Origin of the sequence: Serratia sp. 2880STDY5682894 (assembly GCF_001537385.1) — a bacterium.
Classification (GTDB): Bacteria; Pseudomonadota; Gammaproteobacteria; order Enterobacterales; family Enterobacteriaceae; genus Serratia; species Serratia nevei.
The window spans coordinates 1-54,598 of the sequence record NZ_FCJA01000013.1; the positions used below are offsets into that span (position 1 = coordinate 1).

Consider the following 54,598-nt stretch of genomic DNA (forward strand, 5'->3'; position numbering starts at 1 on the left):
ATCCGTAATCTCAGAGAGATTACGGATTCTTACACAGCGACAGGATCGTTCAAGTGATCCTTAACTGATCGGCATTACTGCCGATGCAGCGCTTTTTTTATGTCCGTTAGCGGGAGAAGGGCCGGATGCCGCCGCCGAATTCCGGCTGCGCGCTGACGTACAGCAACAGCCCCGCAGCCAACAGGATCAGGCCGCCGGCCAGCGCCAGCGCCCCCCAGGCCACCGCGCTCCAGGCGGCGGGGGCACGCGAACGGCTGAGGCGCACCGCCAGCCGGCGACTGTAATGCACCAGCAGCGCCAGCATCGAGATGGTCAACGAGGTGCCGAACGCCATCGCCAGCGCGGAGATCACTCCCCAGCCGAACACGCCGATCACCTTGGAGAACAGCAGCACCAAAATCGCCCCCGAACAGGGGCGCATGCCCATCGCCAGTACGATGGCGGCCTGAGTGCGCCAGTCGCTTCCCGCCTGCAGCTCGCTGTCGCTCGGCAGATGCCGGTGGCCGCAGCCGCAGTGGGCGCTGTGCACATGATCCGCCGCCAGCGGCGCCAGGCTGTTGATGCGCAGCGCCGGCGCCGGGCGCATCGCCTTGATCGCCGCAAACAGGCGTTTCAGCGCGCGCCAACTCAGCAGCACGCCAAGCAGCATCACCAGAATAAAACTGCCCTTCTCCAGCCAGAAGCTGCTTTGGTGCAGCTGGCGCGAAGAGAGCTGCAATACCACCAGCATCAGCGTGACCAGTGCGATCGCTACCCCACCCTGCACCAGCGAGGCGGCGAAGGTCAGCTTCAGACTGCTTTTCAGCCGCGCCGGATGGGTAGCCAGGTAGGTGGCGATCACCACTTTGCCGTGGCCGGGGCCGAGCGCATGCAAGACGCCATAGCCGAGGCTGAACAGCATCAGTGCCAGCCCGGCCTGCTGCGGCGCAGCCTTCACCTGCTGCAACAGCCCCGCCATCTGCTGGTGCAGCGCTTTTTGCCATACCACGCTCTGCATCAGCAGCTGCGGCCAATAGTGCCACGCCAGCAGCGCGGCGGCCGCCAACGCCAGCGTGAACGGCAGCAGCGGCCACAGACCGAAGGCCCAGTGGCGTCGGCTCGTCGTCGGTGGTGAGAAATTTAACGACATTGCAGCGTCACCCGTTGGGCGAACTGCTGCCCCAGCGCCAGGTCTTCACCGGGCGAGTCGTTCTTGTCGAGCGACAGCGCATAGGCCTGCAGCGACGCATTCGGCTTCGGCGTCATCAGCTTATAGCTACACAGCTGCGCCATCTCCGGCGGCAGATGCAGCGCATTTTGGTCTTTATAGGTCATATCCACGAAATAAGTCGGATCGTAAGTAGAAAGTTCGAACGGCTTGCCCGCCAGCGGCTGTGGCTCGGCCAACGGCAGCACGAACTCCAGCACCGCCTGATTGCCCTGGCGCGACAGGTGATATTCGCTGGGCAAGTTCAGGTATTTCACCGGCTTGCCGTCGCGGTAAAGATCGGTGAAATAGTGCTGCCCCAGCACGTTGGCCATCACTTCCGCCGCCAGCTTTTTCCACACTTCCGAATCGCTCTTGGCGTTTTTCGCATCGTAGAGCAGATCCGCCGAGGTGATTTCATCCATCACCCACACCATTTTCAGGCCGACCAGCCGCTGGTCTTTGGCGACGAAGGTGGTATTCATGTCGATAAAGCTGTGCGGATGCGCGATCGCACCGGCGCTGAACACGGCGCCGAAGGCAGCCAAAAGACGACGTAACTTCATCATTATCCTGTCTTACCTGCATTTGTTATAACGTAACACAAATAAATACCGAACGGCCCGCCTCTCCCGGCGATATTTGTGACGAAAGTTGTAAGCCGAAGTAAAAGCCGCGCGGTAACCCTGCCATTACAAAGCCTTTTGCTATGCTTAGGCATAATCGCAACCTTTTATGCCGGAAGGTGATAATGAGCCTGGACACCTCTCCCGTGCCCGAGCTCTCCGGACAACAACGGCGCTGCCATCTGCTGCTGATGCTGTACACGCCGGAGCCCGAGTTACAGCTGGAGACCCTGAGCCGAATCAACGGCGTTGCCCCCCCGATAACCCGGCAAGATATAGCCGAGGTGGCCAGTGAAATCCAGCGTTTCCACCACCTGGAGATCGCCGTCGATCACGATCGCGGTTACCTGCTGCGGGGCAGCGCGCTCGACCAGCGCCTGTGCCTGATTCATTGGCTGCGGCGGGCCCTGCGCTGCAGCCCGCAATTCGTTGAAGGCGATTTCGCCCCGCGCCTGCGGCACGCGCTGGCGGCCGATGCCGCCCCGGCGTCTGCGCTGGCAGAGGCGATCGATGCCTGCGAGCCGCTGCTCAACCGCCGCTTCGATGCACGCGACCGCCAATTCCTGCAGCATTATCTGCTCTACTGCGCCTGGCAAAATCGCCTGCGGCAGCATCCGCGTTTCGACGCCGTTCAGCGTGACTGGCTGCGGCAAAAACCGGAGCAGCAGGCCGCCGCCTGGCTGCATCAGGCCTGCAACCGGCTGTTTAATCAGCCGCCGCAGGCAGACGAGCGCGATTTTTTGGCGCTGACGTTTACCATGTTGAAAAATCACAGCTACCACAGCAACGACTCCGCGCAGGAACAGCGGCTGATGGCGGCCATCGACAGCATGGTCGAGCGCTTCCAGCAACTTTCCGGCATGGCCTTCAGCAGCAAGGCGGAGTTGGTTAGCCAGCTGTTCGCCCACCTGGCGCCGGCGCTGGAGCGCTGCCGTTTCGCCATCGGCATCGACAATATGCTGCTGGAAGAAGTGGTGCGCAAATACCCGCGGCTGATGCGCACCACGCAGGAAGCGCTGAAACCGCTGGAGCAGGAATACGGCGTGCATTTTTCCAACGAGGAGGCGGGCCTGGTGGCCATCAGCTTCGGCGCCTGGCTGATGCAGGACAACGCGCTGCAGGAAAAACAGGTGCTGCTGCTGACGCTGGACAACCCGCAGTTGGAAGAAGAAGTGGAATACCAGATCCGCGAGCTCACGCTGCTGCCGCTGAACATCAAGTATCTGCCGCTGAGCGACTATCTGCGCGGCGGCGCGCCACAGGGCGTCATGCTGGTGATCACCCCTTATGCGGCGGTGCACAGCGATCCGCACCCGCCGCTGATCTATACCGAACTGCCGCTGGAAACCCGGCAGCGCCAGGCGATCCGCGCGCTGCTGGAAGCCCCTTAATCAGCGGCTGACGCTGACCGCCGGCGGCCGGATGAACAAGGCCGGCACCGCGACCGCCGCCATCACCCAGAATACCCCACCCTGCCAATGTTCGAACAGGAACCCGGCAATGACCGTCATGACGGCGATGCCACCGCCCATCGCCAGCGCCGAATACACCGCCTGCAGCCGGATCACCTCTTGTCCCTGGCGCGCAGCGATAAAGCGCATCGCCGCCAGATGGCAGACGGTGAAGGTGCCGCAGTGCAGGATCTGGATCAGCAGCAGCCAGCCCAGCTCGGTGCTGTAGGCCATCAGGCTCCAGCGCAGCACGCCACAGCAGGCGGAGAGCAACAGCAGGTTGCGCGCATTCCAGCGGCGGAACAGCACGTTGCTGCTGGCGAAGATAATAACTTCCGCCACCACGCCGAGCGACCACAGATAACCGATGGTCGAGGCCGAATAGCCGGCTTCCTGCCAGTAAATGGAACCGAAGCTGTAGTAGCCGGCATGCGCCCCCTGCAGCAGCGTGACGCACAGCAGGAAGCGCCAGACCGGCCCTTCTTTCAGCAGTGCCCACAGCGAGCGCTCAGCTCCGCTGTGCGTGCGCGCTTCGCCCTGCGGCATGACGCTCGGCTTCAGCAACATGCCCAGCAGCATCGCCAACACGCTGAAGATCAGGCTGTAGAGAATCGCGTTATGGCCCCACACCGCCACCAGCTGCCCGGTCAGCGCCGAGCCGATGACGAACGCCAGCGAGCCCCACAACCTTACCCGGCCGTAGTCCATGCGGATCTGCTTTTGCCAGGTGCCGGCCAGCGCGTCGGTCAGCGGCACCAGCGGCGAGAAGAACAGGTTGAACCCCGCTATCACCAGCATCAGCCAGCCCCAGCCGTTGCCAAAGCAAAAGCCGACCGCGAAGGCCAAGGTCAGCAGCGCCAGCAGGCGCAGGGCGGAGACTAAATGAGAGGGATCTTTAACGCGGGGTGCAATCAGTAAACTGCCGAGGAAGCGGGCCACCAAGCCGGCACCGAGCAACATGCCGATGGTTTCCGGCGCGATGCCCTCGCCTTTCAGCCACACGCCCCAGAACGGTAAGAAGATGCCATAGGAAAAGAAGTAGGTGAAATAACTGAGAGCGAGCCAACGCGTTGATTGCAGAACCATGATCCCTCCGGAGTGAGGGCAATACTTTGACAGAGCTCACACTGCCCCGCAATCGTCATTCCACTTCAATGCGTTAGAGTGCCAGACAGTTCACAGTTTGCTGCTGGCGGGCATAAAAAAAACCCGCCGCAGCGGGTTTTTTTGGGCGAAAGCGGGATTATGCGTAAACCGGCAGGCGGGCGCAGATATCCAGCACTTTCTTCTTGGTGCGTTCGATGGTGGCTTCATCGTTGATGTTGTCCAGCACATCGCAGATCCAACCGGCCAGTTCGCGCACGTCGGCCTCTTTGAAGCCGCGACGGGTCACGGCCGGGGTGCCGATACGCACGCCGGAGGTAACGAACGGGCTCTTCGGATCGTTCGGCACGCTGTTTTTGTTGACGGTGATGTTGGCGCGGCCCAGGGCAGCGTCCGCTTCTTTACCGGTCAGGTTTTTGTCGACCAGATCCAGCAGGAACAGGTGGTTATGGGTGCCGCCGGAGACCACTTTGTAGCCGCGCTGCAGGAACACGTCCACCATCGCCTTGGCGTTGACCGCCACTTGCTGCTGGTAAACCTTGAACTCAGGCTCCATCGCTTCTTTCAGCGCCACCGCCTTGCCGGCGATCACGTGCATCAGCGGGCCGCCCTGGCCGCCAGGGAACACGGCGGAGTTCAGCTTCTTGTACAGCTCTTCGTCGCCGCCCTTCGCCAGGATCAGGCCGCCGCGCGGGCCCGCCAGGGTTTTGTGGGTGGTGGTGGTGACGATGTGCGCGTGCGGTACCGGGTTCGGGTACACGCCGGCGGCGATCAGGCCCGCTACGTGCGCCATGTCGACGAACAGGTAAGCGCCGATGCTGTCGGCGATTTCGCGCATTTTGGCCCAGTCAACCACGCCGGAGTAAGCGGAGAAGCCGCCGATGATCATTTTCGGCTTGTGGGTTTGCGCCTGCTTGGCCAGATCGTCATAGTCGATTTGGCCTTTGTCGTCGATGCCGTAAGGCACCACGTTATACAGTTTGCCGGACAGGTTGACCGGGGAACCGTGGGTCAGGTGGCCGCCGTGCGCCAGGTTCATGCCCAGAATGGTGTCGCCCGGCTGCAGCAGCGCGGTGTACACGGCGAAGTTAGCCTGGGAGCCGGAGTGCGGCTGCACGTTGGCGTAATCGGCGCCGAACAATTCTTTGGCGCGATCGATAGCCAGCTGCTCAACGATATCCACGTATTCGCAGCCGCCGTAGTAACGCTTGCCCGGATAGCCTTCAGCGTATTTGTTGGTCAGCTGGGAACCCTGAGCCTGCATCACGCGCGGGCTGGTGTAGTTCTCAGACGCGATCAGCTCGATGTGCTCTTCCTGACGCACCACTTCCTGCTCCATGGCACGCCACAGTTCCGCATCGTAATCGGCAATGTTCATTTCACGCTTTAACATCCGGCATCTCCTGACTTAAATCAGCTAACTAAAAAATCACCAAATAACTACCCGTTTGGGTTCTGGGCCACAGTGTAAACCGTTTCACCCCACCGAAGATAGGTCTTGACAGAGGTTTTTACGCAAACGATTGGCATAAGGTGGCGCAAGGCTTTGATCCGCGAAACGCCGCCGTTTATCAACGGACATTTCCTCATGCGAACAATGCGCTTTTTTCATGTTCTGTGAGCGCGATCGACGCCCGAAGAACACCGCAACGAAAACAAGGGTATTTACAAGCGACGCGGAACCCAATAAGATGCATTTAAAATACATCATTAGAATTCTCGTCAAGATCCCAACCCAAGGAGCGCTTCCATGCTGGATAGCCAAACCATCGCCACCGTGAAATCTACCCTTCCCCTGCTGGCTGCGACCGGGCCGAAGCTGACCGCCCACTTTTACGATCGCATGTTCGCGCACAACCCGGAATTGAAAGACATTTTCAACATGAGCAACCAGCGCAACGGCGATCAGCGTCAGGCGCTGTTCGACGCCATCTGCGCCTATGCCGCCAACATCGAGAACCTGGCGGCGCTGCTGCCGGCGGTGGAGCGCATTGCGCAGAAGCACACCAGCTTCAATATCCAGCCGGAGCAGTACAACATCGTCGGCGGTCACCTGCTGGCGACGCTGGACGAAATGTTCAGCCCGGGTCAGGAAGTCCTGGACGCCTGGGGCAAAGCCTACGGCGTGCTGGCCAACGTATTTATCCAGCGTGAAGAGCAGATTTATCAGCAGAGCGAAACCGACAACGGCGGCTGGCGCGATCTGCGCGCGTTCCGCATCCTGAAGAAACAGCCGCAGAGCGACGTGATCTGCAGCTTCGTGCTGGCGCCGGTGGACGGCGGCCGGGTGGCGGACTTCAAACCGGGGCAATACCTGGCGGTCTACATCAAGCACGACAGCCTGGAGCATCAGGAAATTCGCCAGTACTCGCTGACCACCTCGCCGAACGGCGAGTTCTACCGCATCGCGGTGAAGCGCGAAGATCAGGGGAAAGTGTCCAACTACCTGCACCAGCAGGCGCAGGAAGGCGACGTGATCTACATCGCCCCGCCGCACGGCGACTTCTTCCTCGACGTGGCGCCGACCACGCCGGTGGCGCTGATCTCCGCCGGCGTCGGCCAAACCCCGATGCTCGGCATGCTCAACACCCTGCACGACAACCAGCATCAGGCGCAGGTCCACTGGCTGCACGCGGCGGAAAACGGCAGCGTGCACGCCTTTGCCGATGAGGTAGCGGATATTGCCGGGCGTATGCCGAATCTGAGCCGCCATGTGTGGTACCGCGAGCCGGCTGCCGATGACGTGGAAGGCCGCGACTACCACAGCCGCGGATTGATGGATTTGAGCGCGCTGCAAGGCAGCCTGGCCGATCCGCAGATGCACTATTACTTCTGCGGCCCGGTGGCCTTCATGCAGTTCGTGGGCAAACAACTGCTGGAGATGGGCGTAGAGGCCGAACGCATCCACTACGAATGTTTCGGCCCGCATAAGGTGCTGTAATGCTTGCGGAGCGCGGCCGTCAGACCGCGCTCCCCCCTCATTTCGCCTGCAGCTGGCGCGCGTCCTGCACCTGCTGCACCGTCACCGGCGCCGCCTGGTTGCCCCAGCTTCCCCGCAGATAGCTCATCAGATCCGCCGCCTGCCGATCGTTCAACGCCCAGCCGTAAGCCGGCATATCGAACGCCATCGCCTGCTGCGTGGCCGGGGTATGCGCCCCTTCCAGCACTACCCGCAGCGCGGTCAGCGGATTGTCCGCCGTTACCGTGGCATTGCCCGCCAGCGCCGGAATGACAAAATCGGTGCCCTCGCCCTTGTTGCCGTGGCAGGTCGAGCAGTACATCGCGTAGGTCGCCTTGCCGCCCGGATTATTCGCCTGCACGGCAGGCGCAGCGGCTTTGGCGGCGGTTTCCGGCGCCAGGCTGCGCAGGTACACCGCGATGGCGTTCAGATCGCCGTCGCTGAGATACTGCGTGCTGTGGGTCACCACCTCGCTCATCGGCCCGGCGACCGCCGCATGGCGGCTGCGGCCGGTTTTCAGCAGCGCCGTCACCTCTTCCGGCGGCAGACCGCGCAGATTGGAGGCGTACCAGCCGTCCAGCTCGGCGCCGCTCAGGAACACCGGTTCCTTACCGTCCAGCCCCTTCTCTTGCATCGCCCAGCCGCGCGGCGTGTGGCAGCTGCCGCAATGGCCCGCGCCCTGTACCAGGTAGGCGCCGCGGTTCCACTCGGCGCTTTGCTGCGGATCTGCCTGATACGGCTGGTCGTCGTGGAACAACTGGTTCCACACCGCCAGCGGCCAACGCATCGACAGCGGCCAGCTGATGCCGCTGTCCCGGTTGGCGACGTTCTGCGCCGGCACCTCATTCATCAGGTAGTCATACAGGGCGCGCATGTCTTCCGCGCTCATTTTAGCGTACGAGGTATACGGCATCGCCGGGTAAAGCCGGTGACCGTCTTTGGCCACCCCCTGGCGCATGGCGCGATCGAACTCTTCGAACGAATAGGCACCGATGCCGTGCAGCTTGTCCGGCGTGATGTTGGTGGCGTAGATAGCCCCGAGCGGCGTCGGGAACTTCATGCCTCCCGCCAGTTCAGCGCCGCCCGGCGCGGTGTGGCAGGCGGTGCAGTCGCCGGCCTTGGCGACATATTCCCCGGCCGACATCGCCTGGGCCGAGCCGCCGGCCGCCAGCAGGCTCAACAGGTACAGCGAACGCAGACTCATGCTCCCTCCTTGGCGGCAACCTTGCCGTAGGCCAGTTCGTTCACCGCGCGCCACGCCTGATCGATCGCCGAGTTGGCGTACGGGCTCCAGTCAGAATCGGAGTTGGCGATAACGATCTTGCCGATCGGCTGCCGCGCCGTTTCGATGATTTTCTTGGCTTCTTCTTCATCGTCAAACAGCCCGTTGAGGAAGTAGGAATAACCGTGCGACCAGCGGTTGACGGTGATCGCCTGAATATCGCGCTGATGGTCGAAACCGGCCTCGCCCAGCATGCCCTGCAGCTGTTCGCGGATCATCTGCTCATGCACCTCGAACGGCGTGCCCAGCAGCAGCGCGCGCCCTTTGCGCGACTGCTCGCGCGGGCTGAGGCCGCTGCCCGGCAGCGTCGGCACGTAGACCATATGCAGGCCGATTGGCCGATCCGGATCGCGCGGGTGCTGATACCCGCCCATGCTCACCGGGTAGTCCAGCTTCACGCGGCTGTACGGCGCGGCCGGCGAATAAATTTCGTGCACGCCCAGCTTGATGAACGGTTGCCAGTTGCGGATCACCACTTTGCTGTACACCAACGGCGCCTTGACGTTCTGCTTGAGCGCCTCCTGCTGCTCGTGTGACATCTCCGGCACCAGGTACGGGATCATCATGTTATAGCCGGCCATCACCACCTGCCCGGCGCGCACCTTGGTCATCTTCTCGCCGGTCATGTAGGTGACTTCCACCTTGTCGCCGACGTTGGCCGCGTGCAGCCCGGTGCTGTTCAAACGCAGCTTCACCGGCGACTCCGGCCGATCGAGCTGGCTGTAGTCAAATTTGGCCAGCACCACGTCGTTCATGTCTTTGCCGGCCGGCGCCACCGCCGGGATCAGCTTGCGCACCATCAGGCGCGTCAGCGTGGCGTTGCCGTCCGGGAAGTGGAACACGTAAGGATCGTCGAGATCCGCCTGCGACTCTTCGTCCAGCGGCGGCAAATTCATGCCGCCGAGGCCCGGCAGATCGCAGATGCGCGCATCGCTGCACGACGTGCCGTCGATGCCCACCGCCTGGAAGTCGTTGGTGGTCTGCTGGAAATAACGGATCGCCAGCTCGCTCAGGCCCACTTTTTCACGCAGGAACTGGGTGTAGCTGTGGGTATCGAGCCACTCGACCTTCTGCTCCAGCGTCATCTCCGGCAGATAATCTTTCTCCACCGTATGCAGTGCGATCAGCGCCTGGCGATCGCTTTCCGGCAGCGGGAAATCACCGATGAACGCTTCATAAGAGCGGCCGTTGAGGCGATCGCGCGGAATGTCGTCCGCCACCGTGCGGCCCGGATCGCCGCTCACCACCTTGTCGACGCCGAAGTTCTTGCGATCGAAGTAAACCCCGCGGCTCAGGTTCAGATCCGGGTAGAAAGTGGTGTCAAACGCCTGCTCCAGTTGGTCGATATCGACGCCGAGCTTGCGCAGCAGCCCCATCGCCACCGGGCTGAAGTTGGAGCGCGGCGACTGCAGCGATTCGCTGCCGCCGTAGCCGAGCAGCATGCCGTCGTCGGTGTTGAATTCGTTGCGCTTGGCGTGGCCGCCGAAGTCGTCATGGTTGTCGATCAGCAAAATGCGCTGCTGCTCGCCTTTCAACTGCTGCCAGAAGCAGGCGGCCGCCAGCCCGCTGATGCCGGCGCCCACCACCACCAGATCGAACTCTTCAACGGCGGGTACGCTGCCGAAATCAAAGGTTTTACCGTCGCGCCCCAGCTGGTGCGCATGCTCGAACGAGCCCGGATGGTTACCCCGCAGCCCGGTCAGCGCCGGCGGGTAGTACAGGGTTTGATTGGCGGTTTGCGGCGACGCGCGCAAGATTTGCAGCGGCGTCAACCCGGCGGCGATGGTGATCGCCACCCCGTTGAGAAAATCGCGTCTGGTGATACCCATATAGGCTTCCTTTCAATTTTTATTATCATCGGCCGGCCGGGGCCGGCCCGAAGGCCGCGCTATTGTGCGGATAATTATTGTAAAATCAATGTTTGAACATCACATGACGAATGGCGGTGTAATCCTCCAACCCGTACATCGACATGTCCTTGCCGTAGCCGGACAGTTTCTGGCCACCGTGCGGCATTTCACTCACCAACATGAAGTGGGTGTTCACCCAGGTGCAGCCGTATTGCAGGCGGGCGCTTAAGCGATGCGCGCGGCCCACGTCGCGGGTCCACACGGACGACGCCAGCCCGTAGTTGGATTCGTTCGCCCAGGCCAGCACCTGCTCTTCGTCGTCGAACGGCGTCACCGTCACCACCGGGCCGAACACCTCGCGCTGCACGATCTCATCCTCCTGGCGCGCGCCGGCCAGCAGCGTCGGCTGGAAGTAGTAACCCGGTCCTTTCACCTTCTCGCCGCCGGTCACCACCTGCACGTGCGGCAACGCTTTGGCGCGCTCGACAAAACCGGCGACCCGCTCCAGATGCTGGGCGGTAATCAATGGCCCCAGCTCGGTGCTCTCGTCGTCCGGCGCACCGATCTTCAGGCTGGCCACCGCCTCGCCCAGCCGCTTCACCAGCTCGGGATAAATGCTTTTCTGCGCGTAGATGCGGCAAGCGGCGGTGCAATCCTGCCCGGCGTTGTAGAAACCGAAGCCGCGAATGCCGTCCACCACCTGCTGCAGATCGGCGTCGTCAAACACCAGCACCGGCGCCTTACCGCCCAGCTCCATATGGGTGCGCTTAATGCCGGCGGCGGTGTGGGCGATGATGTGCTCGCCGGTGGCGATCGAGCCGGTCAGCGACACCATGCGCACCTTGTCATGCCCGGTTAGCCGATCGCCGACGCTTGCGCCGCGGCCGAACAGCACGTTGAGCACGCCCGGCGGGAACAGCCCGGCGGCCAGTTCGGCCAGTTTGAAAGTGGTCAGCGGCGTCTGCTCCGACGGCTTGATCACCACGCAGTTGCCCGCCGCCAACGCCGGCGCCAGTTTCCAGGCCGCCATCATCAGCGGGTAGTTCCACGGCGCGATCGAGGCCACCACGCCGAGCGGATCGCGGCGGATCATCGAGGTATGCCCGGCCAGATACTCGCCGGCCGCCATGCCGGTCAGGCAGCGGCTGGCCCCGGCGAAGAAGCGAAACACGTCGGCCACCGCCGGCAGCTCGTCGTTCAACACGCAGTGATAAGGTTTGCCACAGTTGAGCGACTCCAGCCTGGCGAAAGTCTCGGCATGCTCGTCGATCAGATCCGCCAGCTTGAGCAGATGCTCGGCGCGCGCCTTCGGCGTGGTTTGCCCCCAGGCGGCGAACGCGGCGTCCGCCGCCAGCACCGCGCGATCGACCTGCTCCGGGCTGGCCTCCGCCACCTGCGCAATCACTTCGCCGGTCGCCGGGTTATACACCGGCTGGGTCGCGCCCTGGCCATTCACCAGGTGGCCGTCAATCAACAGTTGGCTTTGCATAGGGTTATCCTTTTATCAGAGGTCGGGTAAGGAAATTATTTGCCGCTGCCGGCGACGCTTTCCCCACCTTTGGTCAGGTAGTAAGCGCCGAGGATCGGCAGCATGGTCAACAGCATTACCGACAGCGCCACCACGTTGGTGATCGGCACGTCGCGCGGGCGACCGAGCTGGTTCAGCAGCCACAGCGGCAGCGTGCGCTCGTGGCCGGCGGTAAAGGTGGTCACGATGATTTCATCGAACGACAGCGCGAACGCCAGCATGCCCCCGGCCAGCAGCGCCGAGCCGAGGTTTGGCAAGATCACGTAACGGAAGGTTTGCCAGCCGTCGGCGCCGAGATCCATCGACGCTTCGATCAGGCTGTACGAGGTGCGGCGGAACCGGGCGATGACGTTGTTGAACACGATCACCACGCAAAACGTCGCATGGCCGACGACGATAGTCAGGATACCCGGCTCGATGTTCAGCGCCTTGAACGCCGCCAGCAGCGCCAGACCGGTGACGATCCCCGGCAGCGCGATCGGCAGCAGCAACAGCAGCGAAATGCTGTCCTTGCCGAAGAAATCGCGCCGATACAGCGCCGCCGCCGCCAGCGTACCGAGCACCAGCGCGATGGCGGTCGCCAGGCAGGCGATCTGCGCCGACAGCAGCACCGCATCGATGATGTCCTGCCGCCCGGCGGCAACGTTGAACCAGTGCAGCGTGAAGCCCTTCGGCGGGAAGCTGAAAGCGGCATCCTCGGTGTTGAAGGCGTAGATGGCGATGATCGCCAACGGGAAATGCAGGAAGATCAGTCCGCCCCAGGCGGCCAGCTTCAGCCCTAAGGGCGCGCGTTCAGAGTGCATCGAAAGCCCCCAGACGTTTGACGATGGAAAGGTAAATGGCGATCAGGACGATCGGCACCAGCGTAAAGGCCGCGGCCATCGGCATATTGCCGATCGCACCCTGCTGGGCGTACACCATGCTGCCGATGAAATAGCCCGGCGGCCCCACCAGCTGCGGCACAATAAAGTCGCCCAGCGTCAGCGAGAAGGTGAAGATCGATCCGGCGGCGATGCCCGGTACCGCCAGCGGCAAAATGACGTGGCGGAAGGTCTGCGCCGGCCGCGCGCCCAGATCCGCCGAGGCGTGCAGCAGCGAGGGCGGCAGGCGCTCCAGCGCTGCCTGGATCGGCAGGATCATGAACGGCAGCCAGATATAGACGAACACCAGAAAACGCCCCAGCCCCGAGGTCGACAGCGTGTTGCCGCCGACGCCGGGCACCGTCAGCAGCGAAGCCAACAGCGGCTCCAGCCCCAGGTGCTGCAGGAACCACTGCGCCACGCCGTCTTTCGCCAGCAGCAGGGTCCAGGCATAGGCTTTAACGATATAGCTGGCCCACATCGGCATCATCACCGCGATGTAAAAGAACGCCTTGACGCGGCCGCTGGTGTAACGCGCCATGTAATAGGCGATTGGGAACGCCAGCGCCGCGCTGGCCAGCGACACCAGCACCGCCATGGTCAGCGTGCGCAGGATGATGTCGTAGTTGGCCGGGTTGAACAGCGCCGCCAGGTTGGCGAAGGTCAGATCCGGCGTCACCGCCATGGTGAAATCGTCGAAGGTGTAAAACCCTTGCCACAGCAGCGTCAGCAGTGAACCGAGGTACACCGCGCCGAACCACAGCAGCGGCGGCACCAGCAGCAAAAGCAGATACAGCGTCGGCCGGCGATAAAGCCAGGTCGACAGCGCGCGCACGGTACCGCCGCGCGCCGAGGGGGAATCGATGCTCATGTCCATCTCACCTCTCCTCCAGCAGCGGTACCATCGCCGCGCGCGGCCAGCAGGCGACGATCGGCTGGCCGATCTGCCGCTGTTGCCCTTCGGCGATCCACTGCGGATTGGCCTGGCTGACCAGCAGCTTTTCGCCGCCGTTCAGCGCGATTTCATACCGCGTGGCCGCACCCTGGTAATGGATTTCCTGCAGCGTGCCCTGCACTTGGATCTCGTCCTGCGCCGCGCCGCCGTGCTCCAGCAGGCGGATATGTTCCGGCCGGATCGAGAAGGTCCGGCTTTCGCCGAGCAGGCGCTGCGCCAGCTCGCTGCGCACCACATTGGAGGTGCCGACGAACTCTGCGACGAACGGCGTCTTCGGCCGCATGTAAAGCTCGCGCGGCGTATCCACCTGTTCGATGCGGCCGTTATTGAACACCGCCACCCGATCGGACATCGACAGCGCTTCGCTTTGATCGTGGGTGACGAAGATAAAGGTGATGCCCAGCTGGCGCTGCAGCTTCTTCAGCTCGCCCTGCATCTGCTCGCGCAGCTTGAGATCCAGCGCGCCGAGCGGTTCGTCCAGCAGCAGCACCCGCGGCCGATTGACCAGCGCGCGCGCCAACGCCACGCGCTGCCGCTGGCCGCCCGACAGGTGCGCAGGCTTGCGTTCGGCAACGAAACCGAGCGCCACGCTCTCCAGCGCCTCTTGCGCCCGCGCCAGCCGCTCGCGTTTGGCGACGCCCTTCACCATCAGGCCGTAGGCGACATTTTCCAGCACCGACATATGCGGGAACAGCGCGTAATCCTGAAACACGGTGTTCACGTCGCGCTGATACGGCGGCAGGTTGGCGGCTTCCTGGCCGTGAATGCGAATCGAGCCGGAAGTGAGCTGTTCAAAGCCGGCGATCAGGCGCAGGCAGGTGGTTTTGCCCGAGCCGGACGGCCCGAGCATGGAGAAGAATTCCCCGTCCTGAATGTCGATGGATACCCGATCCACGGCGCGAACATCGCCGAAAGTCCGCGAAACATCGATGAATTGCACGGCAATGGTCATTTTCTGTGCTCCATACTGATGTAATTCGGGCGCAGCGGGCTGCGCCCCGCGGCTTAGCGGCCGCCCATGATGGCGATGTAATCCTGGGTCCAGCGGCTGTACGGCACGAACTTGCCGCCCTGCGCCTGCGGCGTTTTCCAGAAGGCGATTTTGTCGAACTGGTTGAATCCGTTGGTTTCGCAGCCCTTCTCACCCAGCAGCGCGCTGGCCTTGCAGCCCGCCGGTGAAGCCGGCACCGATCCGAACCAGGCCGCCACGTCGCCCTGCACCTTCGGCTCCAGCGACCAGTTCATCCACTGGTAGGCGCAGCTCGGGTGCTTGGCGTCGGCATGCAGCATGGTGGTGTCCGCCCAGCCGGTCACGCCCTCTTTCGGGAACACGGTGGCGATCGGCTGCCCCTCGCCCTTCAGGGCGTTGGCCTGATACGGCCAGGCGCTGGAGGCCACCACGCCTTCGTTTTTAAAGTCGCTCATCTGCACCGAGGTGTCGTGCCAGTAGCGGTGGATCAGCGCGTGCTGGCTGCGCAGCAGCTTCAGCGCCGCCTGATACTGCTCTTCGTTGAGCTGATAAGGATCGCTGATGCCGAGCTGCGGCTGGGTGGCCTTCAGGAACAGCGCCGCGTCGGCGATGTAGATCGGGCCGTCGTAAGCCTGCACCCGGCCCTGGTTGCTTTTGCCGTCCGGCAGGTTCTGCTGCTGGAAGATCACCGCCCAGCTGTCCGGCGGCGTCGGGAAGGTTTTGGTGTTGTACATCAGCAGGTTCGGCCCCCACTGGTACGGCGTGCCGTAGGTTTTGCCGTCCACGGTGTACCAGGCGCCGTTCAGCAGGCGCGGATCGATGTTCTTCCAGTTCGGGATCAGCGCGGTGTTGATCGGCTGCACCCGCTTGCCGAAGATCAGGCGCAGCGAGGCGTCGCCGGAGGCGGTCACCAGATCGTAGCCGCCCTTGGCCATCAGGCTGACCATTTCATCGGAGGTGGCGGCGGTCTTCACGTTCACCGCGCAGCCGGTTTGCTTTTCAAACTGGGTGACCCAGTCGTAGTTTTTGTCGGACTGGCCGCGTTCGATGTAGCCGGGCCAGGCGATGATATCCAGCCGGCCTTCGCCTTTGCCCAGCGACTGCGGCAGATCGGCCGCCTGAGCCAGGCCGCACAGCACGGTGAGACAGAGCGCGGAGACGGTGGTGGTGACTGCGGTAGTTTTTCTCATCGTAATTACCCCTGTGTTGCGTATCTGTGTGCGGCAGGGAACGGCTGCCGCCTGATTTTGCTTTATAGAACCGCTAGAAGCTGGCTTTGAACTTCGCCATTACGTGCCTGACAACGCTGTAATCCTGCAGTGAATCGCTGGACAGATCCTTGCCGTACCCGGAGCGTTTCAGGCCGCCGTGCGGCATCTCGCTCGCCAAGGTGAAATGGGTGTTGATCCAGGTGCTGCCGTACTGCAGATGGGCGGCGATGTGCAGCGCCCGATCGATATTTTGCGTCCACACCGACGAAGCCAGCCCGTATTCCGAGTCGTTGGCCCACTCGACCGCCTGCTCCAGGTGTTCGAAGCGCGTGATGCTGACCACCGGGCCAAATACCTCGCGCTGCACGATTTCGTCGCTTTGCAGGCAGCCCGCCAGCAGGGTCGGCTGGTAGTAGAACCCCGGCCCGGAGTGGGCCGCGGCGCCGGTGATCAATTCGATATGCGGTTGGCTGAGCGCTCGCTCGACGAAGCTGGCGACGCGATCGCGCTGGCGGCTACTTATCAACGGGCCGATCTCGTTGTCCTGATCGCGCTTGCGGGCAAAGCGCAGGCTGGCAACCGCCTCGCCCAGCGCGTCCACCAGCTTGGGATAGATGCCCGCCTGCGCGTAGATGCGGCAGGCGGCGGTGCAGTCCTGGCCGGCGTTGTAATAGCCGTAGGTGCGGATGCCGTTGACCACCTCGTCGAGATCGGCGTCGTCGCAGACGATCACCGGTGCCTTGCCCCCCAGTTCCAGGTGGGTACGCTTGACGCTTTTGGCTGCCGCCTGAAGAATTTTTTGCCCGGTGACGATATCGCCGGTGACCGACACCAGCCGCACCTGCGGGTGCCCCACCAGCTGGCTGCCGACCCCTTCCCCGCCGCCGTAGACGATATTCAGCACGCCCGGCGGCAGGATCTCCTGCAGCGCCGGCACCAGCGCCAGAATGGTCAGCGGCGTATGCTCGGAGGGTTTAAACACCACGGTATTGCCCGCCGCCAACGCCGGCGCAATCTTCCACGCCGCCATCATCAGCGGATAGTTCCAGGGGGCGATCGAGGCCACCACGCCGATCGGATCGCGGCGGATCATCGAGGTGTGGCCCGGCACATACTCGCCGGCCAGCTGCCCTTGCTGCGTGCGCACCGCGCCGGCGAAAAAGCGGAACACGTCGACCGCCGCCGGCAGATCGTCATTGAGCGCCTGATGCAACGGTTTACCGCAGTTGAGGGCTTCCAGCTGCGCCAGCTGCGGCGCCTGCCGCTCGATGGCGTCGGCGATGCGCAGCAACAGAGCGGCGCGCTGGGCCGGCGTGGTGCGCGACCAGTGGCCGAACGCCTGCTGCGCGGCTTTCACCGCGCCGCCGACCTGCGCCGAAGAGGCTTCGGTCAGGGCGATCAGCGTCTCGCCGTTGGCCGGATTGACGATGCACTCCTGCTGGCCTTCGCCGTCGACCAACTGACCGTTAATGAACTGCTGACAGGACAAACCTGAGAGAACCTGCACATCTGCCATCGCCTGACGCCCCTAAGTGACAAAAACGTTAACCAAATGTGAATAAGTTAGTTTTAATCAGCCTAAGCGAGCCTCTGGCGGGCAACAAATTCTAAATACTGAACGCCGCGTTCGATTAAATCGAATGCTTAAGCCCGGCGGCGTGTTTGCTGCCGTTCTCGCGCGCGATGGTAAGGAACGGCGTCACCAGCTCCGGCCGCGCGCTGCCGCGCCGCCACGCCAGCCCAATATCCAGCGGCTCCAGCAGATCGTCCAGCTTGCGCGCTTCGATCATGTTGCCCTCGAGCGACCAGGCGCGGTACGCCATGTCCGGCTGGATGGAGACCCCCATCCCCGCCGCCACCAGGCTGCGCACCGCCTCGGTAGAGGCGGTCTTCATGGCGATCTCCGGCTTCAGCCCGGCGCGCGACCAGATGCGCCGCGCATGCACGTCCATTTCATCGGCGTTGAGCTGGATCAGCGGCTGTTTGGCCACGTCCGCCAGGCTGATGCTCTCGTGCTCCAACAGCGGGTGCAGCGGCGGCAGCCACAGGCGATACGGCGAGTGCATCAGCACCTCGGTCTGCAGCGCGTCGCGGTCTTCGATGTTCGACAGGATCAGCACGCCGATGTCGATCTCGCCGCTGACCAGCAGATGCTCGATATACGGGCGCTCGTCTTCAACCACCTGCACGGTGACGTTGGGATAGGCCGATTTAAAGCGCGTGAGCAGCTCCACCAGGAAGTAGCCGGCCACCAGGCTGGTGACGCCGACGGTCAGCTTGCCGGTCAGGCTTTCGGTGCCGATCTGCAGGCTGCGCTTGGCGTTGTCCACCGTCGCCAGGATCAGATACGACTGGCGCAGGAACTGATGCCCCTGATGGGTCAGCGTCATGCCCTTGGCATGGCGATCGAACAGCCGCACGCCGATCTCGGTTTCCAACTGCTGGATCGCCAGCGTCAGCGAAGACTGGGAGACAAACACCGCCTGGGCGCCGGCGGAGATCGACCCGGTTTCCGCCACCGCGATAAAGTGGCGGATTTGGCGTAACGTCATCATCCCCATCGCCTTTCAAGCCGCTGCGTTGTTGTCTGCGTGCGCTTACCCCAGTCACTTACTTGAGTAAGCTCCTGGGGATGCACGCCCTTGCCGCCTAGCCGCAACTTGAAATTCATTGGGGATCACCTCAATCAAGATAGTTAGATTGATTGTAGATCCCGCGAGAAAAGCGATCGGAAAAAGTATCAAAAACGCGATAGCGTTCGCTTTTTTAGAATGCCGACGGGCAAAAAGAGGGAAACGGCGAGGCGAAGAAGCATGATGCGCGGGGAGCAGAAATGACAAGGGCGCAGCACGCTGCGCCCTGGATGGCCGATGACCCTGCGGAGGATCAGATCGCTTCTTCGTCCTGCTCGCCGGTACGGATACGCACCACGCGCGCCACGTCGAAGACGAAGATTTTGCCGTCGCCGATCTTGCCGGTCTGCGCGGTCTGCATGATGGTTTCCACGCAGGTGTCGACGATGTCGTCGGCAACCACGATCTCGATCTTCACCTTAGGCAGAAAGTCGACCATGTACTCGGCACCGCGATACAGCTCGGTGTGGCCCTTCTGGCGGCCGAAGCCTTTCACTTCGGTGACCGTCATACCGGTGATGCCCACTTCGGCCAGCGCTTCGCGGACGTCATCCAGTTTGAACGGCTTGATAATCGCGTCGATCTTTTTCATCTTCTTTCCTTTTACCAATTTTTGCGGCCAAAACCGGATGTGATGGGATAGCGGCGGTCTTTGCCGAAGTTACGGGCAGTGATACGCGGCCCGACGGCGGCCTGACGCCGCTTGTATTCGTTGATGTCCACCAGGCGGATCACCTTGCGCACGATCGCTTCGTCGAACCCTTCAGCCACCAGATCGGCAACCGACTTGTCGCGTTCAACGTAGCCTTCCAGGATCGCGTCCAGGATATCGTACGGCGGCAGGCTGTCCTGATCGACCTGATCCGGCGCCAGCTCGGCGGACGGCGGACGATCGATCACCCGCTGCGGGATCACGTAGGATACGGTGTTACGGTATTCGGACAGCTTGAACACCAGCGTTTTCGGCACGTCCTTCAGCACGTCGAAACCGCCGGCCATATCGCCGTACAGCGTGGCGTAACCCACCGCCATTTCGCTCTTGTTGCCGGTGGTCAGCACGATGCTGCGGCGTTTGTTGGACAGCGCCATCAGCACCACCCCGCGGCAACGCGCCTGCAGGTTTTCTTCGGTGGTGTCGCGCTCGGTGCCGGCGAACATCGGCGACAGCTGGCCCATAAAGGCGTCGAACATCGGTTCGATGGAGACGATATCGAACTCCACGCCGAGGATTTCCGCCTCTTCCTTGGCGTCGGCGATGCTGATATCCGCGGTATAGCGGAACGGCATCATCAGCGCCTGCACCTTGTCTTTGCCCAGCGCATCCACGGCGATCGCCAGCGTCAGCGCCGAGTCGATGCCGCCGGACAGGCCCAGCACCGCGCCTTTAAAGCCGTTTTTGGTCACGTAGTCGCGCACCGCCAACACCAGCGCCTGGTATACCTGCGCCAGCTGCGGCAGCTCAGCGGCCGGATCGGCCATCGGCACCACGGCCAGCTCGTTGAATTCCAGACGAGTCACCTGCTCGTCGAAGGCCGCCAGACGGTGAGTCATGGTGCCGGCGGCGTCAAATACCTTGGAGCAGCCGTCGAAGATCAGCTCATCCTGGCCGCCGACCTGATTGAGGTACACCAGCGGCAGCTGGGTGCGCTGGCAGTGGCCGGCCATCAGCGTTTTGCGGATATACGGCTTTTCGCGGTTATACGGCGAGGCGTTGATCGACAGGATAATTTCCGCGCCGGCCGCCTTGGCGGCGTCGATCGGCTCAGGGAACCACAGATCTTCGCAAATCAGCAGACCCAGACGGTAGCCTTTCAGCTCCACCACGCAGGTGTCGTTGCCGGCGTGGAAATAGCGCTTCTCATCGAACACGCCGTAGTTCGGCAGCTGCTGCTTGAAGTAGCGGGTCAGCAGGCGGCCTTCGGCAAACAGCGACAGCGCGTTATACAACTTGTCACCTTCGCGCCACGGGTGGCCGACCAGGATCGCCGTCTCGGCGGAGGCTTGCTGCAGGCGCAGCAGCTGCGCGTCGCAGCGCTGATAGAAGTCATTGCGATACAGCAGATCTTCCGGCGGGTAGCCGGACAGCGCCAGTTCGCTGAACATGACCAGATCGGCTCCCGCCTTCTGCTGCTCCTGCACGATTTGCAACATGCGTTCGGTGTTGCCTTCAATGTCGCCGACCAGCAGGTTCAGCTGGGCCAGGGCGATGGAAAGTGATCTGCTCATTTGTGTACGATCCCGCTTAATACGTTCCATGGTGCTCTACGCCGGGGCGCGCCGCGGCAAAGAGAACGGAGTGTAAATCATTCCGCCGGATTTGTTGAGAACCTGCGTGGCAGGCGCCGGCGGCAAACTGTCATTCTTTAAAATCGTTGGCGTCCAGCTCGTGGCGCGACAGCAATTTGTAAAACTCGGTGCGGTTGCGGCCCGCCATGCGCGCGGCCTGGGTCACGTTGCCCTTGGTGATCTGCAGCAGCTTGCGCAGGTAGTGCAACTCGAACTGGTTGCGCGCTTCGGCGAAGGTCGGCAGCGCGGTGTTTTCCCCTTCCAGCGCCTGCTCCACCAGCGCTTCGCTGATCACCGGCGCCGAGGTCAGCGCCACGCACTGCTCGATGACGTTGACTAGCTGACGCACGTTGCCCGGCCAGCTGGCGGTCATCAGCCGCTTCATGGCGTCGGTCGAGAAGCTGCGCACGAACGGCTTGTGCCGCTGAGCCGCCTCGCGCAACAGGTGGTTGGCCAGCAGCGGGATATCTTCGGCGCGTTCGTTGAGCGCCGGGATCTTCAGGTTCACCACGTTGAGGCGGTAGTAGAGATCCTCGCGGAACTCGTTCTTCGCCATCGCCTTTTGCAGATCGCGGTGGGTGGCGGAGATGATGCGCACGTCAATGTCCAGATCGCGGTTGCTGCCCAGCGGCCGCACCTTGCGCTCTTGCAGCACGCGCAGCAACTTCACCTGCAGCGACAGCGGCATATCGCCGATCTCGTCGAGGAACAGCGTGCCGCCCGCCGCCGCCTGGAACAGCCCTTCGCGGCTGCTGACCGCGCCGGTAAAGGCGCCCTTGGCGTGGCCGAACAGTTCGGACTCCAGCAGCTGCTCCGGCAGCGCACCGCAGTTGATGGCGATAAACGCCTTGCCGGCGCGCGGGCTGGCGGCGTGGATCGCCTGCGCCACCACCTCTTTACCGGTGCCGCTCTGGCCGTTGATCAAGACGCTGACGTCGGACTGCGCCACCATTTTCACCTGCTCCAGCAAGCGCAGCATCAGCGGGCTGCGGGTGACGATGTCTTCGCGCCAGGCCTCGTCGCCGGCCGGGGTGGCCGACAGCGCGAGCGCTTCGTCGATGGCCTTATACAGCGCATCGCGATCCACCGGTTTGGTGAGGAAGCTGAACACCCCCTGCTGGGTGGCGGCCACCGCATCGGGAATCGAACCGTGCGCGGTGAGGATGATCACCGGCATGCCCGGCTGATGCTTTTGGATCTCGGCGAACAGCGCCATGCCGTCCATCTCGTCCATACGCAGATCGCTGATCACCAGATCGATCTGTTCGCGCGCCAGCAGGCGCAGCGCTTCCTGGCCGCTTTCGGCGGTGGTGACGTGAAAACCTTCGCTGGTCAGACGCATGCCCAGCAGCTTCAGCAGGCTGGGATCGTCGTCAACCAAGAGCAAATTGGCCGGTTTGCGTGCGGTCATTGCGCGTGGGACTCCTTATTGGCAGGGTGCGGCGTATAGGTGTCTTCCGGTTCAACCGGCAGCGCGGTGCCTTTTTCCGGTTCGTCCTGCGATTCAGCCCCTTTGGCGGCCGCGCCGTTTTTACCGGCGGCTTCGCCCTTTTGCGAACCTGCGCTGTTGTCCGGGATTTCCCCTTGCAGCTGCTTGCGCGAAGAGAGCTGGCGCTCGATATCGGTCAGGTTCTCCAGCTTGCGCGAGGTGTCCTGCAGCTGCGATTGCAGACGCGCCTGGCTCTGGCGCAGCGAATCGATCTGACTGTCGCTGCTCTCCTGCAGATGCTGATAGCGTGCTTTCTCATCGAACAGCGTGATCTGCAGCAATTGCTGCTGGCGCCACAGCTGCGTCAGCGGACGCAGTGAACCGGGGAATTCCATCCGGTAGCTGTTGATCCTGTCGATGATTTGGCGGCGTTCGCCGGAGGTCGGCTGCGCGCTGCCCAGCAGGATGCTCTGTTTGAAAACGCCGGACCAGCTGTCGCCAGGCACCGTTTTCGCCAGCGCACGCGCCTGGGTCGACCCGATGCGATCGGCGCAGTCCATCGCGCGCAGCCAGTAGAGCGAGTTAGCCAGCGCGTCCTTATCGTCCAACTGCCACAGGGTATCGCAAGCCGCGGTGCGGTAATCGATTACCTTGGTATCCGGGATCGCCTCTTGCTGCTGAGGGTTCAAACCGCCGCTGACGGCGCGATCGACGCAGCCCGCCAGCAACAGCGGCATAAAGAAGACGGCGCCCAACCAGCTGATCGGGCGTTTGCCGAGCGGCGCTCTGTGCGTGGCACGCGGTGAACGTTCGGTCTGTGCAAGACGAAGGCGTTTAGACCATGTGTACATTATTTATTCATTCTCGGCGGTTAACGGCAGTTCAATGCGGAAGCAGACGTCTGCACCGGCGACCGTCGCCAGTTGCAGCTCACCGCGCATGCGACGGATACAGTCCTGAGCGATGCTCAACCCCAGTCCGCTTCCTTTTACCGCCCCTTTTCGCTGGTGACTACCCTGGAAAAAAGGCTCGAAAATCATGGCTCTTTCAGCCTCGGGGATCGGCGTGCCGGTATTGGCGACGTCGATTTGCACCCGTTGTCCAACCTGACGGCTGCGGATCCAAATGTTACCGGATTCCTTGCCGTAGTGCACCGCATTGGAGTAGAGATTATCCAGCACGCGCATTAATAGCGTAGGCTCTGCCCAGCAGATTTCCGCCTCCAGCGTAATTTCGGTGGAAATCATCTTCGCCCGCGCCGGCAAACTGTGCGCGGCGACCACCAAATCGACCATTTCGCGCAGCTCGACGTTCTCGTGTTCCGCCGGGCCATCGGCCAATTTGCGGTTGTAATCCAACAGCTGTTCGATCAGCTGCTGCAGATGGCGGCTGCTGTTGTCGAGGATCGCCACCACCTCTTTCTGATCGGAAGTCAGCGGCCCCGCCACCTCGTCGGCCAGCAGTTCGGTGCCTTCACGCATGCTGGCCAACGGCGTTTTCAGCTCGTGTGAAATATGGCGCAAGAACTCGTGGCGCTGCGACTCCAGCCACGCCAGCCGCTCGCTCAGCCAGATGATGCGCTGCGCCAGCGAACGCAGCTCGCGCGGCCCTTTGAACGACGCGGTGCTGCCCAGCGCACGCCCTTCCCCCAGGCGGTTGATCATCCGCTCCACGGCCTTGACCGGCCCGATGATCATGCGGGTGAACAGCACCACCAGCAGCACGCTGACCAGGAACAGCAGCAGCGCCTGCCAGCCGAAGAACTGGCCGCGCTCGGCAATGGCCTGCTGCAGCTGCTGGCCGCGCGAAAACACCACCGCGCGCGTGGCCTGCACCATTTCGGCGTTGGAACGGGAGAACGACTCGAGCAAGGCGGAAGCCTCTTGGTCCGGCCCGCTGTTATGGCATTTGATCGCCGCCAGTTGGGTCAGCAACTGGCGCAGCGTTTGGTAGTAGCGCTCGTCCGGCAGGATCGGCGCGTGGGCGTCCAGCATCTGCGAATACTGCTTGCGCTGGTTCTGGTACAGCTTCTGCAGCGTAGGATCGACCAGCACGCAGTACTGACGATAGCTGCGCTCCATCTCCAGCGCCACGCTGGTCATCGCCTCGCTGCGCCGCGCGTCCACCAGCGTGGTGCGGTTGATGTCCGCCGCCTGCGCGCTGAGGTGATCCAGACTCTGGTAGGCCTGATAGGCCAGCACCAGCAGCGGCAACAGCACCAACAGGAACGCCAGCAGCACCAATTGCCGCAGCGAACGGGGGAATAAACGCCATTTTTTCAACGAAATCATCTCATTCTCTCAGCTCTGTCACGATGCTAACTGACTCGCCGGAAAGAGAAAAGCCCGGCAAGGGAGAATCCTGAACGCACAAGGAAAAAGCCGCAAGTGCGGTGAAACGCGCCCATAGGCCTGGCCTGCCGACGGCATGCGGCCTCGATAACATCAACCGGTGTGAAAGCAAGAGTGTGAGGATAGCGTCTGCGTTCGAGGGCATAGGCAACGAAATGGGGATAAGCGCAGCGTTGAGAAATGACATCGGGGCAAGAAACTTGCCCCAACGCAAGGAAAGTGTGGATGCCCTTAAGTCTCGTCCCCAGGGTGATGTAGCGCAGCGGCTGGCATCGAACAGGACGAATAGCATCCGTAAGTATCCAGGATTGATGAACCCTTCATCACAGTTGGATACAGGCGGTGCCTCACTCCACGTGTCGCCCGATGCTTGATAAAGCCGTTTGCACGGTCTGTTATCGGTTTGGTTGGACGATAGGCACCATTTCTTTGGCATCATTCAGAGGCTTATGAGGCGATTTGCCGTCTAATTACGGCGCCGTCATAAAAAGTTGAATGAGCAACCGACGAGAATAATGCACGTTACGTGCCAACTTTTCAATAAAAATAATAACAACATGATTTTATTAAAAAATAAAATTATACCAGTAAGTTTCTTTGCGCATCACGCCCCGATGAGCGATGAAAAAAACGCCGCGCTGTCGCCAAATGCAGACAACTAAAGCCAAACCCGATTACCACCAATAAAATCAATTAGTTAAATGTCTCCATTTAGCGACAGAGAAAATAGCGCCTGTCGCAAAATGCAGACACTGCCGCCAATCGCCGAACGCCGGCCATAAAAAAGGGCGCAATTGCTTGCGCCCTCTGTACGGTGGTGGCCGTCTTAGCCCAGTTGCTTACGGGCGTTGCGGAACATGCGCATCCACGGGCTGTCCTCGCCCCACTCTTCCGGGTGCCAGGAGTTGCTGACCGTGCGGAACACGCGTTCCGGGTGCGGCATCATCACCGTGGCACGCCCGCTGGCGCTGGTCACGGCGGTAATGCCGTTCGGCGAACCGTTCGGGTTAGCCGGGTAAGCTTCCGTCACCTGACCGGCGTTGTTGACGAAACGCAGCGCCACCAAACCGTGGCTTTCCAGCGCCGCCAGATGCGCCGCATCGCGCACTTCGACATGCCCTTCACCGTGGGAAACGGCGATCGGCATACGCGAACCGGTCATGCCCTGCAGGAACAGCGACGGGCTGGCCGCCACTTCCACCAGGCTGAAGCGCGCCTCGAAACGATCCGACAGGTTGCGCACAAAACGCGGCCAGTGTTCTGCGCCCGGGATCAGCTCGCGCAGGTTGGACATCATCTGACAACCGTTGCACACGCCCAGCGCCAGCGTCTGCGGACGGTGGAAGAACGCTTCGAACTCGTCGCGTACCCGCTCGTTGAACAAGATAGACTTCGCCCAACCTTCGCCGGCGCCCAGGACGTCGCCGTAAGAGAAGCCGCCGCAGGCCACCAGCGTATGGAAGTCCTGCAGATCGCGGCGCCCTGCCAGCAGATCGCTCATGTGCACGTCCACCGCGTCAAAGCCGGCGCGGTGGAACGCCGCCGCCATTTCAACGTGGGAGTTCACCCCCTGCTCGCGCAGCACCGCCACTTTCGGGCGAGCGCCCTTGGCGATGTACGGCGCGGCGATGTCTTCCTCCGGTGCGAAGGTCAACTTCACGTTCAGGCCGGGATCTTGTTCATCCTGCTTGGCCTGATGCTCCTGATCGGCACACGCCGGGTTGTCGCGCAGGCGCTGCATCTGCCAGGTGGTTTCCGCCCACCAGGTGCGCAGCGTATTGCGGCTTTCGCTGTACAGCGCCTTGCCGTGTTGGGTGATGACGAAACGATCGCCGGCCTGCACGCTGCCGATGTGATGCACGTTGTCGGTCAGTCCGTGCTGAGCGAACGCCTGCTTCACGTCGTCGAGACGTTCGGCGCTCACCTGGATCACCGCGCCCAGCTCTTCGTTGAACAGCACCGCCAGCGCATCGTCGCCGAGGCCGTCGAGATTGACGTCCACACCGCAGTGACCGGCGAAGGCCATCTCCGCCAGCGTCACCAGCAGGCCGCCGTCGGCGCGGTCGTGGTAAGCCAGCAGCGCTTGATCGGCCACCAGCTGCTGCATGGCGTTGAAGAAGCCCGCCAGCTGCGCAACGTTGCGCACGTCGGCCGGTTTGTCGCCCAGCTGGCGGTAAACCTGCGCCAGCGCGGTGGCACCCAGCGCGTTATGGCCGTTGCCCAGGTCGATCAACAGCAGCGCGCTGTCGCCCTTATCGGTGCGCAGCTGCGGCGTCACGGTGTGGCGCACGTCCTCCACGCGGGCGAAGGCGGTGATGACCAGCGACAGCGGCGAGGTCATTTCGCGCTGTTCGTTGCCTTCCTGCCAGCGGGTTTTCATCGACATGGAGTCTTTGCCCACCGGGATGGTGATGCCCAGCGCCGGGCACAGCTCTTCGCCCACCGCTTTCACCGCTTCGTACAGGCCGGCGTCTTCGCCCGGGTGGCCGGCGGCGGCCATCCAGTTGGCGGACAGCTTCACGCGCTTCAGGCTGCCGATTTCGGTGGCAGCCAGGTTGGTCAGCGCTTCCCCGACCGCCAGGCGGCCGGAGGCGGCGAAGTCCAGCAGCGCCACCGGCGCACGTTCGCCGAGCGACATCGCCTCGCCGTAGTAGCTGTCCAGGCTGGCGGTGGTGACCGCGCAGTCGGCAACCGGTATCTGCCACGGGCCGACCATCTGGTCACGCGCCACCATGCCGGTAACGGTGCGATCGCCGATGGTGATCAGGAAGGTTTTCTCCGCAACGGCCGGCAGATGCAGCACGCGTTTCACCGCGTCGGCCAGCGTGATGTTCTCACGCTGCACCGGCTGGCCACTCGCCTGCAGGCGGGTAACGTCGCGGGTCATTTTCGGCGTCTTGCCGAGCAGCACGTCCAGCGGCATGTCGATCGGCTGGTTGTCGAAGTGACGGTCGTTCAACGTCAGGTGCTGTTCTTCGGTCGCTTCGCCGATCACCGCATAAGGTGCGCGCTCACGGCGGCAGATCTCGTCGAACTGCGCCATCTGCGCCGGGGCAATCGCCATCACGTAACGCTCCTGCGATTCGTTGCACCACACTTCCAGCGGGCTCATGCCCGGCTCGTCGTTGAGGATATCGCGCAGCTCGAAGCGGCCGCCGCGGCCGCCGTCGCTCACCAGCTCCGGCATGGCGTTGGACAGGCCGCCGGCGCCGACGTCATGGATAAACAGGATCGGGTTCTGGTCGCCCAGTTGCCAGCAGCGGTCGATCACTTCCTGACAGCGGCGCTCCATTTCCGGGTTGTCGCGCTGCACCGAAGCGAAGTCCAGATCGGCATCGGACTGGCCGGACGCCATCGACGAGGCCGCGCCACCGCCCAGGCCGATATTCATCGCCGGGCCGCCCAGCACCACCAGCTTGGCGCCGACGGTGATTTCCCCTTTCTGCACGTGATCGGCACGGATGTTGCCGATGCCGCCCGCCAGCATGATCGGTTTGTGGTAGCCGCGCAGCTCAACGCCGTTGTGGCTGTTGACGCGCTCTTCATAGGTACGGAAGTAGCCCAGCAGCGCCGGACGACCGAATTCGTTGTTGAACGCCGCGCCGCCCAGCGGGCCTTCGGTCATGATATCCAGCGCGGTGACGATGCGTTCCGGCTTGCCGAAATCCTGCTCCCACGGCTGTTCAAAGCCGGGAATACGCAGGTTGGACACCGAGAAGCCCACCAGGCCGGCTTTCGGCTTGGCGCCGCGGCCGGTAGCCCCCTCGTCGCGGATCTCGCCGCCGGAGCCGGTCGCGGCGCCCGGCCACGGCGAGATCGCCGTCGGGTGGTTGTGGGTTTCCACCTTCATCAGGATGTGCGCTTCTTCCTGATGGTAATCGTACTTGCCGTTGTCCGGCGCGGCGAAGAAGCGGCCGACCTGCGAGCCTTCCATCACCGCGGCGTTGTCTTTATACGCCGACAGCACGTAGTCCGGCGTCTGCTCATAGGTATTCTTGATCATCTTGAACAGCGATTTAGGCTGCTGTTCGCCGTCGATGATCCAATCGGCGTTGAAAATCTTGTGGCGGCAGTGCTCGGAGTTGGCCTGCGCGAACATATAAAGTTCGATATCCGTCGGGTTGCGCCCCAAACCGGTAAAGGCATTCAGCAGGTAGTCGATCTCGTCCTGCGCCAGCGCCAGGCCGAGCCGGACGTTGGCCTGCTCCAGCGCGGTGCGCCCTGCGCCCAGCACGTCGACAGACTGATACGGCGCTGGCTGATGGTGCGCGAACAGCTGTTCGGCCTGTTGCAGCTCGCTGAAGACGGTTTCCATCATGCGATCGTGCAGCAGCGCGGCGAGCTGGCGCCACTGGGTTTCCGTCAGCTCGGGCGCCTTGACGTAGAACGCCAGGCCGCGCTCCAACCGCAGCACCTGCTGCAGACCGCAGTTGTGGGCGATGTCGGTAGCTTTGGAAGACCAGGGAGAAATGGTGCCCGGACGCGGCGTGACCAGCAACAGCCGGCCTTCGGGAGCGTGTTCGGCGAGAGAAGGACCGTACTTGAGCAGCCGCTGAAGTTTGGCGTGTTCTTCGGCACTGAGCGGTGCGCTAACATCGGCAAAGTGGACGTACTCGGCGTAGATATCACTGACGGGCAGGTGGGCGTCCTGGCAGCGGGACAGCAGTTTGGTAATGCGAAAAGCCGATAAAGCGGGCGAACCACGCAGAATTTCCATAATCAAAGTTCTCTCGTCTTCGAAGCGGCGGATAAGACGCTTCATTGGGCGCAACAGGGGAAAACGCGCGCCATTATAGAGAATCCTCGCCGCCGACGAAACCGTTTGCGTAGGGATTATTGATAAAAGCGTGCCGCACCGTCGAATTGTCATAACGTGTCAATAAAGTTGCACACTGGCGTTTTGTTGCGCAAAATGCCCCCCGCACTGGTGATTTAACCATGAGAAAAGTCGCGGTTGTCGTCGCCGGTGTACCTGTGCCACCACTGGATAACTATTTGAAACGTCTTAAAATAAACTACATCCTCATCGGCGTTGTCACCCTGCTTCTGGCTCTCGCGCTGTGGCCCAATATCACCTGGCGCAGCGGCCAGGGCGGGCAACTCCAGGAGATCATTTCCCGCGGCGAGTTGCGTATCAGCACGCTGAACTCCCCGCTGACCTATTTCAACACCAAGCAAGGGCCGGGTGGGCTCGACTACGAACTGGCGAAGCGCTTCGCCAACTACCTCGGGGTGAAGCTGGTGGTGATCCCCCATCAGAACATCAATGACCTGTTCGACGATCTGGACGATGACGACGCTGACCTGCTAGCGGCCGGCCTGATCTACAACCAGGAGCGCCTCAGCCGCGCGCGCACCGGCCCGGCCTACTACTCCGTTTCCCAACAGCTGGTGTACCGGCTGGGCACCCCGCGGCCAAAAGGCTTCGCCGACATTAAAGGCAAGCTGGCGGTCGCCTCCGGTTCCGCGCACGTCAGCACGCTAAAGCAGCTCAAGCAGGATAAATACCCGGATCTCGCCTGGGAGTCCTCCAGCGATCTCACCTCCAAAGAGCTGCTGGAGCGAGTGGCCGACGGCAAGCTGGACTACACCCTCGGCGATTCGGTGACCATCGCGCTGCTGCAGCGCATCCATCCGCAGCTGGCGGTGGCGTTCGACGTCACCGACGAAGAACCGGTCACCTGGTATCTGAAACGCGACGGCGACGACAGCCTGTACGCGGCGATGCTGGATTTCTACAGCCAGATGGTGGACGACGGCACCCTGGCGCGGCTTGAAGAGAAGTACCTCGGCCACGTCGGCAGCTTCGACTATGTGGACACCAAAACCTTCCTGTCGGCCATCGATTCGGTGCTGCCCAACTTCCGCCCGCTGTTCGAGAAGCACGCCAACGAGATCGACTGGAAGCTGCTGGCGGCCATCGCCTATCAGGAATCGCACTGGAATCCGCAGGCCACCTCACCCACCGGCGTGCGCGGCCTGATGATGCTGACCCGCGCCACCGCCGACGGCCTGGGGGTCAACGACCGCCTCGATCCGGAAGAGAGCATTCAGGGAGGCGCCCTTTACCTGCAACGGCTGATGGCCAAGGTGCCGGACAGCGTGCCGGAAGACGAGCGCATCTGGTTCTCGCTGGCGGCCTACAACATGGGCTGGGGCCACATGCTGGACGCGCGCAAGCTGACCAAGACGCAAAAGGGCAACCCCGACAGCTGGGTCGACGTCAAACAGCGCCTGCCAATGCTCAGCCAGAAGCGCTACTACCCGCAGCTGACCTACGGCTATGCGCGCGGGCGTGAAGCCTACAACTATGTAGAAAACATCCGCCGCTACCAGGTCAGTCTGGTGGGCTATCTGCAGGAAAAAGAGAGAAAGGCGGCGCAAGCGGCCGCCGAGCAAGAGGCGTTGGGGAAAGGCTACCCGACGGTGATGCCGGAACTGGCGCTCAACTACTGATTATTCCGGCTTATCCGCCGCCCGCTGCGCCAGCCTGAGCGCTTTTTTCTGTTCACGGCGTAGACGGAAGAAATTGCTCAGGGTGGCGGCGCATTCGTCCGCCAGCACGCCCGAGACGATCTCCACCTGATGGTTCATGCCCGGATGGCGCAGAATGTCCACCAGTGAACCGGCCGCGCCGGTTTTCTCGTCGGCGGCACCATACACCAGCCGACGGATGCGGCTGTGCACCATCGCACCGGCGCACATCACGCACGGCTCCAGCGTGACGTACAGCGTGGCGTTCAGCAAACGGTAGTTTTGCAGCACCGCGCCGCCCTGGCGCAGCGCCATGATCTCGGCGTGTGCGGTAGGATCGTGTCGGCCGATCGGGCGGTTCCAGCCCTCGCCGATGACCTGATTGTCCAGCACCAGCAGCGCACCCACCGGCACCTCGCCCTCTTCCTGCGCGCGCAGGGCCAGCTGCAATGCCTGACGCATCCAGTACTCATCGTTATATTCAGTCATCGCATAATTCCTCGTGCGCTTTTGCGGCGGGCATTATACACACTAGCCTCCCTTTGTCGTAGCCGCCCGCCAATGGCTATACTGGCCGAATCAGCGTGTGATTCAGGGACCAGAAGCATGAAACTCAGTAAAAAGAACGCGGTCGTGGTGCGCAAGGCGCTGGACGGTTGGGTGGGAGAAGGCGCCTTGACGCCCGAACAACGGCAGCAACTGCTGCAGCATGTGGCCGTGCAGCCTTTCGACTGGCGGCGGCTGGCGCGCTATGCGTTTCTCGCCGCGCTGGCCTCGCTGCTGATCGCCGTCACCAGCCTGTTCGCCGACAGCGAACTGCTTGCATGGCTCAGCGGACTGTTCCGCTTCGACGCGCCGGTGCGCATGGCGATCGCCGGCGTACTGGCGGCGCTGGCCTACGTCTGGGCGCTGCGTCGCCGCCGGCGCCACCCGGAAAAACGCTACGGCAATGAGGCCGCGCTGTTTGTCGCCGTGTTGCTTACCGCCTGCGCCTTATGGCAGCTGGGGGTCTGGCTGGATAACGGCAGCGGCCGGGTTTCCGTGCTGCTGCTGTTCGCCGCGCTGCTGTACGGCGCGATCGGCTGGTTCAGCCGCTCCGGGCTGGTGTGGTGGTTCGCCCTGCTGTCGCTCGGCAATGCCTTCGGCGCCGAGACCGGCTACCTGTCCGGCTGGGGCGCCTACTGGCTCGGCATGAGCTACCCGATTCGCTTTATCGCCTTTGGTGCGGTGCTGATCGCCGCCGCGCTGCTGTTGCGGCCGCTGTTGGCGCAACGCGGCCTGCAGCGGGTGTCGCTGTCGATGGGCCTGCTGTACCTGTTTATCGCTCTGTGGCTGCTGTCTATCTTCGGCAACTACGGCGATCTCGACAGCTGGTACAGCGCGCGCCAGATCGAGCTGTTCCACTGGAGCCTGCTGTTCGGGCTGGCCGCCCTCGCCGCCATCTGGCTGGGGTTGAAGCATGACGACGCCATGCTGCGCGGCTTCGGGCTGACCTTCCTCGGCATTAACCTGTATACCCGTCTGTTCGAGTTTTTCTGGGACAGCATGCCGAAGGCGGTTTTCTTCGTGCTGCTCGGCCTGAGCCTGTGGGCGCTGGGGCATTATGCGGAGAGGATTTGGCAGCTGGGGCGCAAGCCGCACGACGTGACCGACGACTGATCGCGCTGCCGATAAAAACAGAAAGGGCGGAATCTTCCGCCCTTGGTTTATTCCAGCTGCTGCAGCTCGCCCTGCTTGCTTACCCGCCAGCGGTGCTCGCAAAAGAACAGCAGCGGATTATCCTGCTTGCTGTCGCTGTAACCGCTGTACAGCTTCAGCGGCGCACCGAGCCGCTGCTCGAGCTGCACCACTTTCTGGGCTCCCAGGCAGCGCAGGGTCAAGACCCAGCCGCCGCAGCGGCGCGTGATGCGGCTGCCGATCAACCGCACCCGCGGCAGAAACGCCGAATCGCGATACACCTGCTCCACCAGCCGCTCCGGCGAGCCGGTAATCAGCCACACTTCGGCATCGTGCTCCTCCAGGTACTGCCGCAGCCGCATTTGCACCACCGGAAATGCGGTCACCTTCTGGCGAAAGGCCTCGATAAACTGCCGCTCCAGCGCCTTGAGCTTCGCTTCGGAACGCCCAAAGGTGATCGCCCACAGCAGCAGGCTCATCGGCCAACGCGCGGCGCGCCCCAGCAGCATCAGCGCCAGACCGATCGGCAGCAGCAGCGGTATCACCAGCAACAGGTTCAGCGGTAAGCGGCGCAGCAGAAAACGCAAGAAACTGCCGAACATATCCTCCTGATGCAGGGTGCCGTCCAGATCGAAAAAGACCACGCGGCGCCCCTCTGCGGCCGGTTGTTGCTGCTTGTCGCTCAAACGCTACTCCTCGGGATCGTTGAACCCCATCATCCAGGTGAAGAGAAAACCGGCGATAATCGTAATCAGCATCCCCGCCAGATACAACATCACCTTACCTGAGACGATGGTCAACGCCAAAGGCAGCCCCGAAATGCCGAAGGTGATCACCGTCGCCACCTTCCAGTAGCTGATCAGCGCTCCGCCAACCGCACCGCCGAGGCAGGCGCCGATAAACGGCCGGCCCAGCGGCAGCGTCACCCCGAAGATCAGCGGCTCGCCGATGCCGAGAATGCCGACCGGCAACGCCCCTTTGATCACCTTCTTCAGCCGCGCGTTGCGGGTTTTCAACAGCACCGCCAGCGCCGCCCCCACCTGCCCGACACCGGCCATCGCCAGGATCGGCAGCAGCGGGTTGGAACCGTGCGCCTGCACCAGCTCGACGTGGATCGGCACCAGCCCCTGATGCAGACCGGAGAGCACCAGCGGCAGGAACAGCCCCGAGAGCAGCGCTCCCACCAGCAGCCCGCCCTTGTCGATCGCCAGATTGGCACCGTGGGCGATGGCGTCGGAGATAATGCCGCCGATCGGCTGCAGAATCAGGATCGCCAGCGAGGCGGTGACCAGCGTGGTCAGCAGTGGGTTAAGGATCAGTTCGACCGATTCCGGCAGCAGCGTGCGCAGGCGTTTCTCCACCCAGCACATCAACGCCACCACCAGCAGCACGGCGATCACCCCGCCGCGCCCCGGCTGCAACGCCTCGCCGAACAAGGTGATCTGCGCCAGCGCCGGGCTGGAGAGAATGCCGGCCATCACGCCGCCCATCGCCTGAGAGCCACCGAATACCCGCGCGGCGTTGACCCCGACCAAAATGTTCATGATGGCGAACACCGCGCTGCCGAAGATCGCCAACAGCCCCAGCACGTTCGGGTAGTCCACTGCCAGCTGGCCGGCGATGTCAGGCCGTTTCAGCAGGTTGATGATGCCGGTGATCAGGCCCGAGGCGATAAACGCCGGGATCAGCGGAATAAAGACATCGGCCAGTTTTTTCAGCGCGCCGCTCATCGGCGCAGCGTATTTTTGCTTGGCCTGCGCCTTGATGCGGGCCGCGTCACCGACGGCGACAACGGGCTGCGCGCTACCGCTCAGCAATTCGCGCATGGCATCCACCACCTTGGCGGCGGCGCCTGGGCCAACGATAAACTGATGCTGCTCACCCTGTTTGATATAGCCCTTCACGCCGGGCAGCTGCCTGAGGGCGGCCAGATCCAGGCGCTGCTCGTCGCTGACCTCGACGCGCACCCGCGTCATGCAGTTCTCCAGTTTGAGGATATTGCCCTCGCCCCCCACGCCCGCCAGGATCTGTGTCGCCAATGCCGTTGTCTTGTCCATCGCCGCCCCCACCGTGAATTAACGCGCCAGCGCCGCGCGCAGGTAGCCGTCGTGCCGCTGCAGCCGCTGCTGTGCCTCTTCGGCGCTGACGCCGGCCAAAAGCATCAGGATCGCCGGTTTGACTTCGAAGCCGGTCTGCGCCAGCGCCGCCTCCGCCTGAGCGCGTTCGGCGCCGGTGGCCTCCACCACGATGCGGCAGGCGCGATCCACCAGTTTGACGTTGGTGGCCTTCACGTCCACCATCAGGTTCTGGTAGACCTTGCCCAGCTTGACCATCGCGCCGGTCGACAGCATGTTGAGCACCAGCTTCTGCGCAGTGCCGGATTTCAGACGCGTCGAGCCGGTCAGAGCCTCCGGCCCCACCACCGGCGAGATCGCCACCTGCGCTTCGTGCGCGATCGGCGAATCCGGGTTGCAGGAGATGGCCGCCGTCGGGCAGCCCAGCCCGCGCGCATAGCGCAGTGCGCCAATCACATAAGGCGTGCGCCCGGAGGCCGCCAACCCCACCACCATATCGACGGCGGTGAGGTTAAGCGCCCGGAGATCGGCTTCGCCCAAAGCTTCGTCGTCTTCCGCCCCCTCCACCGCTTTAAGCAGCGCGCCCGGCCCGCCGGCGATCAGCCCCACCACCACGCCGTGCGGCACACCGAAGGTCGGCGGGCACTCGGAGGCATCCAGCACGCCCAGGCGGCCGCTGGTGCCGGCGCCCAAATAAATCAGCCGCCCACCAACCTTCAACGCCGCCGCCGCCAAATCGACCGCCTGCGCGATCGCCGGCAGCACCTTTTCGATCGCCTCCGGCACCTTGCGGTCTTCCTGGTTAAAGCAGCGGACCATCTCCAGCGTCGACATCTCATCCAGCCTCATGGTGGCCGGGTTGCGGGTTTCCGATACCAGTGCGCCTAAGTTCATCTGTTCACCTTTGAATTTTTAATTCACAAAATTAAATCAATATTTGAATATTTTATTCAACAAAGCGAGCGCTATTTGCTATTTTAACGACGAGCTCACAAAAATTTTCACCGCGCGTTTTCGCCGCCTGCGTGGCAAAATGGCCGCTGGTTTCCAGGGAAAGATCAATGAGTACCCTTCTGCGCATTCGCCAGATGTATCCGACACTGGCGCAAAACGACCGCAAGCTGGCGGATTTTTTGCTGAACAACGCCGAGCAGGCGCGCCATCTCAGCTCGCAAAAGCTGGCCCAGCTGGCCGGCATCAGCCAGTCGAGCGTGGTGAAGTTCGCCCAAAAACTGGGCTATAAAGGTTTCCCGGCGTTGAAGCTGGCGCTGAGCGAGACGCTGGCCCAGCCGCAGGCCGAGCCGGTCGTGACCGTTCACAACCACATCCTCAGCAGCGACACGCTGAAAACCGTCGGTGAAAAGCTATTGGCGGAAAAGCAGGCGGCGCTGCGCGCGACGCTGGACATCAACAGCGAAGAGCGGCTGCATCAGGCGCTGGACATGCTGCGCCAGGCGCGCCGGGTAATGCTAATTGGCATCGGCGCTTCCGGGCTGGTGGCCAAGGATTTTTCCTTCAAGCTGCTGAAAATCGGCGTGATGGCGGTGGCCGAAGCGGACATGCACGTTCAGCTGGCGGCGGTGCAGGCGCTGGACAAACGCGATCTGCTGCTGGCTATCTCCTTCAGCGGCGAACGGCGTGAAATCAATCTGGCGGCGGAAGAGGCGCGCCAGGCCGGCGCCAGGGTGTTGGCGCTGACCAGCTTTTCTCCCAACGGCCTGCAGCAGCGCGCGGATCACTGCCTCTACACCATCGCCGAAGAGCCCCACACCCGCAGCGCGGCCATCTCTTCCAGCACGGCCCAGTACGCTCTCACCGATCTGCTGTTTATGGCGCTGATTCAACACGATCTCGATCATGCCCGCGACCGCATCAAGCACAGCGAACAGTTAATGAAAAAGTTGGTCTGAGGCGTATAATGGCGGCCGATAAAACGCCGCCAGCTCAATTATTTCCCTTCTCTGCATTCGAAAAATAATGTGCGGGCGGTGCCTCGCTCAATTATCAATCAATAATTGAGCATGCATGGACAGCATTATTTAACGATACCATTATGAATACACACACTGTTATTTTAGATAAGTTGCGACACTCCGTGACTCACCCGACCCTGCGCACTTTTTTATTTTACGCCACTATTGCTTTGATATTGATCAAAGCGATGGGATACAGCGGTGGAAAAGGCATTGATATTCTTTTTATTGCACTTATCTTGTTATTATTATCTATCCATTCGCTTACTCGTTACGGCCTGATTATTCCGTTTATTCTACTGTGCGCGCTGTATGCGCCGGTCGGGGCCATATACGGTTCCCCATCAGCCGTCGTGGTGTCAGCCCTGCTGCAATCCAACCCGATAGAGGCAAGGGAGTTTTTGCAAACCCTCCCGGTCAGCTGTTATCTGTTGCCTGTCGCCATTCTGGTTACGCCGGTCATTCTCGGTCGATTGATTTGGCGACACCCCCTGTCAAAGAAAACAATATTGATCGCATTGGGCCTGCTTACGGCGATTATTATCGCCAGAGCATTCAGCGGTGGGTTGAGCAATCTCAGATTGCCTGACTTCTTTTTATCCACTTATTCGGCTTACCATCAATACCAACAGCAGATTGATGAATTAAACACCGACGCTTCAGCACCAAACCGCTGGTCGCTTACCGCCGGCGTACCAACGAATGAGAACTATGTCATTATCGTCGGCGAAAGTATGCGCAGGGATCATATGTCCTTATTTGGTTATCCGGTGTCCACTACACCGTTTCTGGATAATGCCAAGGGACGGTTTTACAGTAACTATATTTCCACCGCGCCGAATACGTTCGAATCGCTCCCCCGCACGCTGGCTTTAAGCAACGGCCACAACATTGCCCTCGGAGATAATATCATCACCCTGGCAAAAGCCGCCGGCCTCAATACCCACTGGCTGTCCAATCAGGGCATGTTCGGGCAATTCGATACGCCGGTATCAAAAATCGCCATGTTCAGCGATAACCATTACTTCCTGAAGAAAGGCGACTATCAATCGCGCAACACCGATGATGATGCGCTGCTGCCAATATTTGACCAACTATTGAGCCGCCAGGGGCAAGGCAACCTGTATGTGCTGCATCTGATGGGCTCGCACGCCGACTTTTGCGCGCGGCTTAACGGCGAACCGCCGAGCGTCGAGTCGCCGAATAAGGAGCTGGCCTGCTACCTCTCTACCTATCGCAAGACCGATCGTTTTATCGAGCAGGTTTATCAAAGTCTGAAACGGACCGGTGCGCCGTTTAAACTGTTCTATTTCTCCGATCACGGTCTTTCCCATAAGGATATCGGCGGCATACGTTCTCTGCGTCACAGCGGCGATACCCGGCAGAATTACCAGGTGCCGTTGCTGGTGCTGAGCGATCGCGACCAACAACACCAGATCATTGATGATCCCTTGAGCGCGTTCGATTTTATCGGGTTGTTTGCTCAAGAGGCGGGAATACGGGTTGCTCATCCGGAGGTGATGCCTACGATGCGTATGGCGGATACCGATAAGCGCTGGGTGTTTGACGGGCAGAGAAGGGTTGATTTCGATCAGTTGGCTGACGACCCACCTGAGTTACCCTAAGCGGTAAGATGACGAAAAAACGCCCGCCGCGCGGCGATTCTATGATAGATTGCGCGCCAGCCCGAGCACACCGATGGAAAGATAACTGACAATGGCACTGCTGATTACCAAGAAATGCATCAACTGCGACATGTGCGAGCCGGAATGCCCGAACCAGGCGATTTCGATGGGCGATGAGATTTATCAGATCGATACCGATCGCTGCACCGAGTGCGTCGGCCATTATGATACGCCGACCTGTCAGCAGGTTTGCCCGATCGACAATACCATCATCACCGATCCGCAGCATCGCGAGAGCAACGAACAGCTGTGGGACAAGTTCGTGGTGTTGCACCACGCCGATCGCATTTAATCCGCCGCAGGACTGACAAGGGCGCCACAGGCGCCCTTTCTCTTTTCAGCTTTCGACGATCACCGTCGCGCAGGCGTAGCGCCGTTCGTCGGCCAGCGAAACGTGGATCGCGGCGACCCCCATCTCCCCGGCCAGCTCGGCGGCGCGGCCGTGCAAACGAATATTCGGCTTGCCCAACGCATCGTTGAACACTTCGAACTGATTGAACGCCAGGCCGTTGCGAATGCCGGTGCCGAACGCCTTGGCGGCGGCCTCTTTCACGGCGAAACGTTTGGCCAGAAAGCGAATCGGCTGCTGGTGCTGCTGATACAGCGCCCACTCGGCGTCGCTCAGCACGCGGCGTGCCAGACGATCGCCGCTGCGCTCCACCACCGCTTCGATACGCGCCATCTCGACGATGTCGGTACCCAGCCCGAGCACCGCCATTACCGACGCGCTTCCCGCATCAGCACTTTCATGTCGGCAACCGCGGCCGGCAGCCCGCACATCACCGCCTGGCCGATAATCGCATGGCCGATGTTCAGCTCGTGCATTTCCGGCAGCGCGGCAATTGGCTGCACGTTGTGGTAGGTCAGGCCGTGGCCGGCGTTGACCTTCAGCCCCTTCTCGGCCGCGTAGGCGGCGGCTACCGCGATGCGGCGCAGCTCGGCCTGTACTGCCAGCTCGCCCTGCGCTTCGGCATAGGCACCGGTGTGAATCTCGATATAAGGAGCGCCCACCGCCACCGCCGCGTCGATCTGGCGATGATCGGGATCGATGAACAACGAGACCAAAATGCCCGCCTGCGCCAGGCGCTCAACCGCCACGCTCATTTTGTCCAGCTGGCCGGCGACGTCCAGGCCGCCTTCGGTGGTCACTTCTTCACGCTTTTCCGGCACCAGGCAGCAGAAGTGCGGCTTCAGCTCAATGGCGATGTCCAGCATCTCGTCGGTCACCGCCATCTCCAGATTCATGCGCGTCTGGATGGTCTGGCGCAGCAGGCGCACGTCGCGGTCGGTGATGTGGCGGCGGTCTTCGCGCAGATGCACGGTAATGCCGTCGGCCCCCGCCTGTTCGGCAATGAATGCCGCCTGAACCGGATCCGGGTATTGGGTTCCGCGCGCGTTACGTAACGTGGCGATGTGATCGATATTGACGCCCAGCAGCAAATCAGCCATGACAACCTCTAAATACGATTTTCAGTGCCAGCAGTTTACACGCGGGCGCAGGGCGGCAAAAGGGGAAAAGGTCAGGCGTCGTCGACCGGCGTATTCGGCTGTTTGCGCACGAACTGGCGGAACAGTTCGCGGCTCTTCAACGGCTTGCCGCCGAGGTAGGGTTTCAGCGCCATACGGGTGAAACGCTTGGCGGCGCGCAGCGTCTCGGCATCGGGAAACTGCCGCTCCGCCAGCGCGCGCAGTTCGCGCCCGGTGAAGCTGTAGTGATCCACCACCAGGCTGGCGATAAAGCCTTTCTCTTCGCGGTAACGATAGGTCATGGCATCATCCACCGGCAGGCCGCTGCCGGCGCAGTGCAGGAAATCGAGGCCGTAGCCCAGGTGATGCAGCAAGGCCAGTTCGAACTGACGCAGCGCCTGTTCCGGCGAGCTGTCTTCCGCCGCCAGCGCCTGCAGGCATTGCAGATAGTCGAAGAACAATACCGAATAGTTGGTTTCCTGCTCCAGCACGCGCGCCAGCAGTTCGTTCACGTACAGGCCGCTGTAAAGCATCATGCCGCTGAGGGGTAAACCGAGGGAGACCGCTTCGGCGTTGCGCAGCGTTTTCACTTCGCCGCGGCCGCCCCAGCGCACTAACAGGGGGGTAAAGGGTTGCAGGCAACCCTTCAGATTGGAGCGGCGGCTGCGCGCGCCTTTCGCCAGCAAGCGCACCCGCCCATGACCTTCGGTAAACAGCTCCAGCATCAGACTGGTTTCACTGTACGGCCGCCCATGCAGGACGAAAGCGCGCTCCCAGCCGTCCACGGATCGTTACTTCAGATCGTCAACATAGCCCAGGCTGCGCAGCGCACGTTCGTCGTCCGCCCAACCGGATTTCACTTTCACCCACAGCTCGAGATGCACTTTGGCGTCGAACATCTGTTCCATGTCCTGGCGCGCTTCGATGCCGATGGTTTTGATCTTGGCGCCTTTGTTGCCGATGACCATTTTCTTCTGGCCTTCGCGCTCGACCAGGATCAGGCCGTGCACATCGTAGCCGCCGCGATCGTTAGCCACGAACTGTTCGATTTCCACCGTCACCGAATACGGCAGCTCTTCGCCCAGGAAACGCATCAGCTTCTCGCGGATGATCTCGGACGCCATAAAGCGCTGCGAGCGATCGGTGATGTAGTCTTCCGGGAAGTGGTGTTCCGCTTCCGGCAGCAGCTTGCGCACGATGCCGGCGATGGTGTCGACGTTCATCCCTTTCTCGGCGGAGATAGGCACCACGTCGAGGAAGTTCATCTGCTGGCTGAGGAACGCGATGTGCGGCAACAGCTTGGATTTGTCGGTGACGTTATCAACCTTGTTGATCGCCAGCAATACCGGGCAGCGCAGGCTGCGCAGCTTGTTGACCACCATTTCGTCGTCGGCGGTCCAGTTGGTGCCTTCGACCACGAAGATCACCAGTTCGACGTCGCCGATCGAGCTGCTGGCCGCGCGGTTCATCAAGCGGTTGATGGCGCGTTTTTCTTCGATGTGCAGCCCTGGGGTGTCGACGTAGATCGCCTGATAGGCGCCATCGGTGTCGATGCCCATGATGCGGTGACGGGTCGTCTGCGGCTTACGCGACGTAATGGAAACCTTCTGCCCCAGCAGTTGGTTCAGCAACGTCGATTTGCCCACGTTCGGGCGGCCGACGATGGCGATAAACCCGCAGTGTTGTTTTACTTCGCTCATTCAAGCTCCAGCTTTTTCAGCGCTTGTTCCGCTGCCGCCTGCTCGGCTTTACGGCGGCTCGAGCCGGTGCCCACCACGGGCTCGCTCAAACCACTCACCTGGCAGTGGATGGTAAACTCTTGGTCGTGCGCTTCACCGCGAACCTGCACCACCAAATAAGAAGGCAACGGCAGATGACGCCCCTGCAAAAACTCCTGCAAACGGGTTTTCGGGTCTTTCTGCTTATCACCGGGGCTGATTTCGTCCAACCGGCTGCGATACCAGTCCAAAATCAGACGCTCGACGGTCTGGATGTCGCTGTCCAGGAACACGCCGCCGATCAATGCCTCCACCGTATCCGCCAGGATTGACTCGCGGCGGAACCCACCACTTTTCAATTCACCCGGCCCCAGCCGCAGACATTCGCCCAGGTCAAACTCGCGCGCCATCTCCGCCAGCGTGTTGCCGCGCACCAGCGTGGCACGCATGCGGCTCATATCGCCCTCGTCTACGCGAGGAAAGCGGTGATAGAGCGCATTGGCGATGACAAAGCTCAGAATAGAGTCACCCAGAAACTCAAGACGTTCATTGTGTTTACTGCTGGCGCTGCGGTGAGTCAAAGCCTGCAGTAAAAGCTCCTGCTGTTGAAAAGTGTAGCCCAGCTTCCGCTGCAGCCTGTTTATTACGATGGGGTTCATGAGTTACCAATAGATCAAGAATGCGTCAAAAACTTGCAGCATACGGAACAGGCCTGCTTCGCCGAAAGCCGATCCAAAGCTGTTTCGTTTGCAGTGGCTCCCAGCAGGAGCCAACTTTTTATCGCTCGAGAAAGTATTCTACAACGAGTGGAAACATAATGCTGTGTTTATATCCCCTTAATCTTTCACGCCGCAGTAGGCTGCGGCGTGAAATAGACAGAGAATAAGTCAGCGATTAATGAATGCCGCCGATCCGGCTGAAACGCACGCCGGTAGGCCACTCACCTTCCTGCTTTTCAAAGCTCATCCAGATGGCCGTGGCTTTACCCACCAGATTTTTCTCCGGCACAAAGCCCCAGTAGCGGCTGTCCGCGCTGTTGTCGCGGTTGTCGCCCATCATGAAGTAATGCCCGGCCGGCACCACCCACTCCGCCAGCGGTTTGCCCGGCTGTTGGTAGTAAGCGCCTACCTGATCCTGCGTGCCCGGCACGGTCAGGATGCGGTGGGTCACGTTGCCCAGGCTCTCCTGACGCTCGCGCAGACGAATGCCGCCCTGCGGCACGTTGTCGTTCAGCGGGATTTGGTAGAAGCCGTTGCTGGCCTCGCCCATGCCGCTGCGGCTGAACAGCTGCACGAAGTCGCTCGGCTGGGCGTCCGCGTAGGTCACCGCCAGCGCGGTATCGCAGGACTGCCCGCTGTTGCAGGACGGCTGCACCGTAACGCGCTTATTCACCGGATCGTAAGTAATACGATCGCCCGGCAGGCCAATTACGCGCTTGATATAATCGAGCTTCGGATCCAGCGGATATTTAAATACCGCAATATCGCCGCGCTTCGGATGGCCGGTTTCAATGAGCGTGGTCTGGGTAATCGGATCTTTAATGCCGTAGGCATATTTCTCCACCAGAATGAAATCGCCAATCAACAGCGTCGGCATCATTGAGCCGGACGGGATCTGGAACGGTTCGTAAATAAACGAACGCACCACAAAGACCAGCAACAGCACCGGGAACACCGATGCGCCAGTCTCTACCCAACCAGGCTGCTTCGCCACTTTCGCCAGCGTTTTATCGTCTACGGCGCCCGCGGTCTGCTCGTTGACCGCCGCGATCTTCGCGCGGCGGGCCGGCGCCCATTTAAAGCGCTCGAAGCACCAGATGATCCCGGTGACCAGGGTGGCCAACGCCAGGATCAGGGCAAACATATTCGCCATGCAAACTCCCTCGTTTCGCGAACTCGTCGCGGTTACTTGCCGTCTTTACCGACGTGCAGAATGGCCAGGAACGCTTCCTGCGGCAGCTCGACGTTGCCGACCTGCTTCATGCGTTTCTTACCGTCTTTCTGTTTCTGCAGCAGCTTTTTCTTACGGCTGACGTCACCGCCGTAGCATTTCGCCAGCACGTTTTTACGCAACTGCTTCACGGTGGAACGCGCGATGATGTGCGTGCCGATCGCCGCCTGAATCGCGATGTCGAACTGCTGACGCGGGATCAGATCTTTCATCTTCTCCACCAGTTCACGGCCGCGATACTGCGAGTTGTCGCGGTGGGTGATCAGCGCCAGCGCATCCACGCGCTCGTTGTTGATCAGCACGTCCACGCGCACCATGTCGGAAGCCTGGAAGCGCTTGAAGTTGTAATCCAGCGACGCATAACCGCGCGACGTGGACTTCAGGCGGTCGAAGAAGTCGAGCACCACTTCCGCCATCGGGATTTCATAGGTCAACGCCACCTGGTTGCCGTGGTAGACCATGTTGGTCTGCACGCCGCGCTTCTCAACGCACAGGGTGATGACGTTGCCCAGGTATTCCTGCGGCATCAGCATGTGACATTCGGCGATCGGCTCGCGCAGTTCCTGGATGTTGTTCAACGGCGGCAGCTTGGACGGGCTGTCGACGTAGATCACTTCTTTGCCGGTGGTTTCCACTTCGTAGACGACCGTCGGCGCGGTAGTGATCAGATCCAGATCGTATTCACGCTCCAGACGCTCCTGAATGATCTCCATGTGCAGCAGGCCGAGGAAGCCGCAGCGGAAGCCGAAGCCCAGCGCGGTGGAGCTTTCCGGCTCGTAGAACAGGGAGGCGTCGTTGAGGCTCAGTTTGCCCAGCGCATCGCGGAAGGATTCATAGTCGTCGGAGCTGATCGGGAACAGACCGGCGTACACCTGCGGCTTCACTTTCTTGAAGCCCGGCAGCGCTTTATCCGCCGGCTGACGCGCCTGCGTCAGGGTATCGCCCACCGGCGCGCCGAGGATGTCTTTGATCGCGCAGACCAGCCAGCCCACTTCGCCGCAGTTCAGCACGTCGCGATCGACCTGCTTCGGCGTGAAGATGCCCAGGCGATCGGCGTTGTACACCTGGCCGGTGCTCATGACCTTGATCTTGTCGCCCTTGCGCAGCGTGCCGTTCTTGACGCGCACCAGAGACACGACGCCCAGGTAGTTATCGAACCAGGAGTCGATGATCAGCGCCTGCAGCGGCGCATCCGGATCGCCCTGCGGCGGCGGGATATCGCGCACCAGGCGCTCCAGCACGTCGGGCACGCCGACGCCGGTTTTGGCCGAGCAGCGCACCGCATCGGTAGCGTCGATGCCGACGATGTCTTCGATTTCCTGTGCGGCGCGATCCGGATCGGCGGCCGGCAGGTCAATCTTGTTCAGTACCGGCACCACTTCCAGATCCATTTCGATCGCGGTGTAGCAGTTGGCCAGCGTCTGGGCTTCTACGCCTTGACCGGCGTCCACCACCAGCAGCGCGCCTTCGCAGGCCGCCAGCGAGCGGGAAACTTCATAGGAGAAGTCAACGTGGCCGGGGGTGTCGATAAAGTTGAGTTGATAGGTCTGCCCATCCAGCGCCTTATAATCCAGCGTCACGCTCTGCGCTTTGATGGTGATGCCGCGCTCGCGCTCCAGATCCATGGAATCGAGCACCTGCGCGGCCATTTCACGGTCGGACAAGCCACCGCAGATTTGGATAATGCGGTCAGACAGCGTCGACTTACCGTGGTCAATATGGGCAATAATGGAGAAATTTCGTATATGCTTCATTATAAAAGTTTTTCTGCCTTGGTATTTCTGAATTACTCGCCTATAGAAACCCGCATGGACCTAAAGCGACAGTGAATGGGTTAGGCCGTCTTGCACCTGAATCGCTGCATTCTACATGCCACACCACTGAAAACCTAGCGATCGGTGCAGTGAAGGCATTCTATTATGCGCAGCTAAATGTTACAGGGCACCCCGGCGGGTGAAAACAGATGTTAACGCGGACGATACGGCCTGAACCCAAGGCTTGCAGGTGCTCCGTGGCCGTCAAACTCCGGCGCTAATACATAACCGGCCGCAGCGCAATAAACCCTCTCCGAAATTATAAGAAAAGAATATTTGGATCAACCTCTTAGAATTCCATTTCGCCCCTCTGCCTTTAGGAAAAACCCCATATACGCCACCACCGCCCCTCGGATAGAAAGGGCATGAACTCCGCGACAAAACATTATTCCGGGCACTACATCGGCAGCCCACCGGGGTTCAGCAGCATATCTGCGTACGTTGATTGGAAGGTGCATATGATCGATAAAGGGCAAATGCTGAGCCGGCACGATTTTTCGAAGGTCAACTGGGGCATTCTGGCGGCGGCGGCGCTGCTGTTTAGCGTGGGAGCCGCGCTGTTGGTGCTGCCGCTGCTGAGCAGCATTGATGAGAGTGAAGTCATCACGCTGTTGCAGGCCGGCGCGGGCACGGTTTTACTCGGCTGTACGCTGCTGGCGCTGCGGCACTATCTGCGCCCGACGCTGACCTATCGCCTGTACGAGCACGGCGTGCGGGTCTTTGACGGCCACCATCACAAAGAGCGCTTCATCCCGTTTGAGAAGATCGGCGACATCTATCGCTTTCACGGCGGCAAAGCTTTTGGCGGGCTGTTTGACGTCACGGCGTTCCGCGCCGGCGCGGATCAGCCCTGGTGTACGGTTTTCAGCAACGTCGCCCATTCGTGGCGGCTGGCGGACGTGATCGTCGACCAACAGCTGCAGCAGCGCGGGCCGCTGGCGCTGAATGCGCTCTATCAGGGGGAGACGGTGTCGTTTCACACCGTTGAGGGCGATGCGCGCTGGCTGTGGCAGTTGCTGCTCGGCAAGCGGCAAGGCACGCCGACCGAAACGCTGCGGCTGAGCGCCACCCTGCTGACCACGGAACGGGGCAACGTGCCGATCGAGCAGATCCGCGCGGTGGAAAACCATCCGCAGCGCGGCATCCGCTTGCTCGACGGCCAGGGAAATGTGCTGTTCGCGATTAACTACGATTCGCTGCTCAGCGCCGATCTGTTCATCGCGCTGCTGGAGCATATGATCCACAACCGCATCCCCGCCTATCACAACCCGGCGATGACGCGGCCGCCGGTTTAAATCAGCGGGGAATTTTCCGCCTGCATGCGCATCGCGGTAGGCGGCAACCCAATCTGCAGCACCACCGGCTGATAATCGGCCTGCTCACCCAGACGCCGGGCCAACCGGCGCGCCAGCATAAAGGCCGCCGCGCCGCCCAGTACGGCGCCGACGGCCGCCGAGGCGTCGCTGCCGAAACAATATTGCAGCAACGTGCCGCCCAGCATCATGCCCAGCAGCGGCGTCAGGTAAACCAGCATGGCGGAGCGCAGCAGGCTGCCTTCCGCAATGCCGACCTCGACACGCTGCCCCGGTTCGAGCGGCTGATCGATATGCACCTGCAGCTGATGCTCGGTTTCCGGCACCAGCTCGTTCAACGCGCGCGCGCCGCAGCCGGAGCGCGCGGTACAGCTGCCGCAACCGGCCTTGGGTTCACAGCGCAGCAGCGCTACGCCCTGTTGCCACGAAACCACCGTGGCCCACTCTTTCATCATTACGGCGATACCTTGAAAGAAATGCTGTCGGCGATGCGTTTGGCCGTAGCCGGCGGCAATTCGCCCACGATAGTGATTTCGTTACCCGCGCGCACTTCGGTCTGAATGGTACGGCGCCCCTGACGGTAGTATTGCTGCCCGGCTCCGCTGCCCGCCGGGCTGACGTTGACCGAGAAGCTGAACAGACCGTCGCTGTAAAGCCGGGATTCGACCGGCACGGCAACGTTCGGTAATTTGCGGCGATTGCGCGCCACCTCGTCCACCCCGGCCGGCAGCCAGCCGGTGCTCCAGCTGAGCTGGACGTTCTCCACCGCCGGCAGCGACAACAGCGGTGGCAGGTTGGCCTTGAGCAGCCCCTGCATCGCGCCCTGCACGTCGGCGCCGACCGCGAAGGAGATCACCCGATATTGCTCCAGCGTTTCGCCGTCGCGGTCGAGCAGATCCACCCGCAGCGGCAGCTTGGTGTCCTCGTCCATCCAGACGATGTAGCTGTAGCGGGAACCGTCGCGCGCCACCACGCGCAGCACTTCACACGGCCGATCGGCGATGCGGGTGCTGCCCACGGAGATGAAGTCGTAGTACTTGGCCAGACGGGTGAAATCGGCATAGACGATCGCCGGCAGCGCATCGACGATGTGATCGCCGGTGAGCGTGAACGGCTCCAGACCAGGCTCGAAGTAGCTGATCCCGCCGCCGCGCTGCAATACTTCGCGGCGCGGGCCGTCCATATGCAACAGCTGGCCGAGCGGCACGTTGCCGATCACCGCATGGCGATAGCGCAACGACTCGATTCCCTGCTTGCTGATGCTGATGTAGGCGAGCTCGTAATTGAGAGAACGGCTGGCGCTGCTCATCTGTTGCAATAACGCCCCGGACGCAGTTGGCTGCGCCGGGGCGATGCTGGAATAGAGCAGGCTGCCCGTCAATAAACAAACGGAGAACCAGATTTGCTTCATTACTGCTGTTGCATTCCTAAAGACTGAGTTCCGGGAACCTGAATGGCAGCCTGTTGCGGGTTGCTTTGTTCAAGCTGCAGCTGATCCGAATGCAGGCGACGTTGCAGTTCATAGTCCTGCAGCATGGCGTTGATACGCTTGCGCTGTTCCTGCACCTGCTGCTGTTGGCCGCTGCCGGTGGAGAAGCTGTCGGCCGGGACGCCCAGGCTGACCGGTGAGGCCTGGCCCATGATCGGCAGCGTGGTGAAGGCCGGCGATTCGGACGCGTTCGATGACGCAGCAGGTTGGTTATAGTGCTGTACGCCGACGATCACCGCCAGCGACACGCAGGCCGCCATACCGATTTGCGTAATCTGGCTCGCCCAAGGACGCACTTTGTCCCAGAACGGCATTTTCTGCCAGGTGTGAGGCTGCGGCTGAGATTCCTGAACGGCGGAAGGCACCAGCCGGGCGGGTTCTTTCTCAAGTGCAGCGGCTACGCGATCGGCGATGTCGAGATGCATCACTTGCCCGACATCACCTCGCAGTGTGTCACGTATCAGGTGATAGCTCTGCCAGCTTTGTTGAAGCGTTCGATCTTGCGACAGAGAACTCAACAGCTCGCTGTCGAACGATTCACCATCCATCAGAGCGGAAAGCTTTTCTTTCTGCATGCCTAAGTACCCTTCCTGTGCCCGCCATTGCTAACGCTGGATCAGCGGTTGAACTTTATTATCGATAGCTTCCCGGGCGCGGAAAATACGCGAACGTACGGTTCCGACCGGGCAATCCATGATGGCAGCTATCTCTTCGTAGCTTAGACCATCCAACTCCCGCAGGGTAATCGCCATGCGAAGATCCTCAGGGAGCGACTCAATGGTACGGAAAACTATCTGTCTCAGCTCTTCTGACAACATTAAGTTCTCAGGGTTCGAAATTTCTTTCAGTGCGCCCGCACTTTCGTAATTTTCCGCATCGTTGGCGTCCACATCACTGGATGGCGGACGGCGCCCCTGAGCAACCAGATAATTCTTTGCCGTGTTCACGGCGATTCGATACAACCAGGTATAAAAAGCGCTGTCGCCACGGAACGATTCCAGTGCGCGATAGGCCTTGATAAACGACTCCTGCACCACATCGGGCACATCGCCCTGCGGCACATAGCGGGAAACGAGACTCGCCACCTTATGCTGATAGCGCACTACCAGTAGGTTAAACGATTTCTGATCGCCCTTTTGGACCCGCTCGACCAGAACTTGATCCGTTAACTGCTCGCTCATCCGAGGTAAACTCTCCCCAAATCCGTCTCCACGCGTAAAATTGTACTGCCAGCCATACATTATTTTCCTGAGCAAGCACTCGCTTGGAGTTCATATAGAACACGAAGTTCCATATCGCCATTGTTTTTTCTGTTGATGTCGCCCTATCCGTGGCTTTTGCCCGGACAGTTAGGCTAACATGAAATTCACTCTTCTTCTGCACACATCATACGTTATGCAACCATCATCTGAACATGTTAGCGATGTACTGATCGTCGGCAGCGGCGCTGCGGGCCTGTCACTGGCGCTGCGCCTGGCGCAGCATTGCAAGGTTACCGTTCTCAGCAAGGGGCCGCTCAGCGAGGGCGCCACCTTTTACGCCCAGGGCGGGATCGCCGCGGTGTTCGATGAGACGGACAGCATTGCCTCACACGTTGATGACACTTTGATTGCCGGCGCCGGCCTATGCGACAAAGAGGCCGTCGAATTCATCGCAGGCAACGCGCGCCACTGCGTGCAGTGGCTGATCGATCAGGGCGTGCTGTTCGACACCGAGGTCAACGCGCAGGGCGAGGAGCATTATCACCTCACGCGCGAAGGCGGCCACAGCCATCGCCGCATTCTGCACGCCGCGGACGCTACCGGTAAGGAAGTAGAGACCACGCTGGTGGGGAAAGCAAGCGCTCACCCCAATATTTGCGTGATGGAGCGCTGCAACGCGGTTGACCTGATTACCTCGAACAAAATCGGCCTGCCGGGCACCCGCCGAGTGGTGGGCGCTTACGTCTGGAACCGCGAGCTGGAGCGGGTGGAAACCTACCGCGCCAAAACGGTGGTGTTGGCCACCGGCGGCGCAGCCAAGGTATACCAATACACCACCAACCCGGACATCTCCTCCGGCGACGGCATCGCCATGGCCTGGCGCGCCGGCTGCCGGGTCGCCAACCTGGAGTTCAACCAGTTCCACCCGACCTGCCTGTTCCATCCTCAGGCGCGCAACTTCCTGCTGACCGAAGCGCTGCGCGGCGAAGGGGCTTATCTGAAACGCCCGGACGGCAGCCGCTTTATGCCGGATTTTGACCCGCGCGGCGAACTGGCCCCGCGCGATATCGTCGCCCGCGCCATCGACCATGAAATGAAGCGCCTGGGCGCCGACTGCATGTACCTGGACATCAGCCACAAGCCGGCGGAGTTCATCACCCAGCACTTCCCGATGATCCACGAGAAGCTGCTGACGCTGGGCTTCGATCTGACTCGGCAACCGATCCCGATCGTCCCGGCGGCGCACTACACCTGCGGCGGCGTGATGGTCGATCAGCACGGCCGCACCGATCTCGACGGGCTGTACGCCATCGGCGAGGTCAGCTATACCGGCCTGCACGGCGCCAACCGCATGGCGTCGAATTCGCTGCTGGAGTGCCTGGTGTACGGTTGGTCGGCGGCGGAAGACATTCTGCAGCGCCTGCCGTTCATTCAGCAGGCCAAACAGGTGCCGCACTGGGATGAAAGCCGGGTGGACGATGCGGACGAACGGGTGGTGATTCAGCACAACTGGCACGAGCTGCGGCTGTTCATGTGGGATTACGTCGGCATCGTGCGCACCACCAAGCGGCTGGAGCGCGCCCTGCGCCGCATAAACACGCTGCAGGCGGAAATCGACGAGTACTACGCTCACTTCCGCATCTCCAACAACCTGCTGGAGCTGCGCAATCTGGTGCAGGTGGCCGAGCTTATCGTGCGCAGCGCCATGGCGCGCAAAGAGAGCCGCGGCCTGCACTACACGCTGGACTATCCGGATATGCTGCCGGAAGCGCTGCCGACCATTTTGCAGCCTTAAACTCTGCGACAGGGCGCCTAATCGGCGCCCTTTTCTTTTCAGTAGAACAGGTAGAAGTCGGCGATCAACCGGCGGAAATCGTCGGTGTAGCTGCCATCGGCCTGTTTGATCGCCAGCGCCTGCTCCCGCAGCGGCGTTTCCCGCCGCGTCAGCGCCAGCAGCACCCGATGCAGCGGCGTATCGGCCCGATCGCTGACGTTCACTTTCGCCGCCGTCTGCCAGCCGCTTTGCTGCGCCAGACGTTCGAATTCGGCGCCGATGTCATGCGGCAGCACCACGCAGAACGTTCCCTGTTCCGCCAGCAGCTGTGCCGCACAGGCCAACAGCGCATCGTGCGTCAGGGTTTCGGTGTAGCGCGCGTTGTGGCGCGCCTGGTCGCGGCAGGCCACCGCCGGCTCGAAATAAGGCGGATTACTGACGATCAGATCATACTCAGCGGCATGCTGCTGCGCATAATGGTGAATATCCTGCGCATGCACGCGGACCCGCTGCGGCCACGGCGATTCCGCCGCGTTTTCGCGCGCCTGGCCGGCGGCGGCTTCATCCAGCTCCACCGCGTCAATGGTCACTTCGTCGCCGCTGCGCTGCGCCAGCATCAGCGCGATCAGCCCGCTGCCGCTGCCGATGTCCAGCACCCGGCGCGCCTGCCCCAGCGGCGCCCAGGCGCCGAGCAGCACCCCGTCGGTGCCCACTTTCATGGCGCAACGATCGTGGGCGACAAAGAATTGTTTAAAGGTAAAACCCCCGCGGCGCGGGGTAAAATCGGCTTTCGATCGCTTGCTCACACTCACCACCTGGCTATAAAACTGGCGTAGCATAAGGCAATCTGATCGACGGGAAAAGAGCGGCTTTCCGCTTAAATAGGTGAAGATCGCGGCCAACCCGTCTATAATCGGCGCCCCAAGTAGAGGTAGACCATGACAGCAACCACTTTTTCCGAACTCGAACTCGATGATCGCCTGATCGACGCGCTGCGCGACAAAGGCTACGATCGCCCCACCGCCATTCAGGCCGCTGCGATCCCGCCGGCGATGGACGGGCGCGACGTCTTAGGTTCGGCTCCGACCGGCACCGGCAAAACCGCCGCCTTCCTGCTGCCCGTGTTGCAGCACCTGCTGGACTTTCCACGCAAAAAATCCGGCCCGCCGCGCGTACTGATCCTGACGCCAACGCGTGAACTGGCGATGCAGGTCGCCGATCAGGCGCGTGAATTGGCTGCTCATACCTCGCTGGATATCGCCACCATCACCGGCGGCGTCGCTTACATGAACCACGCGGAAGTGTTCAGTGAAAACCAGGACGTGGTGGTTGCCACCACCGGCCGTTTGCTGCAATACATTAAAGAAGAGAACTTCGACTGCCGCGCGGTGGAAACCCTGATCCTCGACGAAGCCGACCGCATGCTCGATATGGGCTTCGCGCAGGACATCGAAACCATCTCCGCCGAAACCCGCTGGCGCAACCAGACGCTGCTGTTCTCCGCCACGCTGGAAGGCGAAGCGATCCGCGAATTCGCCGAGCGCATCCTGAAAGAGCCGGTGGAAGTGGAAGCCGATCCGTCGCGCCGCGAACGCAAAAAGATCCTGCAGTGGTATTACCGTGCCGATGACGTGCAGCACAAAACCGCGCTGCTGATCCACCTGCTGAAGCAGCCGGACGTGCAGAAATCGGTGATCTTCGTGCGCAAACGCGAGCGCGTGCACGAGCTGGCCACCTGGCTGCGCGAAGCAGGCATCAACACCTGCTATCTCGAAGGCGAAATGGTGCAGGCCAAACGCAACGAAGCGGTCAAACGCATGATGGATGGCCGGGTTAACGTGCTGGTCGCCACCGACGTTGCCGCACGCGGTCTGGATATCCTCGATATCACCCACGTGTTCAACTTCGACATGCCGCGCACGGCGGACACCTACCTGCACCGCATCGGCCGTACCGGCCGCGCCGGGCGCAAAGGCACCGCCATTTCGCTGGTGGAAGCGCACGACCATCTGCTGCTGGGCAAAGTGGGCCGTTACCTGAATGAGCCGCTGAAAGCGCGCGTGATCGATGAGCTGCGGCCGAAAACCAAGGTGCCGAACGAGAAGAGCAACGGCAAGCCATCGAAGAAAGTGCTGGCCAAACGCGCGGAAGATAAAGCGAAGAACAAAGAAAAGGCCAAGGTGAAAGTGCGCCACCGTGACGCCAAAAACGTCGGCAAACGCCGTCAGGCGAAGGCCAAACCGGCCGGCGACGCGGAATAACCCCCGCTGCCTAAGAAAAAACCGCCTGTACAGGCGGTTTTTTTATGGGCGTTTACGGCTGCGCGTAGTGCGTGGCCAGACGGTGCCCCTGCAGCCATTTATCCAGTTCGCGGAACTGTGCCTTCAGTTCGTCATTCTGCAAATGCGCCGGCGTTTGCGAGAAGTAAAACTGGAACGCGACGCCCTGCTGGTTGCGCGCCCGGGCATCGGCCCCGGCCTGCAACAGCAACAGCGCCAGGTGCGGCGCGTTAATCTTCGCCGCCAGATGCAGCGGGGTATCCCCCAGCCGATCGCTCAAGGTGGTGTCCGCCCCGGCCGCCAGCAACAGCCGCAGTTGCTCTTCACGCCCGGCCAGCACCGCCGCCGCAAGCGGCGTGGCGCCGGTAACGGCATTACGCACGTTCACCTGCGCCCCTTCGGCCAGCAAAAGCCGCAGGTACTGCGCGTCTTGCAGCATCGCCGCGGTGTGCAGCGCGCTGTTGCCGTCCAGCCCCGCCGCCGCCGGGTCGGCACCGAGATCCAGCAACGCCTGCACGCTATCCGGCTGCTGCGAAAGCACCGCCCACTGCAACAGCGTGACCTGCCGATCGCCCCGCTCGCGCAAACGATCCTGCGTGGCCTGCGCATGGATACCCTGCGTATCACCGCGCGCCACCGCCTGAGCCAGCGCCAGATTGCTGCGGCCGTCAAACGGCGAAATCTCCTGCCCCATCTGTTGCTCCTTAGCCATCATCAGTAAACCGGTCACCGCGACCAGCGCCAGTAAGGCTATCGCCAGCGCCCGCCGCAAGCGACGCCCTTCAGGCATTGGCCTTCGCCTCCCACGGCTTTTGTTCCGCCATCGAGCTTATCACCTTGTCGATGCCGTGCGCCGTCAGGCTGCGATCCAGATGCTTGCTCGGCCGCCAGTCATCGATGCCGGTCAGGGTATCGTTGTTGGCCAGGGTGATGTTGTGGCCGATGGCGTCCGGGATCAGCGAGGTCGACTCCTGGGTGCTGGTCAGCATGTCATATTGCTCGCTGTAGCGGCGAATACCGCCGGCTT

Annotated in this window: 46 protein-coding genes and 1 pseudogene; 10 read left to right on the plus strand and 37 right to left on the minus strand. The window is 61.7% G+C overall.

Going from position 1 to position 54,598, the window contains the following annotated elements; genetic code table 11:
- Nucleotides 1-106 precede the first annotated feature (106 nt).
- Nucleotides 107-1,129 (minus strand): nickel/cobalt transporter, encoded by a 1,023-nt coding sequence (locus tag AWX27_RS22055; RefSeq protein ID WP_060425023.1) that lies wholly within the window; start codon nt 1,127-1,129, stop codon nt 107-109.
- The gene (locus AWX27_RS22060; protein ID WP_033651572.1) at nt 1,120-1,755 is read right to left on the minus strand and encodes a DUF1007 family protein; all 636 of its coding nucleotides are present in this window, start codon (nt 1,753-1,755) and stop codon (nt 1,120-1,122) included. The genes AWX27_RS22055 and AWX27_RS22060 overlap by 10 nt, the downstream gene beginning before the upstream one ends.
- A gap of 182 nt (nt 1,756-1,937) precedes the next feature.
- Here AWX27_RS22060 and csiE point away from each other — a divergent pair, with 182 nt between their 5' ends.
- A complete protein-coding gene (gene csiE / locus AWX27_RS22065; protein WP_060425026.1) occupies nt 1,938-3,203 on the plus strand; it encodes a stationary phase inducible protein CsiE in 1,266 nt (421 codons plus the stop codon).
- On the opposite strand, the gene AWX27_RS22070 is transcribed toward csiE, so the two are convergent.
- A complete protein-coding gene (locus AWX27_RS22070) occupies nt 3,204-4,349 on the minus strand; it encodes a 3-phenylpropionate MFS transporter (RefSeq protein WP_038874523.1) in 1,146 nt (381 codons plus the stop codon).
- 157 nt (nt 4,350-4,506) lie between these two features.
- Entirely contained in the window at nt 4,507-5,760 is a 1,254-nt protein-coding gene (gene glyA, locus AWX27_RS22075) for a serine hydroxymethyltransferase (RefSeq protein ID WP_025303922.1), read from the minus strand.
- A 357-nt stretch (nt 5,761-6,117) separates the two neighbouring features.
- Here glyA and hmpA point away from each other — a divergent pair, with 357 nt between their 5' ends.
- Entirely contained in the window at nt 6,118-7,308 is a 1,191-nt protein-coding gene (gene hmpA / locus AWX27_RS22080) for an NO-inducible flavohemoprotein (RefSeq protein ID WP_060425028.1), read from the plus strand.
- 37 nt (nt 7,309-7,345) lie between these two features.
- Here hmpA and AWX27_RS22085 read toward each other — a convergent pair whose 3' ends face one another.
- The 15 genes from AWX27_RS22085 to purL form a co-directional block, all read right to left on the minus strand.
- A complete protein-coding gene (locus tag AWX27_RS22085; RefSeq protein ID WP_060425030.1) occupies nt 7,346-8,530 on the minus strand; it encodes a c-type cytochrome in 1,185 nt (394 codons plus the stop codon).
- A complete protein-coding gene (locus tag AWX27_RS22090; RefSeq protein ID WP_060425032.1) occupies nt 8,527-10,437 on the minus strand; it encodes an NAD(P)/FAD-dependent oxidoreductase in 1,911 nt (636 codons plus the stop codon). Before AWX27_RS22090 ends, AWX27_RS22085 begins: the two co-directional genes overlap by 4 nt.
- An 85-nt stretch (nt 10,438-10,522) precedes the next feature.
- Entirely contained in the window at nt 10,523-11,947 is a 1,425-nt protein-coding gene (gene patD / locus AWX27_RS22095) for an aminobutyraldehyde dehydrogenase (protein WP_060425034.1), read from the minus strand.
- 35 nt (nt 11,948-11,982) lie between these two features.
- Complete coding sequence (locus AWX27_RS22100; protein ID WP_038874514.1) at nt 11,983-12,789, minus strand: ABC transporter permease; 807 nt, start codon at nt 12,787-12,789, stop codon at nt 11,983-11,985.
- Entirely contained in the window at nt 12,779-13,723 is a 945-nt protein-coding gene (locus AWX27_RS22105) for an ABC transporter permease (protein WP_033644105.1), read from the minus strand. Before AWX27_RS22105 ends, AWX27_RS22100 begins: the two co-directional genes overlap by 11 nt.
- A gap of 1 nt (nt 13,724) precedes the next feature.
- Nucleotides 13,725-14,753 (minus strand): ABC transporter ATP-binding protein, encoded by a 1,029-nt coding sequence (locus AWX27_RS22110; protein ID WP_033651579.1) that lies wholly within the window; start codon nt 14,751-14,753, stop codon nt 13,725-13,727.
- 53 nt (nt 14,754-14,806) lie between these two features.
- Nucleotides 14,807-15,961 carry a putative ABC transporter substrate-binding protein YdcS gene (gene ydcS, locus AWX27_RS22115; RefSeq protein ID WP_033635611.1) on the minus strand — a complete coding sequence of 385 codons (1,155 nt, stop codon included), beginning with the start codon at nt 15,959-15,961 and terminating at the stop codon, nt 14,807-14,809.
- A 73-nt stretch (nt 15,962-16,034) separates the two neighbouring features.
- The gene (locus AWX27_RS22120; protein WP_047730064.1) at nt 16,035-17,498 is read right to left on the minus strand and encodes a gamma-aminobutyraldehyde dehydrogenase; all 1,464 of its coding nucleotides are present in this window, start codon (nt 17,496-17,498) and stop codon (nt 16,035-16,037) included.
- Between the two features lie 115 nt (nt 17,499-17,613).
- Nucleotides 17,614-18,537: a LysR substrate-binding domain-containing protein gene (locus AWX27_RS22125; RefSeq protein ID WP_038874511.1), complete on the minus strand. Its 924-nt coding sequence runs from the start codon at nt 18,535-18,537 to the stop codon at nt 17,614-17,616.
- 331 nt (nt 18,538-18,868) lie between these two features.
- Nucleotides 18,869-19,207, minus strand: a complete 339-nt coding sequence (gene glnB / locus AWX27_RS22130; protein ID WP_004847623.1) for a nitrogen regulatory protein P-II — start codon at nt 19,205-19,207, stop codon at nt 18,869-18,871.
- Nucleotides 19,208-19,218: 11 nt separating this feature from the next.
- Nucleotides 19,219-20,841: an NAD+ synthase gene (locus tag AWX27_RS22135; RefSeq protein WP_025303930.1), complete on the minus strand. Its 1,623-nt coding sequence runs from the start codon at nt 20,839-20,841 to the stop codon at nt 19,219-19,221.
- Nucleotides 20,842-20,971: 130 nt separating this feature from the next.
- Nucleotides 20,972-22,312, minus strand: coding sequence for a two-component system response regulator GlrR (gene glrR / locus AWX27_RS22140; protein WP_025303931.1), 1,341 nt, complete (start codon nt 22,310-22,312; stop codon nt 20,972-20,974).
- Entirely contained in the window at nt 22,309-23,181 is an 873-nt protein-coding gene (gene qseG / locus AWX27_RS22145) for a two-component system QseEF-associated lipoprotein QseG (RefSeq protein WP_060425036.1), read from the minus strand. Before qseG ends, glrR begins: the two co-directional genes overlap by 4 nt.
- A gap of 3 nt (nt 23,182-23,184) precedes the next feature.
- Nucleotides 23,185-24,621 carry a sensor histidine kinase gene (locus tag AWX27_RS22150; protein WP_049200747.1) on the minus strand — a complete coding sequence of 479 codons (1,437 nt, stop codon included), beginning with the start codon at nt 24,619-24,621 and terminating at the stop codon, nt 23,185-23,187.
- Nucleotides 24,622-25,507: 886 nt separating this feature from the next.
- The gene (purL, locus tag AWX27_RS22155; RefSeq protein ID WP_195892973.1) at nt 25,508-29,401 is read right to left on the minus strand and encodes a phosphoribosylformylglycinamidine synthase; all 3,894 of its coding nucleotides are present in this window, start codon (nt 29,399-29,401) and stop codon (nt 25,508-25,510) included.
- A 275-nt stretch (nt 29,402-29,676) separates the two neighbouring features.
- Between purL and mltF the strand changes: the two genes are divergently transcribed.
- Complete coding sequence (gene mltF, locus AWX27_RS22160; RefSeq protein WP_033644113.1) at nt 29,677-31,137, plus strand: membrane-bound lytic murein transglycosylase MltF; 1,461 nt, start codon at nt 29,677-29,679, stop codon at nt 31,135-31,137.
- Here mltF and tadA read toward each other — a convergent pair whose 3' ends face one another.
- Complete coding sequence (gene tadA / locus AWX27_RS22165) at nt 31,138-31,644, minus strand: tRNA adenosine(34) deaminase TadA (protein ID WP_015378796.1); 507 nt, start codon at nt 31,642-31,644, stop codon at nt 31,138-31,140.
- A gap of 117 nt (nt 31,645-31,761) precedes the next feature.
- Here tadA and AWX27_RS22170 point away from each other — a divergent pair, with 117 nt between their 5' ends.
- Entirely contained in the window at nt 31,762-32,814 is a 1,053-nt protein-coding gene (locus tag AWX27_RS22170; RefSeq protein ID WP_060425038.1) for a DUF2157 domain-containing protein, read from the plus strand.
- 47 nt (nt 32,815-32,861) lie between these two features.
- Here the strand turns inward: AWX27_RS22170 and yfhb are convergent, their stop codons facing one another.
- From yfhb to murQ, 3 genes are read right to left on the minus strand one after another with little or no spacing between them, the layout of a single operon-like run.
- Nucleotides 32,862-33,518 carry a phosphatidylglycerophosphatase C gene (gene yfhb, locus AWX27_RS22175; protein ID WP_060425040.1) on the minus strand — a complete coding sequence of 219 codons (657 nt, stop codon included), beginning with the start codon at nt 33,516-33,518 and terminating at the stop codon, nt 32,862-32,864.
- Between the two features lie 3 nt (nt 33,519-33,521).
- On the minus strand, nt 33,522-34,889 hold the full coding sequence (locus tag AWX27_RS22180; protein ID WP_060425042.1) for a PTS transporter subunit EIIC: 1,368 nt from the start codon (nt 34,887-34,889) through the stop codon (nt 33,522-33,524).
- Nucleotides 34,890-34,907: 18 nt separating this feature from the next.
- A complete protein-coding gene (murQ, locus tag AWX27_RS22185; protein WP_060425045.1) occupies nt 34,908-35,801 on the minus strand; it encodes an N-acetylmuramic acid 6-phosphate etherase in 894 nt (297 codons plus the stop codon).
- A gap of 167 nt (nt 35,802-35,968) precedes the next feature.
- Between murQ and AWX27_RS22190 the strand changes: the two genes are divergently transcribed.
- The 3 genes from AWX27_RS22190 to AWX27_RS22200 all read left to right on the plus strand — a co-directional run bounded on the left by AWX27_RS22190 (nt 35,969) and on the right by AWX27_RS22200 (nt 38,857).
- Entirely contained in the window at nt 35,969-36,817 is an 849-nt protein-coding gene (locus AWX27_RS22190; RefSeq protein ID WP_033654299.1) for a MurR/RpiR family transcriptional regulator, read from the plus strand.
- A gap of 143 nt (nt 36,818-36,960) precedes the next feature.
- On the plus strand, nt 36,961-38,505 hold the full coding sequence (locus AWX27_RS24800; protein WP_195892971.1) for a phosphoethanolamine transferase: 1,545 nt from the start codon (nt 36,961-36,963) through the stop codon (nt 38,503-38,505).
- 91 nt (nt 38,506-38,596) lie between these two features.
- Nucleotides 38,597-38,857 (plus strand): YfhL family 4Fe-4S dicluster ferredoxin, encoded by a 261-nt coding sequence (locus AWX27_RS22200; RefSeq protein WP_025303942.1) that lies wholly within the window; start codon nt 38,597-38,599, stop codon nt 38,855-38,857.
- Nucleotides 38,858-38,902: 45 nt separating this feature from the next.
- On the opposite strand, the gene acpS is transcribed toward AWX27_RS22200, so the two are convergent.
- From acpS to lepA, 7 genes are all read right to left on the minus strand, one after another.
- The gene (gene acpS / locus AWX27_RS22205) at nt 38,903-39,283 is read right to left on the minus strand and encodes a holo-ACP synthase (RefSeq protein WP_019452319.1); all 381 of its coding nucleotides are present in this window, start codon (nt 39,281-39,283) and stop codon (nt 38,903-38,905) included.
- Nucleotides 39,283-40,014 carry a pyridoxine 5'-phosphate synthase gene (gene pdxJ / locus AWX27_RS22210; protein ID WP_047730060.1) on the minus strand — a complete coding sequence of 244 codons (732 nt, stop codon included), beginning with the start codon at nt 40,012-40,014 and terminating at the stop codon, nt 39,283-39,285. Before pdxJ ends, acpS begins: the two co-directional genes overlap by 1 nt.
- A gap of 71 nt (nt 40,015-40,085) precedes the next feature.
- Nucleotides 40,086-40,817 carry a DNA repair protein RecO gene (recO, locus tag AWX27_RS22215; RefSeq protein WP_060425047.1) on the minus strand — a complete coding sequence of 244 codons (732 nt, stop codon included), beginning with the start codon at nt 40,815-40,817 and terminating at the stop codon, nt 40,086-40,088.
- 6 nt (nt 40,818-40,823) lie between these two features.
- Nucleotides 40,824-41,732, minus strand: coding sequence for a GTPase Era (gene era, locus AWX27_RS22220; protein WP_004929162.1), 909 nt, complete (start codon nt 41,730-41,732; stop codon nt 40,824-40,826).
- Entirely contained in the window at nt 41,729-42,409 is a 681-nt protein-coding gene (rnc, locus tag AWX27_RS22225) for a ribonuclease III (protein WP_004929158.1), read from the minus strand. The genes era and rnc overlap by 4 nt, the downstream gene beginning before the upstream one ends.
- A 235-nt stretch (nt 42,410-42,644) precedes the next feature.
- Nucleotides 42,645-43,622: a signal peptidase I gene (lepB, locus tag AWX27_RS22230; protein ID WP_033644122.1), complete on the minus strand. Its 978-nt coding sequence runs from the start codon at nt 43,620-43,622 to the stop codon at nt 42,645-42,647.
- Nucleotides 43,623-43,654: 32 nt separating this feature from the next.
- Nucleotides 43,655-45,454, minus strand: a complete 1,800-nt coding sequence (lepA, locus tag AWX27_RS22235; RefSeq protein ID WP_033648940.1) for a translation elongation factor 4 — start codon at nt 45,452-45,454, stop codon at nt 43,655-43,657.
- A gap of 518 nt (nt 45,455-45,972) precedes the next feature.
- Between lepA and AWX27_RS22240 the strand changes: the two genes are divergently transcribed.
- Nucleotides 45,973-46,809 carry a hypothetical protein gene (locus tag AWX27_RS22240; RefSeq protein ID WP_060425048.1) on the plus strand — a complete coding sequence of 279 codons (837 nt, stop codon included), beginning with the start codon at nt 45,973-45,975 and terminating at the stop codon, nt 46,807-46,809.
- On the opposite strand, the gene rseC is transcribed toward AWX27_RS22240, so the two are convergent.
- The 4 genes from rseC to rpoE are packed head-to-tail and all read right to left on the minus strand — an operon-like array spanning nt 46,806 to nt 49,497.
- Entirely contained in the window at nt 46,806-47,282 is a 477-nt protein-coding gene (gene rseC / locus AWX27_RS22245) for a SoxR-reducing system protein RseC (protein WP_033635627.1), read from the minus strand. The two genes, AWX27_RS22240 and rseC, sit on opposite strands and share 4 nt — an antisense overlap.
- Nucleotides 47,282-48,238 (minus strand): sigma-E factor regulatory protein RseB, encoded by a 957-nt coding sequence (gene rseB / locus AWX27_RS22250; protein ID WP_025303948.1) that lies wholly within the window; start codon nt 48,236-48,238, stop codon nt 47,282-47,284. Before rseB ends, rseC begins: the two co-directional genes overlap by 1 nt.
- Nucleotides 48,238-48,891: an anti-sigma-E factor RseA gene (gene rseA, locus AWX27_RS22255; protein WP_049200771.1), complete on the minus strand. Its 654-nt coding sequence runs from the start codon at nt 48,889-48,891 to the stop codon at nt 48,238-48,240. Before rseA ends, rseB begins: the two co-directional genes overlap by 1 nt.
- A 30-nt stretch (nt 48,892-48,921) precedes the next feature.
- A complete protein-coding gene (gene rpoE, locus AWX27_RS22260) occupies nt 48,922-49,497 on the minus strand; it encodes an RNA polymerase sigma factor RpoE (RefSeq protein ID WP_004929136.1) in 576 nt (191 codons plus the stop codon).
- Nucleotides 49,498-49,711: 214 nt separating this feature from the next.
- On the opposite strand from rpoE, the gene nadB reads away from it, so the two are divergent.
- Nucleotides 49,712-51,313: an L-aspartate oxidase gene (gene nadB / locus AWX27_RS22265; RefSeq protein ID WP_195892972.1), complete on the plus strand. Its 1,602-nt coding sequence runs from the start codon at nt 49,712-49,714 to the stop codon at nt 51,311-51,313.
- A gap of 38 nt (nt 51,314-51,351) precedes the next feature.
- On the opposite strand, the gene AWX27_RS22270 is transcribed toward nadB, so the two are convergent.
- The gene (locus AWX27_RS22270) at nt 51,352-52,131 is read right to left on the minus strand and encodes a tRNA(1)(Val) (adenine(37)-N(6))-methyltransferase TrmN (protein ID WP_060425053.1); all 780 of its coding nucleotides are present in this window, start codon (nt 52,129-52,131) and stop codon (nt 51,352-51,354) included.
- Between the two features lie 99 nt (nt 52,132-52,230).
- On the opposite strand from AWX27_RS22270, the gene srmB reads away from it, so the two are divergent.
- Nucleotides 52,231-53,553: an ATP-dependent RNA helicase SrmB gene (srmB, locus tag AWX27_RS22275; protein ID WP_016929798.1), complete on the plus strand. Its 1,323-nt coding sequence runs from the start codon at nt 52,231-52,233 to the stop codon at nt 53,551-53,553.
- Nucleotides 53,554-53,605: 52 nt separating this feature from the next.
- Here srmB and AWX27_RS22280 read toward each other — a convergent pair whose 3' ends face one another.
- Together AWX27_RS22280 and AWX27_RS22285 are read right to left on the minus strand one after the other, a co-directional pair.
- A complete protein-coding gene (locus AWX27_RS22280) occupies nt 53,606-54,361 on the minus strand; it encodes an ankyrin repeat domain-containing protein (RefSeq protein WP_060425055.1) in 756 nt (251 codons plus the stop codon).
- A pseudogene (locus AWX27_RS22285) lies at nt 54,354-54,598 on the minus strand (phospholipase); the annotation flags it as partial. The gene AWX27_RS22280 and the pseudogene AWX27_RS22285, both read right to left, overlap by 8 nt.

Excerpts from the sequence above, each read along its gene's own strand:
- AWX27_RS22135 (WP_025303930.1), bottom strand. The coding sequence starts at position 20,841 with ATGAGCAGATCACTTTCCATCGCCCTGGCCCAGCTGAACCTGCTGGTC.
- glnB (WP_004847623.1), bottom strand. The coding sequence starts at position 19,207 with ATGAAAAAGATCGACGCGATTATCAAGCCGTTCAAACTGGATGACGTC.
- era (WP_004929162.1), bottom strand. The coding sequence starts at position 41,732 with ATGAGCGAAGTAAAACAACACTGCGGGTTTATCGCCATCGTCGGCCGC.
- ydcS (WP_033635611.1), bottom strand. The coding sequence starts at position 15,961 with ATGAGAAAAACTACCGCAGTCACCACCACCGTCTCCGCGCTCTGTCTC.
- rseA (WP_049200771.1), bottom strand. The coding sequence starts at position 48,891 with ATGCAGAAAGAAAAGCTTTCCGCTCTGATGGATGGTGAATCGTTCGAC.
- csiE (WP_060425026.1), top strand. The coding sequence starts at position 1,938 with ATGAGCCTGGACACCTCTCCCGTGCCCGAGCTCTCCGGACAACAACGG.
- glyA (WP_025303922.1), bottom strand. The coding sequence starts at position 5,760 with ATGTTAAAGCGTGAAATGAACATTGCCGATTACGATGCGGAACTGTGG.
- AWX27_RS22085 (WP_060425030.1), bottom strand. The coding sequence starts at position 8,530 with ATGAGTCTGCGTTCGCTGTACCTGTTGAGCCTGCTGGCGGCCGGCGGC.
- AWX27_RS22180 (WP_060425042.1), bottom strand. The coding sequence starts at position 34,889 with ATGGACAAGACAACGGCATTGGCGACACAGATCCTGGCGGGCGTGGGG.
- qseG (WP_060425036.1), bottom strand. The coding sequence starts at position 23,181 with ATGTACACATGGTCTAAACGCCTTCGTCTTGCACAGACCGAACGTTCA.
- lepB (WP_033644122.1), bottom strand. The coding sequence starts at position 43,622 with ATGGCGAATATGTTTGCCCTGATCCTGGCGTTGGCCACCCTGGTCACC.
- lepA (WP_033648940.1), bottom strand. The coding sequence starts at position 45,454 with ATGAAGCATATACGAAATTTCTCCATTATTGCCCATATTGACCACGGT.
- hmpA (WP_060425028.1), top strand. The coding sequence starts at position 6,118 with ATGCTGGATAGCCAAACCATCGCCACCGTGAAATCTACCCTTCCCCTG.
- nadB (WP_195892972.1), top strand. The coding sequence starts at position 49,712 with ATGCAACCATCATCTGAACATGTTAGCGATGTACTGATCGTCGGCAGC.
- AWX27_RS22100 (WP_038874514.1), bottom strand. The coding sequence starts at position 12,789 with ATGCACTCTGAACGCGCGCCCTTAGGGCTGAAGCTGGCCGCCTGGGGC.
- AWX27_RS22070 (WP_038874523.1), bottom strand. The coding sequence starts at position 4,349 with ATGGTTCTGCAATCAACGCGTTGGCTCGCTCTCAGTTATTTCACCTAC.
- AWX27_RS22110 (WP_033651579.1), bottom strand. The coding sequence starts at position 14,753 with ATGACCATTGCCGTGCAATTCATCGATGTTTCGCGGACTTTCGGCGAT.
- AWX27_RS22105 (WP_033644105.1), bottom strand. The coding sequence starts at position 13,723 with ATGGACATGAGCATCGATTCCCCCTCGGCGCGCGGCGGTACCGTGCGC.
- murQ (WP_060425045.1), bottom strand. The coding sequence starts at position 35,801 with ATGAACTTAGGCGCACTGGTATCGGAAACCCGCAACCCGGCCACCATG.
- rpoE (WP_004929136.1), bottom strand. The coding sequence starts at position 49,497 with ATGAGCGAGCAGTTAACGGATCAAGTTCTGGTCGAGCGGGTCCAAAAG.
- AWX27_RS22190 (WP_033654299.1), top strand. The coding sequence starts at position 35,969 with ATGAGTACCCTTCTGCGCATTCGCCAGATGTATCCGACACTGGCGCAA.
- rseB (WP_025303948.1), bottom strand. The coding sequence starts at position 48,238 with ATGAAGCAAATCTGGTTCTCCGTTTGTTTATTGACGGGCAGCCTGCTC.
- pdxJ (WP_047730060.1), bottom strand. The coding sequence starts at position 40,014 with ATGGCTGATTTGCTGCTGGGCGTCAATATCGATCACATCGCCACGTTA.
- AWX27_RS22270 (WP_060425053.1), bottom strand. The coding sequence starts at position 52,131 with ATGCTACGCCAGTTTTATAGCCAGGTGGTGAGTGTGAGCAAGCGATCG.
- rseC (WP_033635627.1), bottom strand. The coding sequence starts at position 47,282 with ATGATGAAAGAGTGGGCCACGGTGGTTTCGTGGCAACAGGGCGTAGCG.
- AWX27_RS22120 (WP_047730064.1), bottom strand. The coding sequence starts at position 17,498 with ATGGCAGATGTGCAGGTTCTCTCAGGTTTGTCCTGTCAGCAGTTCATT.
- AWX27_RS22240 (WP_060425048.1), top strand. The coding sequence starts at position 45,973 with ATGATCGATAAAGGGCAAATGCTGAGCCGGCACGATTTTTCGAAGGTC.
- AWX27_RS22055 (WP_060425023.1), bottom strand. The coding sequence starts at position 1,129 with ATGTCGTTAAATTTCTCACCACCGACGACGAGCCGACGCCACTGGGCC.
- AWX27_RS24800 (WP_195892971.1), top strand. The coding sequence starts at position 36,961 with ATGAATACACACACTGTTATTTTAGATAAGTTGCGACACTCCGTGACT.
- AWX27_RS22170 (WP_060425038.1), top strand. The coding sequence starts at position 31,762 with ATGAAACTCAGTAAAAAGAACGCGGTCGTGGTGCGCAAGGCGCTGGAC.
- acpS (WP_019452319.1), bottom strand. The coding sequence starts at position 39,283 with ATGGCGGTGCTCGGGCTGGGTACCGACATCGTCGAGATGGCGCGTATC.
- AWX27_RS22280 (WP_060425055.1), bottom strand. The coding sequence starts at position 54,361 with ATGCCTGAAGGGCGTCGCTTGCGGCGGGCGCTGGCGATAGCCTTACTG.
- srmB (WP_016929798.1), top strand. The coding sequence starts at position 52,231 with ATGACAGCAACCACTTTTTCCGAACTCGAACTCGATGATCGCCTGATC.
- patD (WP_060425034.1), bottom strand. The coding sequence starts at position 11,947 with ATGCAAAGCCAACTGTTGATTGACGGCCACCTGGTGAATGGCCAGGGC.
- tadA (WP_015378796.1), bottom strand. The coding sequence starts at position 31,644 with ATGACTGAATATAACGATGAGTACTGGATGCGTCAGGCATTGCAGCTG.
- AWX27_RS22060 (WP_033651572.1), bottom strand. The coding sequence starts at position 1,755 with ATGATGAAGTTACGTCGTCTTTTGGCTGCCTTCGGCGCCGTGTTCAGC.
- rnc (WP_004929158.1), bottom strand. The coding sequence starts at position 42,409 with ATGAACCCCATCGTAATAAACAGGCTGCAGCGGAAGCTGGGCTACACT.
- AWX27_RS22200 (WP_025303942.1), top strand. The coding sequence starts at position 38,597 with ATGGCACTGCTGATTACCAAGAAATGCATCAACTGCGACATGTGCGAG.
- AWX27_RS22150 (WP_049200747.1), bottom strand. The coding sequence starts at position 24,621 with ATGATTTCGTTGAAAAAATGGCGTTTATTCCCCCGTTCGCTGCGGCAA.
- AWX27_RS22125 (WP_038874511.1), bottom strand. The coding sequence starts at position 18,537 with ATGATGACGTTACGCCAAATCCGCCACTTTATCGCGGTGGCGGAAACC.
- glrR (WP_025303931.1), bottom strand. The coding sequence starts at position 22,312 with ATGACCGCACGCAAACCGGCCAATTTGCTCTTGGTTGACGACGATCCC.
- AWX27_RS22090 (WP_060425032.1), bottom strand. The coding sequence starts at position 10,437 with ATGGGTATCACCAGACGCGATTTTCTCAACGGGGTGGCGATCACCATC.